This is a genomic window from Enterobacter sp. V87_3 (genome assembly GCF_029967835.1).
GTDB classification, from domain to species: Bacteria; Pseudomonadota; Gammaproteobacteria; order Enterobacterales; family Enterobacteriaceae; genus Enterobacter; species Enterobacter cancerogenus.
This window is the reverse complement of record NZ_JASCAM010000025.1, coordinates 170169-226145: the sequence shown is the minus strand read 5'-3', so window position 1 is coordinate 226145 and position 55977 is coordinate 170169. Positions and strand designations below refer to the sequence as shown.

Here is a 55977-nt window from a genome sequence, read left to right as displayed (position 1 = left end):
CCTGAACGCTTACATGGACAAAGAAGGCTACAGCAAGAAAGCGAAAGTCAGCGCCACCGGTGACGATGCCCGTGAAGGCCTGATTGCCGTTGTCTCCGTGAAGGTGCCGGATCCGAAATTCTCCTCGCAGACCAAAGACAAACTGGTCTCTTCTGAGGTGAAATCGGCGGTTGAGCAGCAGATGAACGAACTGCTGAGCGAATACCTGCTGGAAAACCCGTCCGACGCGAAAATCGTGGTCGGCAAAATTATCGATGCGGCACGTGCCCGTGAAGCGGCGCGTAAAGCCCGCGAAATGACGCGCCGTAAGGGTGCGCTGGACTTAGCAGGCCTGCCGGGCAAACTGGCGGACTGTCAGGAACGCGACCCGGCGCTGTCCGAACTGTACCTGGTGGAAGGGGACTCCGCGGGCGGTTCTGCGAAGCAGGGCCGTAACCGTAAGAACCAGGCGATCCTGCCGCTGAAGGGTAAAATCCTCAACGTGGAGAAAGCGCGCTTCGACAAGATGCTCTCTTCTCAGGAAGTGGCGACGCTTATCACCGCGCTCGGCTGCGGCATTGGCCGTGACGAGTACAACCCGGACAAGCTGCGCTATCACAGCATCATCATCATGACCGATGCGGACGTCGACGGCTCGCACATTCGTACGCTGCTGTTGACCTTCTTCTACCGTCAGATGCCGGAAATCGTTGAACGTGGTCACGTCTACATTGCACAGCCGCCGCTGTACAAAGTGAAGAAAGGCAAACAGGAACAGTACATTAAAGACGACGAAGCGATGGATCAGTACCAAATCGCGATCGCGCTTGACGGTGCAACCCTGCACGCCAACTCCCACGCACCAGCGCTGGCAGGCGAGCCGCTGGAGCGTCTGGTCTCCGAGTTCAACGCTGCTCAGAAAATGATTGTTCGCATGGAGCGTCGTTATCCGAAAACGCTGCTGAAAGCGCTGGTGTATCAACCTACGTTGACCGAAGCGGATCTGAGCGACGAACAGACCGTGTCCCGCTGGGTAAACAGCCTGGTGAGCGAGCTGAACGAGAACGAACAGCACGGTAGCATGTGGAAATGCGATGTTCAGCAGAACGCTGATCAGCAGTTCGAGCCGGTTATCCGCGTGCGTACCCACGGTGTCGACACCGATTATCCGCTGGAGCACGAGTTTGTGACCGGGCCGGAATACCGCCGTCTCTGCACCCTCGGCGAAAAGCTGCGCGGTTTGATCGAAGACGATGCGTTCATTGAACGTGGCGAACGTCGTCAGCTGGTTGCCAGCTTCGAGCAGGCGCTGGAATGGCTGGTGAAAGAGTCCCGTCGTGGCCTGGCAATCCAGCGTTATAAAGGTCTGGGCGAGATGAACCCGGAGCAGCTGTGGGAAACCACCATGGATCCGGAAAGCCGTCGCATGCTGCGCGTAACCGTGAAGGACGCGATTGCAGCGGACCAGCTGTTCACGACCCTGATGGGCGATGCGGTTGAACCACGCCGTGCCTTTATCGAAGAGAATGCCCTGAAAGCGGCGAATATTGATATCTAAGCTGTTATCCCCCTCACCCTAACCCTCTCCCCACAGGGGAGAGGGGATGTACGGTACCGCCTTTTCTCCCTCGCCCCTGTGGGGAGAGGGCCGGGGTGAGGGGAAATGCTTTGGCCGCAAAAGAGGAATCCCCCCCTCACACCCAATCCCCTTTCTTACCGTGTTTTTTGAGCGGAATCGCGTTAGCATGAGTGCAGACTCATTCAATCCGGGGATCTCATGGCCATCAAACTCATTGCAATTGATATGGACGGCACGCTGCTGCTGCCAGACCACACTATCTCTCCAGCCGTTAAAAACGCGATTGCCGCCGCGCGCGCAAAAGGCGTGAACGTGGTACTGACCACTGGCCGGCCATATGCGGGTGTGCACAGCTACCTGAAAGAACTGCATATGAACCAGCCGGGCGATTACTGCATCACCTATAACGGTGCGCTGGTGCAGAAAGCGGCCGATGGCAGCACGGTGGCTCAAACCGCGCTGAGCTATGATGATTACCGGTTCCTGGAAAAGCTCTCCCGCGAAGTGGGTTCACACTTCCACGCGCTCGATCGCAATACGCTGTATACCGCCAACCGCGATATCAGCTACTACACCGTGCATGAATCCTATGTCGCTACCATTCCACTAGTGTTCTGCGAAGCAGAGAACATGGACCCGGCCACGCAGTTCCTGAAGGTCATGATGATTGATGAGCCCGCGATTCTTGATAAAGCCATCGCACGCATCCCGGCGGAGGTCAAAGAGAAATACACTGTGCTGAAAAGCGCGCCGTACTTCCTCGAAATCCTTGATAAACGCGTTAATAAGGGCACTGGCGTGAAATCGCTGGCCGATGCGCTGGGCATCAAGCCTGAAGAGATCATGTCCCTGGGCGATCAGGAAAACGATATCGCGATGATCGAATATGCGGGCATGGGGGTGGCAATGGATAACGCGATCCCATCGGTGAAAGAAGTGGCCAACTTCGTGACCAAATCCAACCTGGAAGACGGCGTTGCCTATGCGATCGAGAAATTTGTCCTGAACTAAGCTTTGTTAAACACATCGGCCCTGGTTATCAACCGGGGCTTTTTTTTGCCTTCAATTTATTGAATTGTTCTTTTTGTGATCTGGATTGTAGTACAACATTTAATGATTGTACTACATTACGGCTACAGGCATGACGGACAGCATCACGTTTGTACTGCAAAAGTGAGGCGAAATTCAGCGGTCGCGGTAAAGTAGGGATGGACACAAAGAGCATAAGGACTCTCCATGACTCTCAATAAAACCGATCGCATTGTTATCACGCTGGGCACCCAGATTGTGGGCGGCAAATATGTTCCAGGTTCACCGCTGCCTGCCGAGGCGGAACTGTGTGAGGAGTTTGAAACCTCGCGCAACATCATCCGGGAAGTGTTCCGTTCGCTGATGGCGAAACGGCTGATTGAAATGAAGCGTTATCGCGGCGCGTTTGTTGCTCCGCGCAATCAGTGGAACTACCTCGATACCGATGTTCTGCAGTGGGTGCTGGAAAACGACTACGACCCGAGGCTTATCGGCGCGATGAGCGAGGTACGAAACCTCGTGGAACCGGCGATAGCCCGCTGGGCGGCGGAACGCGCCACGTCAGGCGACCTGGCGCAGATTGAGTCGGCCCTGAACGACATGATCGCCAACAACCAGAACCGGGACGCCTTCAACGAAGCGGATATTCGCTACCACGAGGCGGTGCTCCAGTCGGCGCATAACCCGGTGCTGCAGCAGCTTAGCGTGGCAATCAGCTCGCTACAGCGTGCGGTATTTGAACGTACCTGGATGGGCGATGAGGCCAACATGCCGAAAACGCTCCAGGAACATAAAGCGCTGTTCGATGCGATACGGCATCAGGACGGCGATGCGGCAGAGCAGGCGGCGCTCACGATGATCGCCAGCTCGACACGAAGGTTAAAGGAAATCACATGACATCTCGCTACATCGCCATTGACTGGGGATCGACCAATCTGCGCGCCTGGCTGTACCAGGGCGAGCAGTGCCTGGAGAGCAGGCAATCAGAAGCAGGCGTTACGCGTCTGAATGGTAAATCCCCCGAGGCGGTGCTGGCAGAGGTGACACAAAACTGGCGCGACGGCGCCACGCCGGTGGTGATGGCAGGCATGGTGGGCAGCAATGTGGGTTGGAAGGTTGCGCCCTATCTGCCGGTGCCTGCCCCGTTCTCATCCATTGGCGAGCAGTTAACGTCCGTTGGCGACAATATCTGGATTATTCCCGGCTTGTGCGTCTCTCGCGACGATAACCACAACGTTATGCGCGGTGAAGAGACGCAGCTGCTCGGCGCGCGCGCGCTTTCTCCTTCTTCTGTCTACGTCATGCCCGGTACCCACTGCAAGTGGGTGCAGGCCGATACTGACACAATCCACGATTTTCGTACCGTGATGACCGGCGAATTACATCATTTGCTGCTTAAGCATTCGCTGGTAGGTGCGGGATTGCCGGAGCAAGGCCCGTCGCCGGAGGCGTTTGCCGCCGGGCTTGAGCGCGGGATCGCTTCTCCTGCCGTTTTGCCGCAGCTTTTTGAGGTTCGCGCCTCGCACGTGCTGGGACAACTCCCGCGCGAGCAGGTCAGCGAGTTTCTGTCCGGCCTGCTGATTGGCGCCGAAGTCGCCAGCCTGAGTGAACGCTTCGCCGGGCAGCAGGCCATTACTCTCGTCGCAGGCTCATTGCTGACCTCACGGTATCGCCAGGCGTTTCACGCCATGGGTCGGGACGTGGCGGCGGTAGAGGGCGACACGGCATTTCAGGCTGGAATAAGGAGCATCGCTCATGCAGTGGCAAACTAACCTTCCCCTTATCGCGATATTGCGCGGCATCACCCCCGACGAGGCGCTGGCGCACGTAGGCGCGGTGATTGACGCCGGGTTCGACGCGGTGGAAATCCCGCTCAACTCCCCGGAGTGGGAAAAAAGCATCCCGGCCGTCGTCGATGCGTTTGGTGATAAGGCGCTGATTGGCGCAGGCACGGTGCTACAGCCGGAGCAGGTCGACAGACTGGCGAAAATGGGCTGCAAACTTATCGTCACGCCCAACATCAACCCAGAGGTGATCCGCCGCGCGGTGGGCTACGGCATGACCGTCTGCCCGGGGTGTGCAACGGCAACCGAAGCCTTTACCGCTCTCGATGCGGGCGCGCAGGCGCTGAAAATTTTTCCGTCATCGGCCTTTGGCCCGGAGTACATCAAAGCGCTGAAAGCGGTCTTACCCGCAAGCGTACCGGTCCTGGCCGTGGGCGGCGTGACGCCAGAAAACCTGGCGCAGTGGATAAAGGCTGGCTGTGCAGGCGCCGGGCTGGGTAGCGATCTTTATCGCGCCGGACAGAGCGTAGAGCGCACCGCACAGCAGGCGGCAGCATTTGTGAAAGCGTATCGAGAGGCAGTGAAATGAAAATAACCAAACTCACCACGTACCGTTTACCGCCGCGTTGGATGTTCCTGAAAATCGAAACCGACGAAGGGGTTGTTGGCTGGGGCGAGCCGGTGATTGAGGGCCGCGCTCGCACCGTGGAAGCTGCTGTGCATGAGCTGGGTGAATATCTGATTGGTCAGGATCCGGCGCGCATTAACGACCTGTGGCAGGTGATGTATCGCGCGGGCTTCTACCGCGGCGGCCCCATTCTGATGAGTGCTATCGCCGGTATCGACCAGGCGCTGTGGGATATCAAAGGGAAAGTGCTGAATGCCCCGGTCTGGCAGCTGATGGGCGGCCTGGTACGCGACAAAATTAAAGCCTACAGCTGGGTAGGCGGCGACCGTCCTGCGGAAGTGATCGACGGTATCAAGCAACTGCGCAGCATTGGTTTTGACACCTTCAAGCTCAACGGCTGTGAAGAGATGGGGGTGATCGACAATTCACGTGCGGTAGACCGGGCGGTGAACACCGTGGCGCAGATCCGTGAAGCCTTCGGCAATGACATTGAGTTTGGGCTGGACTTCCATGGCCGCGTCAGCGCGCCGATGGCGAAAGTGCTGATCAAAGAGCTGGAGCCGTACCGTCCGCTGTTTATCGAAGAGCCGGTGCTGGCCGAGCAGGCCGAATACTATCCGAAGCTGGCGGAACAGACGCACATTCCGATTGCGGCGGGCGAACGGATGTTCTCACGCTTCGAGTTTAAACGCGTGCTGGAAGCGGGCGGAATCGCGATCCTGCAGCCGGACCTCTCTCATGCGGGCGGTATCACCGAATGCTACAAAATTGCCGGTATGGCAGAAGCCTACGACGTGGCGCTGGCCCCGCACTGCCCGCTCGGGCCTGTCGCGCTGGCGGCCTGTCTGCACGTCGATTTTGTCTCCCGCAACGCCGTGTTCCAGGAACAGAGCATGGGCATTCATTACAACAAGGGCGCGGAACTGCTCGATTTTGTGAAGAACAAAGAAGACTTCTGCATGGAAGGCGGGTTCTTTAAACCGTTAACGAAGCCGGGCCTTGGCGTAGAGATCGACGAAGCCAAAGTCATTGAGCTGAGTAAACATGCGCCGGACTGGCGTAACCCGTTATGGCGGCATGAAGACGGTTCCGTCGCCGAGTGGTAAATCGCCGGATGGCGCTACGCTTATTCGGCCTACTCTCCCGTAGGCCCGGACATACAGCAGCGCCACCGGGCAAAAAAACGCACATATAAAAATATAACCCTCTGTAAACTACAGGGCATGGTGAGCGGCTTCGCTATGCCCAAAATCTGGAGACAGATTGCGATGGATATTCCAGTTATTGCTACCAAAACCGGGCGTCGCCGCTACCTGACGCTGATGATGATTTTTATTACCGTGGTGATTTGTTATGTCGACCGCGCCAACCTGGCCGTTGCGTCGGCCCATATTCAGGAAGAATTTGGTATTACCAAGGCGGAAATGGGCTACGTCTTCTCGGCCTTTGCCTGGCTCTATACGCTGTGCCAGATCCCCGGCGGCTGGTTCCTTGACCGGGTCGGCTCGCGTCTGACCTACTTTATCGCCATTTTCGGCTGGTCCGTCGCCACGCTGTTCCAGGGCTTTGCGACCGGGCTGATGTCGCTGATTGGCCTGCGCGCCATCACCGGGATTTTCGAAGCCCCGGCGTTCCCGACCAACAACCGCATGGTGACCAGCTGGTTCCCGGAGCATGAACGTGCGTCTGCCGTTGGGTTCTACACCTCCGGGCAGTTTGTCGGCCTGGCGTTTCTCACGCCGCTGCTGATCTGGATCCAGGAGCTGCTGAGCTGGCATTGGGTGTTTATTGTCACCGGCGGTATAGGGATTATCTGGTCACTGATCTGGTTCAAGGTGTACCAGCCGCCGCGCCTGACCAAAAGCATCACCAAAGCCGAGCTGGACTATATCCGCGACGGCGGCGGTCTGGTGGATGGCGATGCGCCTGTGAAAAAAGAGGCGCGTCAGCCCCTGACCAAAGCGGACTGGAAACTGGTGTTCCACCGTAAGCTGGTGGGCGTGTATCTGGGCCAGTTTGCCGTCACCTCAACGCTGTGGTTCTTCCTGACCTGGTTCCCGAACTATCTTACGCAGGAAAAGGGCATCACCGCACTGAAGGCGGGCTTTATGACCACCGTGCCGTTCCTCGCGGCCTTCTTCGGCGTGCTGCTCTCCGGCTGGCTGGCCGACAGGCTGGTGAAAAAGGGCTTCTCGCTGGGCGTGGCGCGTAAAACGCCGATCATCTGCGGGCTGCTGATCTCCACCTGCATCATGGGCGCGAACTACACCAACGATCCGGTGTGGATAATGACCCTGATGGCCATCGCCTTCTTCGGCAACGGTTTTGCCTCCATCACCTGGTCTCTGGTCTCCTCGCTGGCACCGATGCGCCTGATCGGCCTCACGGGCGGCGTCTTCAACTTCGTTGGCGGTCTGGGGGGGATCACCGTACCCCTGGTGATCGGCTATCTGGCGCAGGATTACGGTTTTGGTCCGGCGCTGGTTTACATCTCCGCCGTGGCGTTGATCGGCGCGCTTTCTTACATCCTGCTGGTGGGCGATGTGAAACGTGTAGGCTAATTCCCGCTGATGTTTTACCCTGATGCGATAACTGCGCATCAGGGTATCTCCATGAAACAAATCACCTTCGCTTCCCGCCATCACCAGCTCACCAATATCAACACCTGGACGCCCGACAGCCAGTGGCTGGCCTTTGACGTGCGCCCGTCCGGCGCGTCGTTCACCGGCGAAACCATCGAGCGGGTCAACGTCATGACGGGGGAGGTTGAGGTGATTTATCGCGCTACGAACGGCGCGCACGTCGGCGTGGTGACCGTTCATCCTGCAGAAGACAAATACGTCTTTATCCACGGCCCGCAACGCCCGGATGCCGACTGGCAGTATGACTTTCACCATCGTCAGGGGGTGGTGGCCTGCAACGGTGCGGTCGAAAATCTTGATGCCATGGATATCACTGCGCCCTATACCGCAGGCGCGCTGCGCGGCGGCAGCCATGTGCATGTCTTTAGCCCGAACGGGCAGTTGGTCAGCTTTACCTATAACGACCACGTCATGCATGAGCACGATCCGAAGCGGGACTTACGCAACGTCGGCGTCGCGTCGCCGTTTGGCCCGGTAACCCCGCGGGGCAACCATCCGCGTAACTATGCTGGCGCCTTCTGGAGCGTGCTGGTCAGCCGCACCACGCCAACGCCGCAGCCCGGCAGCGATGAGATCAACCGCGCCTATGAAGAGGGCTGGGTGGGCAACAACAGGCTGGCCTTTATTGGCGATACGCTGTCCTTCACGGGTGAGAAAGTGCCTGAACTGTTCGTTATCGATCTGCCCAATGATGAACAAGGATGGAAACGTGCTGGCGAGGCGCCTTTGCAGGGCACGCCGGAAACCCTGCCTGCACCGCCAGCGGGCGTGGCGCAGCGCCGTTTAACCTTTACGCATCAGAACGCGTATCCGGGGCTGGTCAACGTGCCGCGTCACTGGGTGCGCAGCAATCCACAGGGCACGCAGATCGCCTTTTTGATGCGCGACGACAACGGCATTGTGCAGCTGTGGCTTATCTCGCCGGAAGGCGGTGAACCGCGCCAGCTAACGCACCATGAAAGCGGCATTCAGTCGGCTTTTAACTGGCATCCGTCGGGGGAAAAACTGGGCTATGTGCTGGAGAACCGCATAGCGTGCTGCGATGCGCAAACCGGAGCGGTGACGTTTCTGACGTCCGATCATGGCAAGCCGCCATCAGCGGATGCTGTCGTGTTTTCCCCGGACGGTCACTGGATAGCCTGGATGGAAGAAACGAACGGTTTCCGTCAGCTTTGGGTAACGGAAACCTGATAACGATTACTGTACGGACAGGCTGGCGGGTGGGATAACGGCGTTGGTGGCCAGGTTTTCCTTCTCGCTTTTTTCAACGCGTGAACGCACGGAGCTGTCGGTGCGGAACAGATCCCACGGCAGCAGGAGCGTGTCCGCCACGGCCGTGAAAGGCATATCCAGAATGGCCAGGGATTTGGTGCCCCAGTTGGTATCGTCATCCGAGATCATCGCTGCGCTGGCGCGCGTTCCCGGGTATGTTCCTTCTTTACCGCCGGTGTGAGACATCACGCTCGAACACCCGCAAAGTAAAACAATCCCGCTGAACGTCGTCAGCTTAATCAGAACATTTTTCATCATCACTCAGTCATTGTTAATGGCATTGCATGAGCCTGTAACTCAGGGTTATAGCGGGCCTTGATCAAAATGAATAGCCCGACAACCCGGCTCTGTGGCGGCTATCGCAATTTAACCCTTAGTGCTGTTGTCCCAGTCTATGCGACATCCAGCAAAGTGCAAAAAAATCTCGTCTGCATACGCTTGAAAAGCCCGTATCCAGACCCATTTTAAGAATGTAACCCGATAACGAACACGCCTGAGGGGTGTTCGGGGGCACAGAAGCCTGTCCATGGTGGAAGGCTAAATCTCTCGCTGATTTCAGGAGTTTTAATGTATGCGTAACTTCGATCTTTCTCCGCTATACCGTTCTGCTATTGGTTTTGACCGCCTGTTCAACCATTTAGAAAATAACCAAAGCCAGAGCAACGGCTATCCTCCCTACAACGTTGAGCTGGTCGATGAAAACCACTACCGCATTGCCATTGCCGTCGCCGGTTTCGCAGAAAGCGAGCTGGAGATCACCGCGCAGGACAACCTGCTGGTAGTGAAAGGCTCCCATACGGCAGAGCAGAAAGAACGTACCTACCTTTACCAGGGCATCGCCGAGCGCAACTTTGAACGCAAGTTCCAGTTGGCCGAGAACATTCACGTAAAAGGCGCGAACCTGGTCAACGGACTGCTGTTTATCGAACTGGAACGTGTGATTCCGGAAGAGAAAAAACCGCGCCGGATCGAAATTAACTAATCACGCGGGTCGCGGCTGCGGCCCACTCAGAATTGCTTGCCGAACCGGGAGCATAGGCGAATCCATCAGGATTTGCAGGAACAACTGCGCACAAAATTAGACTGTGCCGAACTCGCTTCTCAGAAGGAGATTTAGTATGCGTAACTACGATTTATCCCCCCTGCTGCGTCAGTGGATTGGTTTTGACAAACTGGCGAATGCCCTGCAAAGCACCACCGAGCAACAGACTTTTCCGCCGTACAACATCGAAAAAAGCGATGACAACCACTATCGCATCACGCTGGCGTTAGCCGGGTTCCGTCAGGAAGACCTGGACATCCAGCTCGAAGGTACGCGCCTGACCGTAAAAGGCACGCCGGAAAAACAAGAAACCGAGACCAAATGGCTGCATCAGGGGCTTGTCACTCAGCCGTTTAGCCTGAGCTTTACCCTGGCAGACCATATGGAAGTTTCTGGCGCGACGTTCACTAACGGGCTGCTGAATATCGACCTCACCCGTAACGTGCCAGAAGCCATTGCGCCTCAGCGCATCGCCATTAGCGCGCGCCCGGCATTGAACAGCTAACAGTGTGCGGGCTGATGCCCTCACCCCGACCCTCTCCCACAGGGAGAGGGTGCAAAGATAACGCCCTGCCCCGGCAGGGCTTTTTTGTGCGCCATCGCCCATACAATCGCCTCCGGCTCTGAGAGAATCCCTGAAATAACTAAGGTTATGCACAGGATGTGGATCATGAGTGATATCGCGTTGACGGTTAGCGTGTTGGCCCTGGTCGCGGTGGTGGGACTGTGGATAGGCAATATTAAAATTCGCGGCGTCGGGTTTGGCATCGGCGGGGTGCTGTTCGGCGGGATTTTTATCGGCCACTTTGCCGACCAGTTTGGGCTGGCGCTGAGCGCCGACATGCTGCATTTTATCCAGGAATTCGGCCTGATCCTCTTCGTTTACACTATCGGTATCCAGGTGGGACCGGGCTTTTTCGCCTCTCTTCGCGTCTCGGGCCTGCGGCTTAACCTGCTTGCTTTCGGCATTGTGGTGATGGGTGGGCTGGTTACCGCCGTTCTGCATAAACTCTTCGCGATCCCGCTTCCCGTGGTGCTCGGCATTTTCTCTGGGGCAGTGACCAACACGCCCGCGCTCGGGGCAGGCCAGCAAATCCTACGCGACCTGGGGATCTCTTCGGATGTCGTCGATCAGATGGGGATGAGCTACGCCATGGCCTATCCGTTTGGCATTTGCGGCATTCTGCTCTCGATGTGGCTGGTGCGGGTGCTGTTCCGCGTTAACGTTGAGCAGGAAGCGAAGGACCATGAAACCACCCTGACCAACGGCCATGCGCCGATCAAAACCATCAATATCCGCGTTGAAAACCCCAATCTGAACAATATGGCGATTCAGGATGTGCCCATTCTGAACAGCGCCACCATCATCTGCTCGCGCCTGAAACGTGACGACATGCTGATGGTGCCCTCGCCCGGCACGCTTATTCAGCACGGCGATCTGCTGCACCTGGTTGGTCAGCCCGGGGATCTCAACAACGCCCGGCTGGTGATTGGTCAGGAGGTGGAGACCTCACTTTCTACCCGGGGTACCGATCTGCGCGTCGAGCGCGTGGTGGTCACAAACGAGAAGGTATTGGGCAAGAAAATCCGCGATTTGCAGGTAAAAGAACGCTATGACGTGGTGATCTCGCGTCTGAACCGCGCAGGCGTGGAGCTGGTTGCCAGCCAGGACGCCAGCCTGCAGTTTGGCGATATCCTCAATCTGGTCGGGCGGCCCGCGTCGATTGATGCCGTGGCGGATATGGTGGGCAACGCCCAGCAAAAGCTCCAGCAGGTGCAGATGCTGCCGGTGTTCATCGGCATCGGGCTTGGTGTACTGCTCGGCTCTGTCCCCATGTATGTACCGGGTTTTCCGGTGGCCCTGAAGCTCGGGCTGGCCGGCGGGCCGCTGATTATGGCGCTGATCCTCGGGCGTATCGGCTGCATCGGCAAGCTGTACTGGTTTATGCCGCCGAGCGCCAACCTGGCGCTGCGCGAGCTGGGTATTGTGCTGTTCCTCGCGGTGGTCGGGCTGAAATCGGGCGGAGATTTTGTTGATACCCTGCTTCAGGGCGAAGGCGTCAGCTGGATCGGTTACGGCATTTTTATCACTGCGATCCCGCTGATAACGGTCGGGATACTGGCGCGAATGTTCGCCAAAATGAACTATCTCACGCTCTGCGGTATGCTCGCAGGATCGATGACGGACCCACCCGCGCTGGCCTTCGCCAATAACCTCCACGCCACCAGCGGCGCGGCGGCGCTATCGTACGCCACGGTCTATCCGCTGGTGATGTTCCTGCGAATCATTACTCCGCAACTCCTGGCGGTGCTGTTCTGGGGGATAGGCTAACAACGGTGCGAGCATTAGGCTATGCTGAAGCCTGCCTTATGCACCACAAGGAACCGCCATGAAAATCTCCCGCCTCGGCGAAGCGCCGGACTACCGCTTCTCTCTGGCTAACGAGCGCACCTATTTAGCGTGGATCCGCACCGCGCTGGGCTTTCTGGCTGCGGGCGTCGGCCTCGACCAGCTGGCTCCCGATTTTGCTACCCCATTGATCCGCGAAGTGCTGGCGCTGCTGCTGTGTCTGTTTGCGGGCGTGCTGGCGATTTACGGTTATCTGCGCTGGCTGCGTAACGAAAAGGCGATGCGCCTGAAGCAGGATCTGCCCTATACGCGTGGGCTGCTGATCATCAGCGCGGTGTTGCTGGCAGTGGCCGGTGTGGTGATGGGGCTGGTGTTCTATGGCGGATAGCCGCAAAGCGCGTCGCGAAGCCGACCCCGGCCTGCAGCCCGAGCGTACGTCGCTGGCCTGGCTGCGCACGCTGCTGGGATATGGTGCGCTGATCGCCCTGGCGATTAAGCACAACTGGCATCGCACCGGGGTGCCTTTCTGGATCTCCATCGTGGTCCTGGCGCTGGTGGCGGTGATTTTATGGCGCTACACCCGCAGCCGAAACCTGATGGACGTGGCGCAGGACGACGTTGCGCAACCGAAGGCGGTGCGGGATAAGTTCCTGATCGCCCTGGCCGTGCTGTCACTGTCGCTGCTGTTTGCGGTAACCCACATTCAACAAATTTTGCACCTGTAGGCCGGGTAAGGCGTAGCCGCCACCCGGCATAATTACTCCCCTTTAGCCAGATACCTCGCCATCTCCTCTTCCGGCACCATACCGCCGCCGGTCGCCCACACCAGGTGGGTAACGCTGGCATCGGCTTTGAACCGTAGCGGCCCGGCCATACCCGCCAGCGCGGACGGCTCCAGGCGAATGTCCTCTTCCTGTGCCAGCCAGCCGAGCATGTCGTACATACTTTGATCCGAGAGGGTATAGAATCCGTCGAGCAGGCGCTCCATGGCGCGGCCCACAAAGCCGGACGCGCGACCCACCGCGAGACCATCCGCCGCCGTGACGTTGTCTATCCCCAAATCCTGCACGGCGATCCCATCGTGCAGGCCGGTGTAGACGCCCAGCAGCATGCACGGCGAGTGGGTCGGCTCGGCGAAGTAGCAGTGGACGTTATCGCCAAAGGCCAGCTTAAGGCCAAACGCCACGCCGCCAGGACCCCCGCCGACGCCGCATGGCAGGTAAACGTGCAGAGGGTGGTGCGCATCCACCACGCGGCCCTGCGCGGCAAACTGCGCTTTCAGCCGCCCGCCGGCCACCGCGTAGCCGAGAAACAGCGTGCGGGAGTTTTCATCGTCGATAAAGAAACAGTTCGGGTCACGCTCCGCCGCCTTACGCCCTTGCTCCACCGCCACGCCGTAATCCTGCTCATATTCAACGACGATCGCACCGTGGCTGCGCAGCCTGGCTTTTTTCCATTCGCGGGCGTCGGCAGACATATGCACCGTCACCCTGAAGCCAAGACGCGCGCTCATGATGCCGATGGACATCCCCAGATTGCCGGTTGACCCCACGGCGATGCTGTACTGACTGAAGAAGTCTTTAAAGCGCGGCTCCAGCAGGATGCTGTAATCATCGTCAACGCTCAGTAGCCCGGCGTTCAGCGCCAGCGTTTCGGCATGGGCCAGCACTTCATAGATACCGCCGCGCGCCTTGATGGAGCCGGAAATGGGCAAATGGCTGTCTTTTTTCAGCAGCAGCGTGCCGGGGATCGCCGCGCCAGCCTCTTTCTCCAGCCGCGTTTGCATCGCCGGAATGGCGACCAGCTCCGATTCAATCAGCCCGTGGGTAGCCGCCGTTTCCGGAAACGCTTTCGCCAGGTAAGGCGCAAAACGTTGCAGGCGCGCGTGGGCGTCATTCACATCGTCTTCGGTTAGCCCAACATAGGGCAGCCCCTCGGCAAGCGTGGTGGTACGCGGGTTGAGCCAGGTCGTTTCTTTCAGGGCAATCAGATCCTCAATCAGAGGAAACTGTGCCTTTAAGGCAGGGAGGTTATTCATCGTCGTCTCTTTCCATTCGGCCATGTTCTTCATTGGACAAAAAAAGGGGCATACTGACAAATGATATAAATTGCGTTTCAGGTGAGCCAGATTGAACCAAACAGGAAAGGGAGGGGCGATGGAGGGAGATAAGCCGCAGCTAAACGGCTGGCAGCTGTCAAAAATGTACACCTTTGAAGTCGCGGCGCGACATGCATCCTTCGCGCTGGCGGCGGCGGAGCTGTCGCTTAGCCCCAGCGCGGTGAGCCACCGTATCAATTTGCTGGAAGAGGAGTTGGGGATCCGGCTGTTTGTCCGCTCTCACCGTAAGGTTGAGCTTACGCAGGAGGGGAAGCGTCTTTACGGGACGCTTAAATCGTCGCTCGATACCCTGAACCAGGAGATTCAGGATATCAAAAACCAGGCGCTGAGCGGCACGCTGACCGTCTACTCACGGCCATCCCTCGCTCAGTGCTGGCTGGTGCCCCTGCTCGGCGATTTTACGCGCCGCTATCCTGCGATTTCACTCACCCTTCTGACCGGCAACGACGACATCGATATGCAGCGAACCGGCGTCGATCTGGCGCTCTATTTCGACGATTCGCCGCCAAAACACCTTGCGCACACGTTCCTGATGGATGAAGACATTTTACCCGTTTGCTCGCTGGAGTATGCCCGCGAGCACGCGTTATTCGGCCAGCCCGAGAATCTCGCCCGCTGCACGCTCCTGCACGACCGTCAGGCCTGGAGTCAGGATTCCGGCACGGATGAATGGCAACTCTGGGCGCAGCGTTTTGCCGTGAACGCGCTGCCTTCATCGGGCATGGGCTTCGATCGTTCAGATTTAGCCATCACCGCTGCGTTAAACCATGCGGGGGTGGCGATGGGGCGAAAAAGGCTGGTTGAAAAACGCCTCGCGCGCGGAGAACTTGTTGCCCCTTTTGGTAATAAGACCTTGCCGTGCCAGCAGCACTACTACATTGCCACGCTGCCTGAACGGCATTGGCCGAAAATTGACGCGTTTATCGGCTGGCTAAAAGCGCAGGCAGGATGAAGAATTATTACGTTTTGAGGCTACACCAAATGTGAAAAAGCGTGCTAAATACAGGTTATTGCTTTCGATTTCTCGCAAGGTAAACCGTGTTAAAGCTTGTTATTGCCACTGCGCTTGTGATCGCTTCCGGCCTGGCCTGTGCCGCTGAGCCGCCGCTGACGGCTGCCCGCTATGCGCAAGAGCTTGGCGTGGGTATCGACGTGGACTGGGCGCGCACCGAGCGTGGCATCCGCGAGTTCGACCCGCTGGTCGTCCGCGATTTTCACGCGAAAGGGATCCGCCATGTGCGTATTCGCGTGGCGGATGAGCCGACGGAAGCTCGGCTGATCCACCTGCGTAAGCTGGTGGAAGCCTGCGAGCAATACGGCGTGATTCCGGTTATCGCCTATCAGGCTGATGAATATAAAAACGACCCGAAAGCCGATAACGAGAAAGAGGTGGTCAACTGGTGGATTGCCGTGGCGCACTATTTTGGCCAACGCTCGCCCATGCTGGGATTTGACCTCATTTACGAACCTGCCGATAAGCTCAACCACAATCTTGCGTCGTTGAACCGCGTGTATGAAAAAACCATCAAAGCGATCCACGACATCGACCCGCAGCGCATGATCTTCATTGCGCCGCGCCTGCGCGCTGCGCCGGAAGATTTATCCAGCCTGAAGCTGCCGCCCCGCAGTCAAAATTACCTGCTGGCGGAGTGGCACATCTTTCCGTGGGGACCGCTGAAAAATAACGGTAAATACCCGTGGACGTCAGGGACTGCGGCGGAGAAAGCGGCTATCCACAACCGCATCGCGACGGCGCTGCGCTGGCAGCAAAAAACCGGGCATATGAGCTGGGTGGGCGGCTGGGGAGTCGGGGAATCGAACCGCTTTACCCCCACGGCGTCGCAAATGGCTTTCGCGACCTTCATGGCCTGCGAGCTGCAAAAAGCAAAAATTCCGTATGCGGTTAACGCCGATTTTCAGTTCTACGACGGCGAGGAGGGGGCATGGCGACCCGCGCCTGAGCCGTTGCTGCAGGTGATGATCGCCCCGGTCTGTGACAAGCCCGGCGAGAAGCCGGGCCATCGTGCGGTTAAACCGGCTGCTCGTGATGCGGGACGCGCGACGCCAGCGGCAGCCAGCACAGCAAAATCAGCAGCCCCATCAGGGTCATCAGCAAGCCCAGACTAGACTGGCCGGTTTGCGGCATCATGGCTGAAAGCCAGGCCAGCGCGCCGGAACCGATGTTCTGCAAGCCGCCTACCAGTGCGCCTGCCGTTCCGGCAAGGAACGGAAACGGCTCCATCGCGCCGCTGGTGGCGAGCGGGAACAGCATTCCCGCACCGAAGAAGAACAGCGCCGCCGGGATCAGCAGCGTCCAGACCGTCATCACGCCAAACAGCCCCGGGATCCACATCATCAGGCCCGCCAGCAGGCAGCTGATCACCGATTGCCACATCAGCGTGGAGAAACGCTTGTTGGGCCGACCTGCGAACCACGCGCCGAAAAACGCCGCCGGGATTGGCAGAATAAACAGAATACTCACCACCATACTGCTGAGGCCAAGCCCTGCGCCCAGCAGCACGCCGGAACAGGCTTCGAACACCGCAATTCCCGCCAGGCCGCCGATCAGCATCAGCAGATAACAGGTAAACGCCCCGTTGCCGAATAGCGTTTTATAGCTGGTGAGAAGCTTCGTGCGCGGCGCATCCACCGGGCGCGTTTCCGGCATCCAGCGCGCCATGCTGAAGGTGACAATCACGCACAGCACCAGCAGGAAGGCGTAGCAGGCGCGCCAGGACCACAGGGTGTCCAGCAGGCCGCCAATCAGCGGTGCCATCAGCGGGCTGACCAGAATACCCATATTTAACAGGCTATTGGCGTGGCGCAGCTGGGTGCCCTGGTACATGTCACGCGGCAGGGTTCGCGCCATCACGCCCCCGACGCCGGTCCCCACGCCCTGCAGGGCGCTGGCGGCAATCAGCACCGTCAGGCTGGAAGTGCTAATGGCAATCACCGTCGCCACCATGAAAATGCTCATGCCCACCAGAATCACCGGGCGACGCCCGACGCGGTCAGACAGCGGTCCGTAGAAGAGCTGAGAGACGCCGTAGGTTAGCAGGTACGCCGCCATCACGCTCTGCACCGCGCCCTCGCGGACATTGAGTTCCTTTGCCATGTCGGCAATCGCCGGAATGTAGATGGTTTGCGCCATCTGACCGACGGCCACCAGTAACACCAGCATCAACAATAAGTTAACGTTCCTTTGTTTTTTCATGTCGCTGAATACTTTTGCCAAAAGAGAGAAATGAAGAATAAGTGACTACGCATTCCCATAAATGCGCGAGGAATCTACCACAGTCAGATGACAAATTAAGCATTGCTGTGATGAATGGATGGAAGCAAAAAGGCAGGATTTGTAAACAAGAACGGCAACTAATGTTGCCAGCGCTTTACGCCAGACGCAGCAGAATGGCGCCGCCTGCGATCCCCACCGCTGCGGCAATACGCACACCGGCAACCTTCTCTTTTAAAAGCAGAAACGCCAGCAGCGCGCCAAAGAGAATCGAGGTTTCACGCAGCGCGGCCACCACCGCCAGCGGGGCCTGCGTCATCGCCCACAGTGCCAGACCGTAAGAGCCCATCGTGCCGACACCGCCGAGCAGGCCTTTTTTCCAGTGCAGACTCACGTAGCGGGTCGCCTCCCGACGGCGCGCCACCATCGCCCAGCTAAGCAGGCAAAAACCGTTCATGAAGAACGTCCAGAGGGTATAGCCGAGCGCGGTGTCTGACAGCCGCACCCCGGTGCCGTCAACCAGCGTATATCCGGCGATAAAGCAGGCGTTGATCAGTGCCAGCCAGACGCCTTTACGCGACTGCATCCTGCCGTTCATCGCCATTGCCAGGATTGACAGGCAGATAACGCCGATCCCGCTCCACGCCAGCCACGAAAGGCTATCGCCGAGCACCAGCACGCTGACCAGCGCCACCAGCAGCGGCGCGGTGCCGCGCATCAGCGGGTAGGTCTGGCTCATATCAGACACCTGATAGGTTTTTGCCACCAGCACGGTGTACACCACCTGCAGCGCGCAGGAGACAACCAAAAACGGCCAGCTTGCGGCGGACGGCTGAGGAGAGAACGGCAGCAGGACCAGCGCGATAAGCGTTGCTGAGCCGCTCACGCTGATCGCGGAGTAGAGCTTGTCCGTTCCGGCTTTAACGATGGCGTTCCAGCTGGCATGCAGCAGCGCGGCGAACAGCAGAATGCAGAATACGGTGATGGTCATGGCGCGTCAGGCGGTGAATTGTCATCCAACTGTAACATTCACCGCACGATGCTACCAGCCAGCTACACGGCGCAAAAAAGCCGATGCGTGACCCGCGGTTCGTCCGCCACCAGCGTGAACCCAACCCGATGATAGAACCCGTAAGCCGCTTCCGGCGCATGGGTATTGAGAAAATCAAACCAGATGCTGGCATCGGCCATCACCACGGTTAACAGCTGTTTGCCGATGCCCAGCCCGCGGCACTTCTCGCTGACGTAAAGATGACGAATACGCCCGGCACGCGGCTGCTGGCTAAAAGGATCGCGGTTTAACCCGCACACGCCCACCAGCCTGCCGTTGAGGAAGGCTCCCAGCAGTTTTTCGCCCGGCGCATTAAAACGATTCTCACCGCGCTGCCAGTTCTCTTCCAGCCTGCGCAGCATGTTGAAGTGTAAGGCGATGCTCTCAGCTTTGAGCGCGATGTATCCCGGCTCTTCTGGCGTAACAGGCTCAATTAACAGACGCGACATAGCATTCCCTCGTTATTAAAGAGGGGCGGTTTCCCGCCCCTCTTAGGTGCGACTTGAACCTGAATCACCGAATGTATTTCAGGACAGCATCAAGCAGTTGCAGAACAGCAACAATGAGTTTGAGGATGAGTACAACCATATCCACGACGCTCATACGCGTCTCCTTTTGGTTAAAAGGAGCACGATGCTGGCGTACCTTTCCGCCGCCTGTTGCCAGCACCTGGATTGACGTAACACAGTGTGCTCACTTCAGGGGGTTAAGGCACTGACGGCACCACCCGTTTCAGCCAGGACGTCGTTGCGCCGGTAGAACTGCGGCCCCCTCGCTCACTGCGAACACACTCAGTATAGATAAATACTGTATGTATGAACAGTATTTTATGGACAAAAATCAGAAGGCGGTCCATACTCAAAAACGTCAAAATCCGTGCCATAAATTGCGCGTTCGTCTTCGATCGCGTATACTTTTGCCGTTGACGTAACACAGTGTGTTCTGCGGAAACCAACCGCAAAACCCTGATAAAAACCTCGCTTAGGCGGGGTTTTTTGTTTTCACCACGCACCAAACGAAACGTGATCCCTGACGCATTTTTGTGCGGTTGAATATTTTTCCATTGTCACGCCCTACAACCTGTGGTTGTATAAATTCTATCAATGATTCCAAACACAGGTTCCTAATGACTCCATCCCTGTTCACCGCGACCCTACTAAAAACTGCGCAACCCGCCGCAGTGGTCGTCGTGCGTGTGGTGGTCGTCGTCGGCAATGCGCCGTAGGGACTGGATCAACACACGAATCCAAAACCCCGCCGGCGCAAACCGGGCGGGGTTTTTCGTTTAAACCCCCCCCGGAAAGTCGGCTCATAAAAGGACTGGAGCATGGCAAGTTCGGGCACAACATCATCCACAACGCGTTTTACCGGTGCGCAGTTAATCGTGCATTTACTGGAACGACAGGGCATCACCATCGTAGCGGGTATCCCGGGCGGCACGGTGCTGCCGCTGTACGACGCGTTAAGCCAAAGCACAAAAATTCGTCACGTTCTGGCTCGCCACGAGCAGGGCGCGGGCTTTATCGCGCAGGGCATGGCGCGTACCCAGGGCAAACCGGCGGTCTGTATGGCCTGTAGCGGCCCGGGCGCAACTAACCTGGTGACCGCCATCGCCGACGCGCGTCTCGATTCCATTCCGCTGATTTGCATCACCGGACAGGTACCGTCCTCGATGATCGGCACCGATGCGTTCCAGGAAGTGGACACCTACGGCATCTCTATCCCCATCACCAAGCATAACTATCTGGTGCGCGATATCAGCGAGCTGCCACAGGTTATCAGCGATGCGTTCCGCATTGCGCAGTCTGGCCGTCCTGGCCCGGTGTGGATAGACATTCCTAAGGATGTTCAGACCGCAGAAATTGACATCGACGTGCTGCCAGAGCCAGGCGACCGTGCCCCTGCGCCTGAATTCAGCGCAGAGAGCGTGCGCGATGCGGCGGCGATGATTAACGCCGCGAAACGTCCGGTGCTCTATCTGGGCGGCGGGGCGATCAACGCCTCTGACGAGGTGCGCCAGTTCGCCGAGAAAGCCAACCTGCCCACCACCATGACGCTGATGGCGCTGGGCATGCTGCCAAAAGCACACCCGCTCTCTCTGGGCATGCTGGGGATGCACGGCGCGCGCAGCACCAATTTCATCCTGCAAGAGGCGGATCTGCTGATCGTCATGGGCGCGCGTTTTGATGACCGGGCGATTGGCAAAACCGAACAGTTCTGCCCGAACGCCAAAATTATTCACGTGGATATCGACCGCGCCGAGCTGGGTAAAATCAAGCAGCCGCACGTCGCGATCCAGGGCGATGTCGCCGAGGTACTGGCGCAGCTGATCCCACAAACCGAGGCAACCGGCCGTGACGACTGGCGTCAACTGGTGGCTGACCTGCAAAAAGAGTTTCCGGGGGCGATCCCCGCTGAAGGCGACCCGCTGAGCCACTACGGCCTGATCAACGCCGTGGCCGCCTGCGTGGACGACAGCGCAATTATCACCACCGACGTGGGCCAGCACCAGATGTGGACCGCGCAGGCTTACCCGCTGAACCGTCCGCGTCAGTGGCTGACCTCCGGCGGGCTGGGCACCATGGGCTTTGGCCTGCCCGCCGCCGTGGGCGCGGCGCTGGCTAACCCGGATCGTAAAGTCATCTGCTTCTCCGGCGACGGCAGCCTGATGATGAACATTCAGGAAATGGCGACCGCAGCCGAAAATCAGTTAGACGTAAAAATCATTCTGATGAACAACGAGGCGCTGGGACTGGTGCACCAGCAGCAGAGCCTGTTCTACAAGCAGGGGGTATTTGCTGCGACCTATCCGGGAATGATTAACTTTATGCAGATTGCCGCCGGGTTTGGCCTGCACACCTGCGATCTGAACGCGGAGGAGGATGCCCACGCGGCGCTGCAGGCGGCGATCTCTCGTCCCGGCCCGGCGCTGATCCACGTGCGCATCGACGCGCAACAAAAAGTCTATCCGATGGTGCCGCCGGGTGCGGCAAATACTGAGATGGTGGGGGAATAAGCCATGCAGAAACAACACGATAACGTCATCCTGGAACTCACCGTCCGCAACCATCCCGGCGTCATGACCCACGTCTGCGGGCTGTTCGCCCGCCGCGCGTTTAACGTCGAAGGCATTCTCTGCCTGCCGATTCAGGGCAGCGAGCACAGCCGCATCTGGCTGCTGGTCAATGACGATCAGCGTCTGGAGCAGATGATGGCCCAGATCGACAAGCTGGAAGACGTCGCCAAAGTGGTGCGCAACCAGTCCGATCCCACCATGTTTAACAAAATTGCGGTGTTTTTCGAGTAAATCGCTTAAGGTAAGCGCCTTTGTTGGCCTACGAACTTTGCCCTTTGTAGGCCGGATAAGCGCAGCGCCATCCGGCGCTTTCAGACCGCAGGAACGCACATGATTACCATCGCCCTTATCGACGACCACCTTATCGTCCGCTCCGGATTTGCCCAGCTTTTAAGCCTCGAACCTGATTTTCAGGTAGTGGCCGAGTTCGGTTCCGGCCGCGAGGCGCTGGCGGGTCTGCCGGGGCGCGGCGTGCAGGTCTGTATCTGCGATATCTCCATGCCGGACCTTTCCGGGCTGGAGCTGTTGAGCCAACTGCCGAAAGGCATGGCGACGATCATGCTGTCGGTTCACGACAGCCCGGCGCTGGTGGAACAGGCGTTAAACGCCGGCGCGCGCGGGTTTCTCTCCAAGCGCTGTAGCCCGGACGAGCTGATCGCCGCCGTGCGCACCGTCGCAACAGGCGGCTGCTATCTGACGCCGGATATCGCCATCAAGCTGGCGGCAGGCCGTCAGGATCCGCTGACCCGACGCGAACGACAGGTGGCGGAAAAGCTCGCGCAGGGGATGGCGGTGAAAGAGATTGCCGTCGAACTGGGGCTGTCGCCCAAAACCGTTCACGTTCATCGCGCTAACCTGATGGAAAAACTCGGCGTCAGTAACGACGTCGAGCTGGCGCGCCGTATGTTCGACAGCTGGCAATGAACTCTGTGTTTTCGCGGCTGATCGCCGTCGTTGCCAGCTTTTTTATCTTCTCCGCCGCATGGTTTTGCCTGTGGAGCATCAGTCTGCATCTGGTTGAACGCCCTGAACTGGCGGTGCTGCTGTTCCCGTTCGGCCTGCGTCTTGGGCTGATGCTGCAATGCCCGCGCGGCTACTGGCCTGTGCTGCTGGGCGCAGAGTGGCTGATGCTGGTCTGGCTGGCGCAGCAGGTGGCGCTGGCGCATCTGCCATTATTGATGACCGGAAGCGTGCTGACCCTGATCCCGGTGGCGCTGATCTCCCGCTACCGGCACCAGCGGGACTGGCGCACGCTGCTGCGCCAGGGGGCGGCGCTGATTGCCGCCGCGCTGCTGCAATCCCTGCCGTGGATCGGCGAAAAGGAGATGCTGAACGCGCTGCTCCTCACCCTCACCGGCGGGCTGACGCTCGCGCCGACCTGCCTCGTCATCTGGCATTATCTCACCAGCACCGTCTGGCAGCCGCTCGGCCCGGCGCTGGTCTCCCAGCCGGTAAACTGGCGCGCCCGGCATCTCATCTGGTATCTGCTGCTGTTTGTGGTGAGCCTGTGGCTGCAGCTGGGTTTACCGGCCGAGCTTTCACGCTTTACGCCGTTTTGCCTGGCGCTGCCGATTATCGCCCTGGCCTGGCACTACGGCTGGCAGGGGGCGCTGATCGCCACGTTGATGAATGCCATCGCGCTGATCGCCAGCCAGACCTGGCACGATCACCCCGTTGATTTGCTCCTCTCGCTGTTGGCCCAGAGCCTGACCGGGCTGCTGCTTGGGGCGGGCATTCAGCGCCTGCGCGAACTGAACCAGTCCCTGCAAACCGAGCTGGCGCGCAACCGCCGCCTGGCCGAACGCCTGCTGGAGACCGAAGAGAGCGTGCGCCAGGAAGTGGCGCGCGAGCTGCACGACGACATCGGCCAGACCATCACCGCCATCCGCACCCAGGCGGGCATCGTTCAGCGTCTGGCGGCGGAAAATAGCGGCGTGAAGCAGGGCGGGGCACACATCGAACAGCTGTCGCTGGGGGTGTACGATTCGGTGCGCCGCCTGCTCGGCAGGCTGCGCCCGCGCCAGCTGGATGACCTCTCGCTTGAGCAGGCGGTGCGTTCCCTGATGCGCGAGATGGAGCTGGAAAGCCGCGGTATTGTCAGCCATCTCGACTGGCGCATTGATGAGCCAACGCTGAGCGAAGGCCAGCGGGTCACGCTGTTCCGCGTCTGCCAGGAGGGGCTGAACAATATTGTCAAACACGCCAACGCCAGCGCGGTGACGCTGCAGGGCTGGCAGCAGGACGATCGCCTGATGCTGGTGATTGAGGACGACGGCTGCGGCCTGCCGCCAGGCTCTGGCCAGCAGGGCTTTGGCCTGGCGGGGATGCGCGAGCGCGTCAAGGCGCTGGGCGGCACGCTGGCTATCTCCTGCACCCACGGAACGCGCGTCAGCGTCAGTTTACCGCTACGGAGCCACCATGTTTAAAACGCCTGCCAATGCCGTGCCGCTAGGCGACAAAGCGGAGATCGACGCCCGCTATCGCTACTGGCGTCGCCATATTCTGATGACCATCTGGCTCGGTTACGCCCTGTTCTACTTCACGCGCAAAAGTTTTAACGCCGCCGCGCCGGAAATCCTCGCCACCGGCGTGATGACGCGCACCGATATCGGCCTGTTGGCGACGCTGTTTTACATCACCTACGGCCTGTCGAAGTTCTTCTCCGGCATCGTCAGCGACCGCTCCAACGCCCGCTATTTTATGGGCGTTGGGCTGATGGCAACCGGTGTGGTGAACATTTTATTTGGCTTTTCCACCTCCCTGTGGGCCTTTGCAGTGCTGTGGGCGCTGAACGCCTTTTTCCAGGGCTGGGGTGCGCCGGTGTGCGCCCGCCTGCTCACCGCCTGGTATTCGCGCAACGAGCGCGGCGGCTGGTGGGCAATATGGAACACGGCGCATAACGTTGGCGGGGCGCTGATCCCTATCGTGGTGGGCGCGGCGGCGCTGCACTACGGCTGGCGCGCGGGGATGATGATTGCGGGCGGGCTTGCCATTCTCGCCGGATTGTTCCTCTGCTGGCGTTTGCGCGATAAGCCGCAGACCGTTGGGCTTCCCCCCGTTGGCGACTGGCGACACGACGAGATGGAGATCGCCCAGCAGCAGGAGGGCGCGGGGCTGACCCGCAAAGAGATCCTCACCAAATACGTGCTGAAAAACCCCTATATCTGGCTTTTGTCGCTGTGCTACGTGCTGGTCTACGTGGTGCGCGCGGCCATCAACGACTGGGGCAACCTGTATATGTCCGAGATGCTCGGCGTGGATCTGGTGACGGCTAACTCGGCGGTCACCATGTTTGAACTGGGCGGATTTATCGGCGCGCTGGTGGCGGGCTGGGGATCGGACAAACTGTTCAACGGCAACCGTGGGCCGATGAACCTGATTTTCGCTGCCGGCATTTTGCTCTCCGTCGGGTCGCTGTGGCTGATGCCTTTTGCCAGCTACGTGATGCAGGCGGCGTGCTTTTTCACCACCGGCTTCTTCGTGTTTGGCCCACAGATGCTGATCGGCATGGCGGCGGCGGAGTGCTCGCACAAAGAGGCGGCAGGCGCGGCGACGGGCTTCGTCGGGCTGTTTGCCTACCTCGGCGCGTCGCTCTCCGGCTGGCCGCTGGCGCGGGTGATCGACGCCTGGCACTGGAGCGGATTCTTCGCGGTGATCGCCATCGCGGCGGGGATCTCTGCCCTGCTGCTGCTGCCGTTTTTGCACGCTCAGGCGCCGCGCGAAGCGTGACGAGCCTCACCTTTTGGTGCCGAGTGGCGCAAAACTAAGAAATTTTCCCGGTTTTACCTGGACGCTGTCTCAGGCGTCGCGCCCGGCTGATTTTTACAATGCCTGCCATTCGCAGGTATAAAAATCAGCTCAGGAGCAAACCATGCTGGCCTTCCTCAACCAGGTGCGCAAGCCGACCCTGGATCTGCCGCTCGACGTGCGGCGCAAGATGTGGTTCAAACCGTTCATGCAGTCTTATCTGGTGGTCTTTATCGGCTACCTGACCATGTACCTGATCCGCAAAAACTTTAACATCGCGCAGAACGACATGATCTCAACCTACGGGCTGAGCATGACGCAGCTGGGGATGATTGGCCTGGGCTTCTCCATCACTTATGGCGTGGGGAAAACGCTGGTGTCGTACTACGCCGACGGCAAAAACACCAAGCAGTTCCTGCCGTTTATGCTGATCCTCTCCGCCATCTGTATGCTTGGCTTCAGCGCCAGCATGGGTTCAGGCTCCGTCAGCCTGTTCCTGATGATCGCTTTCTACGCCCTGAGCGGCTTCTTCCAGAGCACCGGCGGGTCGTGCAGCTACTCGACCATCACCAAATGGACCCCGCGCCGCAAGCGTGGCTCGTACCTCGGCATGTGGAACATCTCCCACAACCTCGGCGGAGCGGGCGCGGCAGGCGTGGCGCTGTTCGGTGCCAACTATCTGTTCGACGGCCACGTCATCGGCATGTTTATCTTCCCGTCGATTATCGCCCTGGTCGTCGGCTTTATCGGCCTGCGCTTCGGCAGCGACTCCCCGGAATCCTACGGCCTCGGCAAAGCCGAAGAGCTGTTCGGTGAGGAGATCAGCGAGGAGGATAAAGAGACCGAAGAAAATGAGATGACCAAATGGCAGATCTTTGTTGAGTACGTGCTGAAAAACAAGGTGATCTGGCTGCTCTGCTTCTCGAACATCTTCCTGTACGTGGTGCGCATCGGTATCGACCAGTGGTCAACCGTGTACGCCTTCCAGGAGCTGAAACTCTCGAAAGAAGTGGCGATTCAGGGCTTTACCCTGTTTGAAGTGGGTGCGCTGGTTGGCACGCTGCTGTGGGGCTGGCTCTCTGACCTCGCCAATGGGCGTCGCGCGCTGGTGGCCTGCGTTGCGCTGGCGCTGATTATCGCCACGCTCGGCGTATACCAGCACGCCAGCAACCAGTACGTGTACCTCGCCTCCCTGTTCGCGCTCGGCTTCCTGGTGTTTGGTCCGCAGTTGCTGATTGGCGTGGCGGCGGTCGGTTTTGTGCCGAAAAAAGCGATCGGCGCAGCCGATGGAATTAAGGGCACTTTCGCCTACCTGATCGGCGACAGCTTCGCCAAGCTCGGTCTGGGAATGATCGCCGACGGCACGCCGGTCTTTGGCCTCACCGGCTGGGCAGGCACCTTCGCCGCGCTGGACGCCGCCGCCATCGGCTGTATCGTCCTGATGGCGATGGTCGCAGTGCTGGAAGAACGTAAGATCCGCCGTGAGAATCGTGCGCAGAAACAAAAATTGAAAGCAGCCTGAGTGTGCAGGTGACTTCTTTGCCCGGCTGACCACCGGGCTTTTTTTCCTTCCCGCTCCCCCTCAGAAAAAAGATTACGGCTCATTTTTTCACTCCACCCGCAGCCGGTCGCACGGTGTTTTCTGGAACGTTCATCATCTAACTTCTTAATATGGTTAAAAAATGCCTGGTCAATATCTCAAAAAGAGATCGGCCAGGCGTAAACATGACCTGGCTTGAACTTTTATAGCCGCACCGGGCATACGCTGGGGGGAGATAGGCGCACTAAAAAGAAGAACATGAATGAAGTTTTCAAGCCAACTACTAGCCAGAACACAACCCGGTGTTTGACTATTACAACTTGCTCAAGGAAAAATTAACATGGCTATACCAGCTTACTTATGGCTTAAGGATGACGGGGGAGCATTAATCAAAGGCGGAGTTGATGTTCAGCACAGAGAATGCAGCATTGAGGTAAAAGGATTCCATCATAACCTCATGATCCCAACAGACAATGCCACCGGTAAAATAACCGGTACGCGCATGCATTCACCTATGTTGATCATTAAAGAATTCGATTGCTCAAGCCCATACCTCTATAAAGCGGTAGCAACAGGGCAGAGCCTGGTCTCTGCTGAGATAAAATGGTATAGGATTAACTACTCCGGCCAGGAAGAAGAGTACTTTAATATGCTGCTCGAAGGCGTCAGAGTCGTTTCTATCTCACCAGCGATGGCACCAGGCGATAACCCTAACGAAAACCATATGGAAACGGTTGAACTACGTTACGAGAAAATTACCTGGAAGCATAACGACGGGAACATCATCTTTAGCGATGCCTGGAACGAACGCCAGTCAGCGTAAAGAACGTAAGGGGCAAGCAGCCCCTTAATCATATAACCAGCGCCCGGCTTTGGCTGACTCAATAATCATTTCGAGCGTTAGCGGCTTATACTGTCGATCCCAAAACCTTTTTCTAAGTCCAAACTGAAACCAAAACAGCTCCGGCTCAAAATAGTTGTCCAGAACAAAGTTGCTGTACTCAATCCCATAGCGATTGAAAAGGTCAAGCAGCATGTCCTCAAGATCTTCAGGAACGAGGTTGAAATGCTCCTGGAAGGTCCACTCCTTCTGGGCGGGACGTTTCAGTTCACTGTAGTTTTCAGTGATGTAATCTAAAAATTCTTGATCATCAGGCAATAACATTAGAAGTATGTCCATTCGATCCGATCTTTCGGTCGAGCTATCAGGTTGTACTTGTTTCTGGTTTCTTTGGCCACAAGGGCAAATACAATGATTGCCTGGGCATAGCCAACGAACGGAACAGCTCTTCCAACTACTGCCCCAACCTTATTTGTTTGTCTTGTTTTACCCATACCGATAATGGTTTCCACCCTCATCCCTCCAGGAAAGCGGACTCCCTTTAATATGCGACGTGCTAGTTTGGAGGCAACACTTGTTCGCGAGCCTGACGCGCCTAACACCTTACGCTTGGGTATTAGAGGCTGACCTGCAAGGATTGTTGCAGCAGTCTCTATGGTTACGCCCAAATGGTTCGCCAGACCCTCAGCGAATATCAGCAAAAATAGCTCTTGTGGGGTTACGTTCGAATTCCCTCGATAGAAATACGTCCCCCCAGATTCCTCTATTGTATTCATAGCATCATCCTGAATTCATTTTAAGCAAGGTTATAGCCTTGCTTAACCTAAGGATAATGAGTGGGTAATAGTTTTATGAAATTAAGAAAAGTGCCCGCAAACAGTATATTTGTCGATTATGAGGTCGTGATATCCGCAAGCTGTAATGAGGATCGCATCCTCTTCAAGTGCGTTGTACCCGCTGTGGTACTTACTACAAAGCCAGACGTTTCGGCACCTGGCGTTCTGAAACGCTCAGGCTCATCACTGCATATCCTTTAAAACCTTCCATAAAAGGGGATGCGTATATTTTACGTCCCCCTTTACCCCGCTTTACAGACCCGCTCCCCAGCATGCTCTACAGTTTATTTTTGCTGCCGCGCTGCACGGCATTTGACCGTTTTGTTATGGAGAGCTTGCATGTTAACCCGACGATTATCCTGCCTTGCGCTGCTGATGGCGCTGGCGTCCCCCGCGATGGCGGCGGATACCCCCACCTATGGCGAAAAGCTGGAAGGTTTTAACTACGGCTGGCCGGTTAAACACTTTACCTTTACCTCGCAAAATCAGTCTCTGGACATGGCCTATCTCGACGTGAAGCCGGAAAAAGCCAACGGCCGCACCGTGGTGCTGATGCATGGCAAGAACTTCTGTGCCGGTACCTGGGACGGCACCATCCGTGCGCTGACGGCGAGCGGGTATCGGGTGATCGCCCCGGACCAGATCGGCTTCTGCAAATCCACCAAGCCCGAGCGGTATCAGTACACCTTCCAGCAGCTGGCTGATAATACCCATGCGCTGCTCACATCCCTGGGTGTCGAACGCGTGACGGTGATCGGGCACTCTACCGGCAGCATGCTGGCGACGCGCTACGCGCTGATGTGGCCGCAGCAGGTGGAGCAGTTGGTGATGGTCAACCCGATTGGCCTGGAGGACTGGAAGGCGCGCGGCGTGCCGCATATTACCGTCGACCAGTGGTATCAGCGTGAGCTGAAAACCAGCGCGGACGGCATTCGCCAGTACGAGAAAAACACCTACTATGCCGGAGAGTGGAAGCCGGAGTACGAGCGTTGGGTGACCATGCTTGCCGGGCTGAACAACGGGCCGGGCAAAGCGCGCGTGGCATGGAACTCGGCGCTGCTCTACGACATGATCTACACCCAGCCGGTTGTCTACGAATTTAGCGAGCTGAAGATGCCGGTATTATTGATGATCGGCACGAAGGACAACACCGCTATCGGCAAAGATCTCGCCCCGCCGGAGGTGCGTAAAACGCTCGGTAACTACGCGGTGCTGGGAAAGGAGACGGCAAAACGCATTCCGCACGCCACGCTGGTCGAGTTTAACGATATGGGCCACGCGCCGCAGATGCAGGATCCGGTGCGCTTCCACGAGGCGCTGCTGAAAGGGCTTCACGCGCGCTGACTCGTTTCCAGCAACAGCCCGCGTAGCCACGCCTGTGCGGGGTTACGGTGCGTTCTGCCGTGCCAGGCCATGTTTTTAGTGAACCCCTGCACCGCTACGGGCGTATCACATACAAACATCCCCGCCCGGTTTTCCGCCATTCGCTCCGGCACCACGGCGATCAGGTCGCTGATGGCCAGCACGTCCGGCAGCACCAGGAAACTGCTCACCGATAACCCAACGTGGCGCGTGCGTCCGATCTTCGCCAGCGCGTCGTCGGTGACGCCGTGAAAGCTTTCCCCCTCATAGGAAACCAGCACATGCTCCAGCGTGCAGAAACGATCAATCGTCAGCGGTTTTCCGGCGTCTGGATGGTCGCCGCGCATCATGCAGACGTACCGTTCATCATAAAGCGCGCGGCTGTGGAGTTCGTCCGGCGTGGTGTGGGGCGTCATCAGGGCGAGGTCAATCTTTCCCTGCTCAAGCTGTGCGACGAGACGCTCGGGTTCCACCGGCACCACGCGCACACGAATACCTGGAGCCTGCACCTTAAGGGCCGCGATAAACGGCACCACCACCGCACGCAAGGCGTAGTCGGTCGCGGCGAGGGTGAATATCAGGTGTGCGATGATCGGATCAAACGAGACGGGCTGCAGCAGTACTTCGATATCTGCCAGAATGCGCTTGACTGGTGTGGCAAGCTCCTGCGCACGCGTGGTCGGTACAATACCGTGTGGGGCGCGGATAAACAGCGGGTCGTCGAAGTAATCTCGCAGGCGATTGAGCATTCCGCTGACGGCTGGCTGGGTGAGCGCAAGGCGTGCTGCCGCACGGGTGACGCTGCGCTCGTCCAGCAGGACATCCAGCGTTTTCAGCAGATTAAGATCCAGCGTACGCAGATCCGCTTTCATAACGATTTTCCACCTCTTTTCCGTTCACTATTATGGTGCCGCCCGTTGTTGGCGCGCTGCGTTTCCCGCTATGATGAGCGGCTATTCAAAGGAGAAAGCATGGTCTGGATAATGCTGGCAACGCTTGCGGTGGTGTTTGTCGTCGGGTTTCGTGTCCTGACGTCTGACTCCCGTCGCGCCATCAAACGATTAAGCGAGCGTCTGGGGACCACCCCAATGCCGGTCGAGTCGATGATCGACCAGTTTGGTAAAACATCAGGCAATGAGTTTATCCGCTATCTTGAGCGCCCCGACGAAGCCCATTTGCAAAACGCTGCGCAGGTGCTGTTGATCTGGCAGGTGTGTATTGTTGATGGCAGTGAACAGAACCTGCACACCTGGCACCGCATGCTGCGCAAAGCCCGCCTTGCCGCGCCCATTACCGACGCGCAAATCCGCCTCGCGCTCGGCTTCATGCGCGAAATAGAGCCAGACCCGCAGGAGCTTAACGCCTTCCAGCTGCGGTATAACCAACTCTTCCTGCCGGAAGAGGGCGTGTTTTTTCTGCACTGATATCACGAACCGTGATGAGGATTATAAAGCAACATCATTAGATTTATACCTCTCGTCAGCGCACCATCTCCTCGTCAACTTACAGAGGAGGTCTGCAATGAAACAATCCATGATTATCTGGCCGAACGACTACCTGCCAGGCACTACTGACAACTTTGCCTCTAACGAAATCATCATCGCCGGGCTGAGCGCTGAAGAGATATGGGCACAGCTCAATGACACAACTTTGTGGCCGGGCTACTACAGTAACGTCAAAGACATTCGTTTCCGGGACAGCGGTGGCCCCGAGCTGAGTGCCAACGCGCGCTTTCGTTTCACCACTTTTGGTTTCCCGGTTGAAGCGCAGGTGACGGAATATGTTCCACCGATTGAGGGCGAAGCGGCGCGTATCGCCTGGCACGGTTGGGTGGAAGGAGATGCGCATTCCCGCCTTGATGTCATTCACGCCTGGCTGTTTGAAGATCTGCCCGGTAACCGTGTGCGCATTCTGACCCAGGAGTCGCAGAAAGGCGTTCCCGCACAGGAACTAGCGCGCACTGTGCCGAATCCGATGATTAACGGGCATCAGGAGTGGATCGTCGGGCTGGCGAATGCTGCGATGGAAGAAAAGTTGTCTAAACGTTAAATTCGTCACACTTTTGATGATAAACTGCGCGACTTTTCCGCACGTTTTTATCTTCAGGTGATGCCATGACAGAACATATCCAGCCCACGACCAGACCGCAGACCAAAGAGGTTTCCCGGCCCAACTGGTCGGCGGTTTTCTCCGTGGCGTTCTGCGTCGCCTGCCTGATTACCGTTGAGTTTCTGCCGGTAAGCCTGCTAACGCCGATGGCGCAGGATCTGGGTATTTCCGAAGGCGTGGCGGGGCAGTCCGTCACCGTCACCGCGTTTGTGGCGATGTTTGCCAGCCTCTTTATTACCCAGGCGATTGGCGCTATCGACCGCCGCAAAGTGGTCATTCTCTTCAGCGTGCTGCTGACGGCATCCTGCCTGCTGGTCTCCTTCGCCAATAGCTTTAGCCTGCTGCTGCTCGGCCGCGCCTGCCTTGGGTTAGGGCTCGGCGGCTTCTGGGCGATGTCGGCCTCGCTGACCATGCGCCTGGTGCCCGCCCGCACGGTGCCTAAAGCGCTGTCCGTGATTTTCGGCGCAGTCTCTATCGCGCTGGTGATTGCCGCGCCGCTGGGCAGCTTCCTCGGCGGGATTATCGGCTGGCGTAACGTCTTTAACGCCGCCGCGGTGATGGGTCTGCTTTGCATTATCTGGGTGTGGAAGGCGCTGCCGTCCCTGCCAGGTGAAGCGGCGCACCACAAACAGAACATGTTCGCGCTGCTCAAGCGCCCTGGCGTTATGGCTGGCATGACCGCCATCTTTATGGCCTTCGCCGGGCAGTTTGCCTTCTTCACCTACATCCGCCCGGTGTTTATGACCATGGCGGGCTTTGACGTAGATGGCCTGACGCTGGTGCTGCTGAGTTTCGGTATCGCCAGCTTTGTTGGCACCTCGCTGTCGTCCCAGTTCCTGAAACGCTCCCTCAAGGTGGCGTTGGCAGGCGCGCCGCTGGTGCTGGCGATAAGCGCCGCGGTGCTGGTGCTGTGGGGCAGCGATAAGTGGGTCGCCTCGGCGATTGCGATTATCTGGGGCTTTGCCTTTGCGCTGGTACCGGTGGGCTGGTCGACGTGGATCACCCGCTCGCTGGCCGATCAGGCGGAAAAAGCCGGGTCGATTCAGGTAGCGGTGATCCAGCTGGCGAACACCTGCGGCGCAGCGGTGGGCGGCGTGGCGCTTGACCATCTGGGTCTGACCTCACCGCTGGTGATTTCCGGCACCCTGATGCTGCTGACGGCGCTGCTGGTGGCAGCGAAGGTGAGGGCGAATTCGTAAATTCGCCCCTCTCCCCGGCCCTTTCCCCAATGGGGCGAGGGCTAGGGTGAGGGAATATCAGGCTGAAGTCTGAACCCGTCTTCTCGAATCCATCGAAATCAACACCACCGACGAGACGATCAGCAGTGTGCCTAGCCAGTCCGGCAGGGTGAAGGCTACTCCCAGCAGGATCACCGACAGCAATGCGCTGCTCAGCGGCTCGGCGCAGCTCAGAATGCTTGCCTTCGGCCCACCGATCATTTGCGCCCCTTTCAGATACAGGCTGAACGTCAGCGCCGTACCGATCACCACCAGATAGAAGAACGCCAGCAGCAGGCTACCGTCGAACGCAAACGTGGTGCCGCGCCCGGCGTAGAACGGCGTCAGCACCAGTCCTGCAATCAACATACTCCAGCCAACAATCGGTAGCGTGCCGTAGCGGGCGATCAGCGTTGACGGATAAGTGGTATAGAACGCCGCAGCAAAGGCCGAGGCGATGCCGAAGAACAGCGCGGCAGGTGAGATAGAGAGCGATGTCGGATCGCCGTGCGTTACCAGCAGGAAGGTGCCGACAAGCGAGGTCATTATCGCGGATAAGACAAAAATACCGGGGCGCTTTTTCCGCGCCAGCGCGAACCACGCCACGATAATGGTCGGCGACAGGAACTGCAGCACGGTAGCGGTGGCGGCGTTGGATTTTTCAATCGTCAGCAGGAAGGTGAGCTGTACGGTGAGCGCGCCGACCAATGAGAAAAACAGCAGGCTGAGGGCGTCCTTGCGGTTTTTGATGACCGAGAAAATCTTGTCGCCGTGAACGAAGGAGAGCGTCAGCAGGATCACGCCGGTAAACAGCAGGCGAATCATGGTCAGATAAGGCGAGGAAATGTGGCTTTTCTCCATGATGTACTGCGCGCAAACGCCCGAACTTCCCCATAAAACGGCGGCGATCAGGACGTTAAGCATCCCTTTACGTGTGGAACCCATGTTCTCCCCTGTTATGTCGGTTTTTTTGTAGCATAACATGGGATCTTGCCGGACGGCGCTGCGCTTACGTGGCCTACAAGGTTTTGTAGGCCCGTGCAAGCGCAGCGCCGCCGGGCGAAACTAACGGCGCCGTATTAGAACCATGCCTCCCACATCGCGCCTACGTTGAAATCGTCGAGCGTTTCGTCTTTGGTATTGTTCACGCGGGCGGTGCGTTCGTTATCCACTTTGCCGCCGGTAACGTAGAAACGCAGCATCGGACGGAACTCCGGCCCCATGGCGATAGACATGTTCTGCGACAGGGTCAGCTTCCAGCCCTTATTATCGCCGCCGTTGTCGTAATCAACGTGCTGCCAGCCCGCTTCCAGCCAGGTCGAGTGGACGTCGTTCCACCAGTGCATCGGGCGGACGATGGCGTTGTAGTTCTTGCGGTTGTCGGTGTCATCACGACTGTTGTCGTAATCGTGGAAGGCGAGGATGTATTCCACCTGCGTGGCTTGGGTGAATTTGTACAGCCCCTCGAAGCTGGCGTAGACCGTGGTCAGATCCTCGGTTTTGTTGAAGACGCTGTTGTCCGAGTTATCCGAGTAGCGGGCGATCACCTTGTTCACGCCGCTGTCGTTGGTGTGGCTCATCACCACGCCGCCCTGCCAGGCGTTCAGACGCTCGTCGCTTTCAATGGCCTTCGAGTCAAAGCCGTAGTTGGCGTACAGCTCCAGGTCGATCGGGCCGAGCTTCATGCCGTGGATTTTAGAGGTTGCCGCGTAGTTGCCTTTGTCGCCCGTGCCGGAGCCGCCGGTACAGGTGATGCGCGACGGGTTCGCTTCGTCTTCCATCACTTCCGGGCTACAGGATTCCACCGCCGCCACGGCCGCCACGTCAAACTGCACGCCGCCGATGTCGAAGTTCTTCACCCCGGCACCCTGGCCGTCGTGGTTCATCCAGAAGTAATCGTTGATGCCCTGCTGCGGACGCTGGTGGAAGTCGCGCCCCGCCCAGAAATAGGCGTTCGGGTTAGACGCCATAATGTTGGTCACACCGGCGTAGGCTTTTTTCAGGTTAACCTCATCGCCCCAGTGGTCGATCATCACGTTGATGTCCCAGATGGCACCGTTGTCACCTTTGAAGGCTTTGGAAAGCTGGAATTCACCGCCGTTGCCTTCGTTGCCCAGACGACCAATCGCGGACGCGCCGTTGTAGGAGCCGTCTACCGCCACGTATTTCTGATCGGCGGCCTGGAAGTGCGCGCCGTAGCGGGCGTAGCCGGTAAATTTCACCCCGAACGGGATCGCCATATCCGGGGATTGCGCCGCGCTTTGCGGCTCGGTCACCACGTCCGCTTTTTTGGCAACGGCGGCATCCATTTTGGCCTGACGTTCTGCCAGGGCTTTATCCACCGCTTTGGCCACAATGGCGTCGATTTGCTCCTGCGTAAATTCTTGCGCGAGTACGGAAATGGGGCAAAGCGCGGCGATAACCGCCATTGTTAATGGAAGTTTTTTAATCGTATTCATGGTTATCTCAATATAGTTTAATTTTATTCAGACAATAACCATCCCGCTCCGATCTGACAGAGTATGTCGCTATCATCAGAACAAGTGGATCTCTATTTTAGGTACAGAGGTATTACGCTAACGTTATTTCGCCATAGATTATCTCTGATATAAATGAATAATTTCTTCCGATAATTCACGCGCCAGCAGGGAATTCATTAAATGGTCCTGGGCGTGCACCATAATTAAGGTCATCGGCTGGCGGGCTTCTCCCGCATCCTGCTCGATCAGTTTGGTCTGCATTTTGTGTGCCTGGCGAGCATAGCCATCGGCCTCGCGCAGCAGGCTTTTGGCTTCGTCAAGGTTGCCCTGGCGCGCCGCGTGCAGCGCTTCAAAGCACAAACTGCGGGACTGACCGGCGTTGACGATAATTTCCATTACGGCATCTTCTAATACGATCATCATAATTACTCTTTATCAAAACTGTTATTTAAGGCAGTGGTGGCAAACCACTCGCCGCTTTTTTTGAGGGTGCGCTGCTGCGTCTCTAAGTCGAGCTGAATAAATCCGTAACGATTTTTATAGGCATTACACCAGGACCAGTTATCAATAAAGGTCCACATATGGTAGCCAAGGCAATTGCATCCTTCGTTAATACCTTTATGCAGCCACGCTAAGTGCTCAGAAATAAAATCGATGCGGTATTGATCGTTAATCTGGCCATTTTCAATAAAGCGCTGTTCATTTTCGACGCCCATACCGTTTTCAGAAATAAAGCAGCGAGGGTTATCGTAGTTGTCGCGCAGGTTAACCAGAATATCGTAAATACCCGGCTCGTAGATTTCCCAGCCGCGGTATGGGTTCATCTTGCGGCCCGGCATCTCGTAATTGTCAAAGAACCACTCCGGCATAAACGGCGCCTGCGGGTTTACCGCGCTGTCGCGACACTTCACGCGCCGCGGCTGGTAGTAGTTCACGCCGAGCAGGTCGATTTTCCCTTCCGCAATCAGGGCGCGGTCCTCCGGCTTGCAGGCGGGGAGCTGGTCGTACGCTTTCAACAGCGCCACCAGGTCTGCCGGATAGACGCCGCGAAGCACCGGGTCGAGGAAGCTGCGGTTAAACATCAGATCCGCAATGTGCGCCGCCTTCACATCCGCCGGGTTCTGCGAACGCGGGTAGGAGGGCGTCAGGTTGAGCACGATGCCAATTTCCCCGGCGTAACGCCCGGCGCGGTAAGCCTGAACCGCTTTCGCGTGGGCCAGCACGGTGTGATACACCACGGTAGCCGCACGACGAAAATCCACCACGTTCGGATAGTGGAAGTCGTACAGATAACCGCCCTCCACCGGCACAATCGGCTCGTTGAAGGTAAACCAGTGCAGCACGCGGTCGCCGAACAGCGCAAAGCAGATCTGCGCGTAGCGGGCGTAAGCGTCCACCACGTCGCGGTTTTCCCAACCGCCGATCTCCTGTATCGCCATCGGCATGTCGAAATGGAACAGGGTAATAAACGGCGTGATGCCCTGTTCAATCAGCTCATCAATGACCTGATTATAAAAGTCGACCGCCTGCGGGTTCACTTCACCGATACCGTCGGGGATCAGGCGCGCCCAGCTTATCGAGGTGCGAAAGCTGTTGTGGTTCAGCTGCTTTAACAGTTGAATGTCCGTTTTCCAGTGCTGATAAAACGTGGAGGTCTGCTGCGGCCCCACGCCGTTATGAAAACGGTTCGGCTCGCGGGCAAACCAGTAGTCCCACGTGGTTTCCCCCTCTCGTGTCCCTTCGGTCTGGAGAGCGGAGCTTGCGCTGCCCCACCAGAAGCGATCGGGAAATGTGTATTTCATGACGCGTCCTCTTTGACTCAATGACTTGCGGTTTCAGCGACGCCGACGGTGGCCTGGGCTTTCTGCTCTTCGTTTTTCATCAGCGTACGCTCATAGGCACGCAGGAACGGCAGGTACATCAGCGCGGACATCACCATACAGACCACGCACATCACCACCGGGCTTAATGCCCAGTTCGCCGCCCACGAGGCACCAATCGGTGCGGGAGTGGTCCATGGGGTTAACGACACCACCTGCGCCAGCCAGCCGAGCTTAGTGGCACCGTAGGCCAGACAGGCGTTGATCAGCGGCACAAACACGAACGGGATAAACAGCATCGGGTTCATGATAATCGGCGCGCCGAACAGAATCGGTTCGTTGATGTTAAAGAAGCTGGGCACCACGCCCATTTTGCCGATAGTACGCAGGTGTGTGACGCGGCTGCGCAGCAGCAGGAACGCCAGCGGCAGGGTAGAACCGACGCCACCAATCAGCAGGTAGTGGTCCCAGAAGCCCTGCAGATAAACGTGCGGCAGAGCGGCACCGGCAGCCAGTGCGGCCTGGTTTGCCGACAGGTTCGCCATCCAGAACGGGTTCATGATGCCGGTGACAATCAGCGAGCCGTGAATGCCAGCAAACCAGAAGATCTGGCACAGCAGCACGGAGAGCAGAATGGCGGGCAGGGAATCCGACGCCGACACCAGCGGCTCCAGCAGGTGCATGATCGCCTGTGGGATGATCATCCCGGTTTGCGCTTCGATAAACAGGTTCAGCGGATGCAGGGTGCCAATCACCACCATCACCGGGATCAGGATTTCAAACGAGCGCGCCACGCCGGTCGGCACTTCTTTTGGCAGGCGGATGGTCACGTTGTTTTGCTTAAGCCACGCATACACGCGGGTGGAGTAAATGGCGGTGATCAGCGCGGTAAAGATGCCCTGGCCCGACAGATACTGGGTCGAGATCTTACCGTCGGCATAGGGCGCGGCAACCAGCAGGAACGCCATAAACGCCAGCAGGCCGGACATCACCGGGTCGAGGTTAAACTGACGTCCGAGGCTCGCGCCAATCCCCACCGAAATGAAGAAGGTCATCACGCCCATGCTGAGGTTAAACGGCAGCATCAGCTGTTCACGGTAGGTCTGGGAGAAATCCAGCCAGCCGCGGGCGAAACTGTTGGTGGTATCCGCCGAGAATGGCGGGAAGATGAACACCAGCATGAACGAGCCGATGATCATAAACGGCAGCGCGGCGGTAAAGCCGTCGCGAATGGCAATCACATACTTCTGCTGACCGAGCTTTGCGGCCAGCGGGGTAATCGATTGCTCAATCACCGCGACCATGGATTGATATAACGAACTCATGTGAACACCTTTTAGTGTGCCGCTTCAATGAGCGACAGAGCATAGTCCAGTACTTTATCGCCACGCTGCATGCCGTAGTCCATCATCTCGATGGCCTGTACCGGAATGCCTTGCGTCGCCGCCTTGTCTGAGAGTGTCTTTAACATGTATTTCACCTGCGGTCCGAGAAGCACCACCTGGTAATGCGGAAACTGCGTGTCAAATTCGGACACGCCGTAGGCATCAATCTTGACTGGTAGCCCACGCGCATTCGCTTCTTCGACCATTTTGCTGACCAGCAGGCTGGTGGACATCCCGGCTGAACAACACAGCATAATCTTGAACATCGACATCCTTCCTCTAAATGTAAAAAGTTATTGCGAGGATGATTGGACATCATACGGAAACCGGTTTCCATTTATAAAAGACAGAAGTGTGACAGCTATCAAGAAGCGTTTTTTATGGGGCTAATTATCACGATCGGTGTCACATAATTTGGCGAGTTTTACATCAAATTGAGTGGAAACGGAAAATCGGTTTCCATGAAAAACGGAAACGGATATACTCCGTACTGGCTATAATGTGAGCCGTAGCGGAAATGGAATTTGCAGGTGCGCCAGGCCTGCCAGGGGAGAGAGATGTCTACAATCAACGATGTATCGCGTCTGGCCGGGGTGTCCAAAGCCACGGTATCACGGGTGTTGAGCGGATCGCGTGGCGTGAAAGAGGCCAGCCGCCAGGCCGTTTTAAAAGCGGTGGATGAGCTGAACTATCGTCCCAACGTGATTGCCCAGTCTCTGCTGAGCCAGTCAACGGGCTGTATCGGCGTGATTTGCGCCCAGGAGAACATTAACCAGACCACGGGTTATCTCTACGCGCTGGAAAAACACCTCAGCCAGCATCAAAAGCATCTGCTGCTGCGCTTTGCGCACACCAAAGCGGAAGTGATGCACGCCCTGGAAGAGCTCTCCTGTGGGTTATGCGATGACATTCTGGTGATTGGCGCGCGTTTCCCGCTGGATATCGAAATGGATAACGTCATCCTGGTTGACTGCATGGAAGCCGATAACGCCAACAGCATTCAGTTTGATCACGCTTTTGCCGCCGAAACGGCCTGCAACTTTCTCACCAGCCAGGGACGACGCCAGATTGCCCTGATCCACCCGCACGGTAGCGGTTTTGGCGATCAGGTGCTGCTCGGCTACAAGCACGCGCTGGAGAAAAACTTCCTGCCCTTTAACCGCAACCTTGTCTTTATGGACGCGACCTCGTCCTCCGTTGCGCTGCAGGAGTTACTCAACAATGCGAGCACGCTGAACTTCAACGCGCTGCTGGTGGTGGATGAACAAGAAGCCCAGCGGGTGATCCCGCAACTTCAGGCGTTTAATAAATCCGTTCCGGACGACATCATGGTCTTTAGCCTGGCCGGTTCGCTGCAGCTGCCGGGCATTCCGGTGATCCCGGCGATTGAATATTCCATGGACGCCATGGCGGCGCGCATCGTGAGCTGGCTGAATGAGAAAACGCAGATGCTGGGGTCGTACGTGCTGCGCGGGGATTTGATTATCCCGGAAAGGCATAAGCGCTGAGAAGGCGCAGGGTGCGTTTTGCCCGGCGGCGCTTACACGGTTTTGTAGGCCGGGTAAGCGCAGCGCCACCCGGCACTAAGCACGGGCTGTATCCTTAATAATCCTCCATACAATCCACCTGACTCACCGCGTCCCAGTAGCCGTCGAGGTTGTCGCGTTTCATGGCGGTGACGGCATTTTTGATCAGCAGCTGATTGGCCTCGGACGATAAAATCATCGCCTGCCACGCCTTGTCGCTCTGCTTCTTCTGCGGCGTGCAGGTTTTCTTAATGTCTTTCATCACCTGCTGTTTGATCTGGGCCTCTTTCGCCGGATTGTCCTTCTCCTGCGCGTGAACGAAGGCGGCAAACAGCATGCAGATGAGCAGGCAAACCAGGTGTGTAGCTTTCATCAATCCCTCCGGTCACGTCACAGGCTTTCTCTGAAATATATAGTTACATTCACCAAAGCGATTCAAGTCGAAAGTATGAATTTATGCATTCTGCGAGCGAGTACCGATGACCAATGCAATGCCATAGCTCACCGTCACCGCGAGACTCATTTTCAGCATCGTTTCCCCGCCGATACCGGCGAGGGGCGTTGCGATCCCCCCAAATAAAAACATCAGCATGCCCAGAATGGCCGATGCTGTACCGGACTCTTTCGTATCGACCGCGCTCATCGCTTCTGAACCCGCAATGGTGCTGATCCCACTGTTAAAGGCGACGGTGAAAAAGAGTGCGATCAGTGCTGGTACGGAAAGCTGCATCCAGGCAAAGAGCAACGTTAGCCCCGCGCAGGACACGGCCAGAACCAGGCCCATTTGCATCAATCCTTCCGCCGGATGCCGCCGTGCAAGACGGGAAAACACCAGCGCCGAGACGATAAGACCGATACCGTTCACGCCGAACAGCAGGCTGAACTGCATTGCGCTCAGGCCATATTCGCTTTGCATCACAAATGAGGATGCCCCGATGTAGGAGAACAGCCCTGCTAACATGAACGCCTGAATCAGGCAGTAGCGCATGAATCGACGATTTTTAAGTACCGTTCTGGTGGTTCGCGCCAGCGATCCCCCGCTCTGTTTATCGGTGAGGGTCTCAGGGATAAACCACTGGCTGGCAATCAGCAGCGCCAGACCTGCCCCGGCCATCACCCAGAACAGCATCCGCCAGTCGAAATGCGACGCGATAAAGCCCCCGAGCACCGGGGACACGACGGGCGCGATGCCGTTAACCGTCATCAGCAAGGCAAAAAACTGCGTTAGCATCGTGCCGTGATACTTATCCCGGGCGATGGATCGCGCGAGAACAGAGCCACCCGCCCCCGCAACGCCCTGCACAAAGCGCCAGCCGATCAGGGCATAAATATTCTGTGCGATCGCGCAAAGTACTGAAGCCAGCACAAACAGCAGAAGTGATAACAGCAGCGGCGTTTTACGTCCGATACGATCGCTTAGCGGGCCGAAAAAGAGCTGCCCGACCCCCAGGCCGATCAGTGCCGAGGTCAGCGAAAGCTGCGTCAGCGTTGTGGACGTGTCGAGCCGGGTGGCGATCTCCGGCAGTGCCGGAAGATAAAAATCAGAACACAGAGGCCCGATTGCCGTTAGCAGGCCCAGTATGGCCGCAAAAGAGAAAGAGAGTTTTGTCATCAGTACCTGTCCCATAGACCGGGCAAGCATCGCGCCGCCCGGCAAAGGTGTTAATGAAGTCCGCCACCGAGCGACTGCCAGAGCGTGATACGGTTTTCCAGGTCGGTTTGCTGTAGGGCGATCAGCGACGATTGTGCAGACCACAGCGACCGCTGCGCGGTGAGCACCGTCAGATAATCTCCCGCGCCCGCCTGATAGCTGCGCGTGGCGACATCCAGCGTTTTTTGCTCCGCCGCCACGTATTCACGCTGGGCATCTAGCTGCTCGCTCAGCGTTTCACGACGCGCCAGTGCATCGGCAACGTCCTTGAACGCGCTCTGGATGGTTTTCTCGTAGGTGGCAATTAACCCTTTTTTCTCCGCTTGTGCGTAACGCAGCTGCGCCATATTGTTGCCACCGCTGAACAGCGGCAGGGTGATCGACGGCGCGAACGACCAGACTTTCATCCCATGGTTAAACAGAGATGAAAGTGAGTCGCTGCCGACGCCCGCGCTGGCCGTCAGTGAAATGGTCGGGAAGAAGTTGGCGCGCGCCGCGCCAATATTGGCGTTAGCGCTCAACAGGTTATGTTCGGCCTCCTGAATATCCGGGCGGCGCAGCAGGGTGCTGGAACTGACGCCCGCCGGGATCAGCGTGATGGCGTTGTCGCTCAGGCTCTCCAGCGTGCCGGGCAACAGGTTGTCCGGCACCGTCGTGCCTGCCAGCAGATTGAGCGCGTTTTTATCCTGCATCACAAGCGTCTGGTAGCTCGCCACGCTGGCGCGCGCCTGTTGATAAACCGCCATCGCTTCACTGACGTCCGTGGCCGCCGCGACGCCAACGTCCTGCTGGCGCTTCACAATCCGCAGCGAATTCGCAGCGCTTTCCAGGGTGGATTTCGCCAGGGCCAGATTGCTGTTATCCGCCGCCAGCGTCACCCAGGCCGTGGTCAGCTCGCTGACCATCGTCAGGCGCGTGTTCTGCGCGGTGAATTCACTGGCGAGCCAGGTTTCACGCGCGGCGCGGGAGAGACTCTGATTGCGGCCAAACAGATCCAGTTCAAAGCTGGACACCGCGCCATTGGCTTCGTCGCTTGTCGCGACGCCGCTTGCCAGCGTGCGGCTGCGGGTATGGCTCAGCTCTGCATCCACCGTCGGGAACAGGGACGCGCGCGTTTCGCCGTACAAGGCGCGGGCGGCGTCGATATCCGCAATCGCTTTTTGTACGTCGCGGTTGCTGTTGAGCGCCATCGTCACGACGCCTTTCAGGCGCGCATCGTTCATGACCTGCTGCCACTGGCTCACCACGGCGTTAGCCTCGCCGTGCGCGCCGGGCAGCGTGGCCGGGACGGGAGCGTCCGGACGCTGATACGTTGGGTCTAACGACACACAGCCTGCGCTCATCAGGACTACGACTAAAAGAGAGAGACGAAACATTATGACCTCCGGTTTGCGTGCTTACCGGAGAACAGACGTTTCACCAGTACGAAGAATAAGGGAACGAAGAAGATAGCCAGCAGCGTCGCGGCCAGCGTCCCACCGATAATGCCGGTACCGATCGCCACGCGGCTGTTGGCACCTGCCCCGGTTGCCACGGCCAGGGGCGTCACGCCTGCGATGAATGCCAGCGAGGTCATGATGATCGGACGCAGACGCGTCTGGGCGGCACGCAGGGCGGCGCGTGTCAGGGAGTAGCCTTCGGCAACTTTAGCTTCGGCAAACTCCACAATCAGAATGGCATTCTTCGACGACAGACCGATGGTGGTCAGCAGCGCCACCTGGAAATAGACGTCGTTATTCAGGCCGCGCAGGGAGGCGGCAACGGCCGCGCCCAGCACCCCAAGCGGGATCACGAGGATGACCGAAATCGGCACAGACCAGCTCTCGTACAGCGCCGCCAGACACAGGAAGACCACCAGAATGGAGAGGGCGTACAGGCTCATTGCCTGGCCGCTCGCCAGCTTTTCCTGCAACGACAAACCGCTCCACGCCCAGGTGCTGCCGGACGGCAGGCTGTTCGCCAGTTGCTCCATTTTGTTCATCGCCGTGCCTGAGCTGGCGCCGCTGGCGTTTTCGCCCTGGATTTCATACGCCGCCGAGCCGTTGTAGCGCACCAGACTTTCCGGGCCATACTCCCAGCGGGTGGTGGCGAAGGCGGAGAACGGGGTCATGGTGCTGTCGCTGCCACGCACATACCACTTGTTGAGATCCGATGGCACGGCGCGATAGTCGCTGTCGCCCTGGATGTAGACCTTTTTCACGCGGCCGCGATCGATAAAGTCGTTCACGTAGGTCCCGCCCCAGGCGCTGGAGAGGGTGTCGGTGACGTCGCTCAGGGACAGCCCCAGCGAGACGGCTTTGTTATTATCAATATCCACCTGAAGCTGCGGCATCTGCGGCAGATCGTTGGCGCGCACGGCGTGCAGCGAGCTGTCCTGGTTGGCTTGACCAATCAACTGGTTACGCATTTTCAGGAGCGCGTCGCGGTCGGTGCCGCCGCTGGCCATCAGCTCAAAGGTAAAGCCGTTGCTCTGGCCGAGGCCGTCAACCGCCGGGGGCGTCATGGCAAAGATGGTCGCATCGCGGATGGTGCTCAGCTCCTGCGTGGCGCGCAGGGCTATGGCCTGAGCGGTATTCTCATCGCCTTTACGCTCTGACCAGTTTTTCAGTGAGACGAACGCCATACCGGCATTCTGGCCGCTACCGCTAAAGCTGAAGCCTTCAATCGTAAAAATCACATCGGTATTGGCTTTTTCTTTGGTGAGGAACCACTCTCGTACCTGGCGGCTGATCTCGGCGGTACGCACCGCGGTTGCGCCTGCAGGCAAGGTGTACTGCACCATGATTTCACCCTGATCTTCGGTCGGCAGGAAGCTGCCAGGCAGTTTCAGCATGGCGAACCCCATCGCGCCGCAGAGCAGAGCGTAAACGGCCAGCATGCTGCCGGAGCGGCGCAGGGCGCGCAGGACCTTATTTTGATAGCCGTGTTCGGTTTTGCTGTAGAAGCGGTTGAACGCGCCGAAGAAGCCTTTTTTATGCGCAGAGGCGTGGCTCAGAATCGAGCCGCAGAGTGCCGGGGTCAACGTCAATGCCACTACCACGGAGAGGAACATCGCCGAAATGATGGTGACCGAGAACTGACGGTAAATTACGCCGGTGGAGCCGCCGAAGAAGGCCATCGGCAGAAATACCGCAGAGAGCACCAGCGCAATCGCGATTAACGCGCCGGAGATTTCTCCCATCGATTTTTCGGTGGCTTCCCGGGCGGGCAGCCCTTCGTCGCGCATAATACGTTCGACGTTTTCTACCACCACGATGGCGTCATCCACCAGCAGACCGATGGCCAGCACCATCGCAAACAGCGTCAGGGTGTTGATGGAGTAACCGAACAGCGCCAGCACGCCGAAGGTGCCCAGCAGAACGACCGGCACTGCCAGCGCCGGGATCAACGTGGCGCGGATGTTCTGCAGGAAGAGATACATCACGACCACCACGAGGATAATGGCTTCAAACAGGGTCTGAATAACGTCCTCAACGGAGATCTTAATGAACTCAGTGCTGTCTTTCGGGTAGGCCACGTCATAGCCTTCCGGCATCGACTTTTTGAACTCTGCGATTTTATCTTTCACCGCCGTGGCGGTATTCAGCGCGTTCGCGCCCGGCGAGAGCATGACCGCCATACCCGCAGCCGGATGGCCGTTTAGCTTCGCGGTGGCGGTGTAATCTTCGCTACCCATCTCCACGCGGGCGACGTCGCTAATGTGCACCACCGCACCGTTAGACTGACTCTTCACGATGATCTTTTTAAACTGATCGACCGTTTGCAGACGCGACTGGGCACGAACGGTGGCGGTCAGCTGCTGAGCGTTCGACGAAGGCAGTGCACCAATTTTACCGGCGGAGACCTGTACGTTCTGGGCTTCAATCGCGCTCTGCACGTCGGACGGCATCAGCGAGTACGACGCCAGTTTCGCCGGGTCGAGCCAGATGCGCATCGCGTATTCGGCACCGAACACCTGCAGGCTACCGACACCGTCCACGCGCGCCAGCGGATCCTGCATATTACTCACCAGCCAGTCGGCGATATCCGAGCTGCTGGCGGTGTCCGTTTTGTCGTATACGCCCATGATCAGCAGGAAGTTGCTCTGGGATTTTTCAACGGTGATCCCGGACTGCTGTACCTCAGTCGGCAGGCGCGATTCCGCCTGCTGGACTTTGTTCTGCACCTGCACCTGAGCGGTGTCAGGATCGGTTCCCTGCTCGAAAGTGACATTAATGCTTACCGACCCGTCCGAGCTGCTGGTGGAGGTGAAGTAGAGCAGGTTATCCAGCCCGGTCAGCTGTTGCTCTATCACCTGCGTCACGCTGTTTTCCAGCGTTTGCGCAGACGCACCGGTATAGGTAGCGGATATTTTAATCGACGGCGGGGCCACGTCCGGATACTGCGCCACCGGCAGCGTACGGATGGCGAGCATCCCGGCGAGCATGATGAGAATGGCGATAACCCAGGCAAAAACCGGGCGACGCACAAAGAAACGGGAAAACATCAGGCGTTTCCTCCGGTGGCTTTCATCTCTTCGGCTTTCACTTCCTGGCCGGCGGTGACTTTGTCTGTGCCTTCCACAATCAGCTTGTCGCCAGCTTTCAGACCGCTCAGTACCAGCCATTTATCGCCGTAGGTGTCACCGGTTTCCAGTTGACGCTGTTCAACCTTGTTGCTTGCGTTCACCACCAGCGCGGTGGCGGTGCCTTTGGCGTCGCGGGTGACGCCCTGCTGTGGCGCGAGGATCGCATCGCTCATGATGCCTTCATCCACTCTGGCGCGGACAAACATCCCCGGCAGAAGCTGATGCTGCGGGTTCGGGAAGACGGCGCGCAGGGTGACTGAGCCGGTAGATTCATCCACTGCCACTTCGGTCAACGCAAGACGGCCTTTTTCGCTGTAGGTGCTGCCATCTTCAAGAATCAACGACACGCTCAGCGTATCGCGATTGGTGGTGAGGGTTTGCTTACGCAATCGCAGCAGATCGGCACTGGAGCGGGTCAAATCAACGTACATGCTATCCAGCCCGCGAATGGTGGCCAGCGCAGTATCCTGCTGGGCAGTCACCAGTGCGCCGGGGGTGACAGAAGAGATACCGATGCGTCCGGCAATCGGCGCGGTGATGGTGGTCCAGTTAAGGTTGATGCGGGCGCTCTCCTGCGCGGCCTTTTTTGACTCGACGCTCGCCTTGTCCTGCGCGCAGGTCGCTTTCGCGTCTTCCGCATCCTGACGCGACACACCATCGTCTTTTACCAGTTGCGCATAGCGTTGGGCTTTCTGACAGTCGGCCTGCACCAGGGCTTGCGCCTGCTTCAGCGCGGCGGCTGCTTCATCATAAGCCGCGCGGTAGCTGGAAGGATCGATCTGGTACAGCGCCTGCCCGGCCTTTACTGTGTCACCTTCGGTGAAGAGTCGTTTTTGAATAATGCCGCCCACCTGCGGGCGCACTTCGGCACTCATCGCGGCGGTGGTGCGGCCAGTCAGTTCGCTGACGACGGAGACCGGCTGGCTCATGAGTGTCACAATTCCCACTTCCGGAAGAGGATTCTGGGGAGCAGATGTTTGCGCATTATCACACCCTGTCAGGAGGAGTAATGCCGCGATGGAGGTTGTTATGGTTTTCATAATCTTTTTCCAGGGTGAACGAAGCCTGCCCTGTAAATCGCTTAACAGGGAGGAGGGTTATTAAGAGCACAGCGATACCGCATCTCTGGCTGTGCCAGAAATGTAAAATGGGGAATTACCTGTTCCCGCTAATTATTCACATGCGACTATTTCGCAGAGAAAAGCATATTTAAAATATTTTGATAAAGGGTCTCTAAATCTTCTGACGGTACTTTTAAGGGTGTGAGTCGACGGTAAATTGTTCCTTCGATCATCACGGCGGTAATCTCCACGCAGCAGCGAATATGCTCATCGCTCAGGTGCGGGAATTGCTTTTTCAGATGCTCACAGGCGTTAGCAAACATGCGGGCTTCGGCTTCGATCATCATGTTTGCCACCAGCGGATTGCGCGTGGCCTCTGCCGACATTTCGAGCATCAACGCGTCATCGTCTTCGTTAAGCGTCTGCCGCCATGCAAGCGCCTGCGGCATCCCTTCAACCAGCGTTTTGCCCTGCATCTCCGCGATTCGTGAGTCGATGATGCGACGGATCATCTCTTCAATAATCGCGTCTTTGTTACTGAAATAGCGGTAAATTTGCCCGACGCTGAGCTTCGCCTCGCTGGCGATCTGCGACATGCTGGCAGCATGAAATCCGCTGGCGCGAAAGCATCTGCGCGCGGCGGTGATGATCTCGTCCTGACGCAGTTTTTGTCGTTCTTCCAGCTTTGTACTCATCGTCGGCTACCTAAAAGTGAGAATGATCGTTCTCATTATACGATTTTGAAGGCTTCTGGGAAGACTTTTTTTATTTACATATTGAATGAATATTTCCTGGAATAAACAATGTAGAAAATAAGGAGTTTTTATGAAGGTTAAGCTGTGAGATATTCAGACGGCGCGGAAAATAAGGAGAAACTATGCATCTGAGCATTAGAGATAACGTCACGGCCGAAGAAAAAGAAGAATTATTAACAGGGCTTCGCACCTATAACGGGCAATTTTTAGATCTCTCGACCTTTAGCGGCGATATTGGCGTTTATGTGCGAGACGACAAAGGCGTGATGCTGGGCGGCTTAATTGGCGTGCGCAAAGGCGACTGGCTGAACATTGAATACCTGTGGGTCAGCGACGCCGTGCGGGGCTCGGGCGTCGGCAGCCAGCTTATCAAAACGGCAGAGGACGAAGCCCGACGCAAAGGCTGCACCCACGCGCTGGTGGATACGGTCAGCTTCCAGGCGCGCCCGTTTTATGAAAAACAGGGTTATCAGCTGCAACTGTCTTTGCAGGATTATCCTTATCCGGGAATGCAGAGACACTATCTGACGAAAGCCCTTTAACCGCCGATCCCGCTACCCATCACGGCCAGCGCATGGCGCACAATACTCTCCGGCGAGAGGTCGCTTAGCCTCTCGTCGTTGCGCATTCTGGAGAAGGGCACCAGCACCAGGCTGAGCAGCGTGGTGAACAGCAGTTCAGGGGCCAGCGCCCGATTCAGTTTCCCTTCCGCCTGCCAGCGTTTAACGGTGGCGAGCGTCGCCTGATAATGCTCGTCGCCAAACCGCGCCTGCAGATGGGTGCGCAGTACCGGCATTTCGCCAATGACCTCCTGCATCCACAGTGGCGCAAACCAGCGATGCTGTTCCGCCAGTTCGGCGAGAACCTTGACCATCTCCGTGAGGGCGTTGACCGGTGAGTCTGCGTTTTCGACGAACAGCGCGCCGATCCTGCTGCGTAACGGCAGGAAACGCTCCTCTATCATCGCATCCAGTAACTGCTCCCTGGAGTTGAAGTAGTAGTGCAGCATCGCGGGCGTGACGCCGGCGTCTTTCGCAATGGCATTGAGCGAGGTGTTGGCAATCCCCTGCCGGGAAAACAGGTTCAGGGCGATATCCAGCAGCTGTTCGCGGCTGGCCGCTGCGCGTTTGCCGCCGCGCGGACGACCGGGGCGGCGCGGTTCGGAATTGTCCTTTTGTGCTGGCATGGTCTGAGGATCTCTTGATCTTATTCATCACTTACATGAATATTAATTATCTAATTAATTAATTTCAAGCGATCTCTTAGGGAGTCCGACGTAATGACTCAACCTGCGCAAAACGCGCCGTCGATAAAGCTGCTGTTCAGCGCGCTGCTGCTGGTGATGCTGCTTTCCGCGCTGGATCAGACCATCGTTTCCACGGCGCTGCCGACCATCGTTGGCGAACTGGGCGGGCTGGATAAGCTCTCCTGGGTGGTAACGGCCTATATTCTGAGCTCCACCATCGTGGTCCCGTTATACGGGAAATTTGGCGATCTGTTTGGCCGTAAAATCGTGCTGCAAATCGCGATCGTGCTGTTCCTTGCGGGGTCCGTACTCTGCGGGCTGGCGCAAAACATGACCCAGCTGGTGCTGATGCGTGCCCTGCAGGGGCTGGGCGGTGGCGGGCTGATGGTGATCAGCATGGCCGCCGTGGCGGATGTTATCCCGCCTGCGGAACGTGGCCGCTATCAGGGGCTGTTTGGCGGCGTGTTTGGCCTGGCGACGGTCATCGGGCCGTTGATCGGCGGGTTTATCGTCCAGCACGCGTCGTGGCGCTGGATTTTTTACATCAACCTGCCGCTTGGCCTGTTTGCGCTGCTGGTGATTGGCGCCGTTTTTCAGGGCAGCGCCAGGCGCAATAAGCACGAAATTGATTATCTGGGGGCGATTTACCTCAGCATGGCGCTGCTGTGCATCATCCTGTTCACCACCGAAGGCGGGACGATACGCCCGTGGAGCGATCCGCAGCTGTGGTGCATCCTGGCCTTTGGTCTGACGGGTATCGCCGGGTTTATCTATGAAGAACGTCTGGCGTGGGAGCCGATTATTCCGCTGTCGCTGTTCCGCGACCGCAGCTTCCTGCTCTGCAGCCTGATCGGCTTCATCATCGGGATGTCGCTGTTTGGTTCGGTTACCTTCCTGCCGCTCTATCTGCAGGTGGTGAAAGATGCCACCCCAACGCAGGCCGGGCTTCAGCTGATCCCGCTGATGGGCGGTCTGCTGCTGACCTCGATTATCAGCGGTCGCATCATCAGCCGCACCGGGAAATACAGGCTATTCCCGATCCTCGGCACGCTGCTGGGCGTGGTGGGGATGTGCCTGCTGACGCGCATTTCGATTCACTCCCCGACCTGGCAACTGTACCTGTTTACCGGCGTGCTGGGTATGGGGCTTGGGCTGGTCATGCAGGTGCTGGTGCTGGCGGTGCAGAACAGCGTCTCTGTGGATCAATATGGCGTGGCGACCTCCGGTGTGACGCTGTTCCGCTCAATCGGCGGCGCGATAGGCGTTGCGCTGTTTGGCGCGGTGTTTACCCACGTTCTGCAGTCCGGCCTGGCAGAGCGTCTGCCGGAAGGGGCGGAGATGCCGCGCGAGCTTAACCCGACGGCGATCCATCATCTGCCGGATGCGCTCAGGCTGGGTTATCTTGATGCCTTCGGCTCCGCCATCCACGCGGTATTCCTGCTGGCGGCCGCGATTATGGTGCTGGCGTTTGCGCTGTCGTGGTTTTTACGCGAGGCACCGCTACGACGCGGCCAGGCGCAAGGTTAAGGGTTCGGTTATTTATTGCGAGTCGCTTTCCTAATTTGACGCGTCACGCTTGTCTTGCCCTCTGGCGATGACGCATGCTTTGGCCTGGTCAATAAACCGACAGAGGTTGCCATGGAACGCAAAGCAAAACTGTTTAAAAGAGGGCGAAGCCAGGCGGTAATGCTGCCTGCTGAATTCACGTTTGATGCGGAGAGTGTTTATATCCGGAGGGATGAAGACGGGAATGTGGTGCTGACGGCTATTTCAGAGAAAGCGCGACACAGAGAAATCTTTTTGCGTTTACTCAAGCAAACGCCGGTGCCGGATTCCTTCCTTAGCAAAGAGGAGCGTAATCAGAGCTATACGTCCAGGGATCCGTTAGAAGGGCTATAGTGATGCGGCATATGCTGGACACCAATATGGTTAGCCATCTCGTACGGCAACATCCTGAGGTGGTGAGCCAATATTCGAAAATTGCACCGGATGACATGTGTATTTCAAGCGTAACGGAGGCGGAATTACTTTATGGCGTAGCCAAAAAGCATAGCCATAAACTCAAAGAAACCATTCTGGAATTTCTCAAAACCATCACCGTCTGCGACTGGGACAGCGAGGCCGCAGCCACCTACGGCGCGCTCCGTGCGGCGATGGAAAAGAGAGGCAACGTCATGGGCGATCTCGACCAGCTGATCGCTGCACATGCCATCAGCCAGGGCACCACCATTGTCACGAACGATCGTGCTTTTCTGATGGTGCAGGAGTTAAGCGTGGAAGACTGGACGCACGCTGCCTGATGCTCTCCCCCTCTCCTGCAGGAGAGGGAAAATCCGCATATAACCTATCCTTCTTACTGATGCCTTTTCGTTTTTTAGCCAGCCGTCTCGTTGTCGATATAGTCACTGAAACGTTTATCAAAAGGATATGTCTGGTGAAACTTCGATTGGGTGCGCTGGTTCTGGCGGGGCTGCTGTTGGCAGGTTGCGATCGGGAGGGCAGCGATGCCAAACACATTAAGGTTGGCGTGATTAACGGTGCCGAGCAGGACGTGGCGGAAGTCGCGAAAAAGGTGGCGAAAGAGAAGTACGGCCTCGACGTAGAGCTGGTGGGCTTTAGCGGCTCGCTGCTGCCAAACGATGCCACCAACAGCGGCGAACTGGATGCCAACGTCTTCCAGCATCGCCCGTTCCTCGCGGAAGATAACAACGCGCACGGCTATAAGCTGGTCGCGGTTGCGAATACCTTCGTTTTCCCGATGGCCGGTTACTCCCGCAAAATAAAAGCGGTGGATGACCTTAAGGATGGCGCAACCATTGCCATTCCAAACGATCCAACCAACCTCGGTCGCGCGCTGCTGTTGCTGCAAAAAGAGAAGCTGATTACGCTCAGGCCGGACGTTGGCCTGCTGCCGACGGCGCTGGATATTACTGCCAACCCGAAAAAGCTCAACATCATGGAGCTGGAAGGGGCGCAGCTCCCGCGCGTGCTGGACGATCCGAAAGTCGATGTCGCCATTATCAGCACCACCTACCTCCAGCAAACCGGGCTGTCACCGGTTCACGACAGCGTCTTTGTCGAAGATAAAAATTCGCCCTATGTGAACATTGTGGTGACGCGTGAAGACAACAAAGACGCAGAGAAGGTGAAGGAATTCATCCAGTCGTACCAGTCGCCTGAGGTGGCGAAGGCGGCGGAAAAAATCTTTAACGGCGGTGCCGTTCCGGGCTGGTAAGCCTCTTATACCGGCACCCGGGCATTAACGCGGCTCTCTGGCCAGAGAAAACCCTGGCCAAACTGCGCGCCCGTCGCACAGGCGCGCGCCAGATCCTGAGAGGTTTCAATGCCCTCAATGACGACCGCTTTTGCTATCCCGGCCCTGACGGACTTAACCAGGGCGGCAGGGCCCTCCTGCGCATGGAGCGCGGAGCGATCGATTTTCACACCGTCCAACGGCAGCGCGAGGCGAACGTACTCCTCTGCCAGATCCCAGGTCAGGTCGTCCAGCCAGATTTTCCAGCCCGCCTGTTTAATCTGGATCAGCGCGTCATGGAAACGCCGTTGTTCAGCCTCGTTCATCTGGGTAAGGGTGAAGGGGTCCTGAATCTCAATCGTCAGCCGCTGCTGATGGCGTAACCTCAGCAGTAGCCCAATCGCCCGCGCATCCAGGAAATGTTCCGCCAGCAGGTTGAGCCAGTAGTGACCGGCCCCGGGCATCTGCAAAAGCGTGTTGGCCTGCCAGAAAAAAATCTGCAGCGCACAGCGGGAGGGCAAGGTGGCAAAGAATGCCTCCAGATTGACGTTCGGGATCTCCACGAGAACTTCATGCGCCACCACCTGACCAGAACGTAAGTCGACCAGCGGCTGAAACCGCAGCCCGGAGATGCGCTGAAACACGGGGGAGGGAAGAACGGTATACATGACGGCCCTTCAAAAGACGAAAAAAAAGTTCCCGCGGACACGGGAACAAAAGGCAAACGACACACGGTCAAATGCTTAATTCAGTATCCAGCGAATGCTTTGGTAGAACGACGGGCCACGCACGGCCTTAAGTTTGTGCATCGCATTGTTCTTGTAGAAGTAAACCAGCCTGACGTTACAGCCCAACTGGCGGGCGATTTGCTTGGTTTTAAGGTTGCAGGAATAGCCGCGCAGCACGCTGGCCTCTTCGCTGGAAAGCCTCGCCGGGGCGCGTTGCCGGGCAGTCATGCTCACGTTATACAGGCCGGAATCCGCCGGGGTCTGGCTCATCAGGATCTGCCACAGCGCTTTGATATCCCCCAGGGAGACCCTTTTACTGATCACGCCATCCACATGTTTAAATTTCAAATAGCCGACGGACAGGGAATAAATATAGATTTTGGCCCCAGGTTGTTTCTCTTTCAGGCTTAAAATATCGTCATTGGTTGACACTTTGAAATCAAGCGTATTCAGCGGATCGTAAATAATAATGTCAAAGCGGCACTCGCTAAGCGCAAAATCGTCTATTTGGCTGAAACCATGGAAAACGACCTCTTGCTGAGCATCCGGCTCGCGGTTTACCAGCCATTGCAGACCAATCAGGGTGAATTCACAGCTATCAATGACGGCCACATGAATTGTTTTTTTCTTTGGCATTGGCATTCTCCTTTTGCTGAAAGAATCAGTCCATATAAGAGAAGGTGACTGCTTCGCCGTATCGTAAAGAATAGCGAATCTCTTTTTAATATTTAAAGTCGATGGGGCTAAATGTAATTCACTGGAAATGACTGAGTAAAGAGAATGCTAATTATTAGGGGAAGATAAAATTGAAAAATCGTTTTAATGGGAAATATAATCTCTTTAATCTTTTATTAATCTGGTGCGCAGGTTTTTATCCTGTTAAATGCCGTTAAGCCAGGATGCGGTTGGTGTAAAGTAGCGCTAATCCACGGTTTTAATGAGGGTTTTAAGCCATTTTCTTCAGAAAACGTCACGGGCAGAATAGGGCTTTAAGATGATTTCGTCTTAATGCTAAACAACCTGTTAAGGATAAAATAGAAGAAATTCTATTATTCTAATAAAGTTGTTCAGATTTTTAGCATTCTGAAGGATAAAATCCTGGCGCGTAAGAGGTTGTGAGCGAAGTGGGCATAATCTATCATCGGTTTTTTCTTCACCACAATAACTCTGAAATGACATGATAAATAGTGAAAACCCCGTCAGGGTGATAGTGTTCTATAAAATAAATATCTTTCAGGAAATAATATCTTGTTCGCTTGAGAATATGCTTTCTGATTACTCTCTACATGTCACGATCGTGGAAACTGCGGATAAGTTGCTGGAAGCGCTTGCTGAAAACGAAGTTGATCTTGTTTTTACTGAATTTAATTATCTGCTTAATCACAAGGAGTGGAGTACGGAAACCAGCAGCCGGCTAAATATGTTGTGCAAGACCCGGAACGTCAGGCGCGTTCTTTTTGTGCCCGAGCTGCACTATGGGCTGTTGAAGAAAGTGCTGGAAATGAAGTTTGAATTGACCATTAGCCTGCAGGATGACATGGCGGAGCTGAAAAAAGAATTACAGACGCTGATGCAAACCCAGGAGCAAAAACCGGTCGTCTCAACCTGGCTTAAAGGGGCCATGCGCGCTGGCGCGCGCTCGCGTTCGGTGCTGTCTGCCAGAGAATGGGAGGTGATCCACCTTATCGTCGAAGGCTATACGATCACCGAAATCGCCAGTTATCGAAATCGTTCCGTAAGCACTATTGCTACGCAGAAACATAACGCGATGAAAAAGCTTAACATTTCGAGCCACAGCGAACTGATTAAGTATCTGAACACCGTGGGGAAGATGGGAAGCTAACCTGGTGAGCCGGAACGCACATCATTCCGGCCAGGTCAGATCAGGGATAGATGATGTTTAACGTCGCGGAGGTGTTGATCTTGCCCTGCGTCACTTTCGCGGGAGCCCAGGCGTAGTAGTACGCCGCCATCGGTATCGTGAAACGTTCGCTCAGCGCCGCCCCTGCTGCCACATTGAAAATCAGGGTGGCATTTCCACGGCTGGTGGTGGATATCGAGAAAGTCACG

General features: G+C 57.3%; 59 protein-coding genes and 1 other annotated feature (2 of these 60 running past the window's edge). Of the genes, 34 read left to right on the top strand and 25 right to left on the bottom strand.

The window, feature by feature from the left end; all coding sequences use genetic code 11:
- The 8 genes from gyrB to QLG21_RS15265 all read left to right on the top strand — a co-directional run.
- Nucleotides 1-1537: the 3' portion of a DNA topoisomerase (ATP-hydrolyzing) subunit B gene (gyrB, locus tag QLG21_RS15300; protein ID WP_282484749.1), read on the top strand. The gene continues 875 nt to the left of window position 1, outside the view; 1537 of the gene's 2412 nt are visible here — the last part of the coding sequence; its start codon lies beyond the left edge, outside the window; its stop codon occupies nt 1535-1537.
- A gap of 219 nt (nt 1538-1756) precedes the next feature.
- The gene (gene yidA / locus QLG21_RS15295; RefSeq protein WP_006177593.1) at nt 1757-2569 is read left to right on the top strand and encodes a sugar-phosphatase; all 813 of its coding nucleotides are present in this window, start codon (nt 1757-1759) and stop codon (nt 2567-2569) included.
- Nucleotides 2570-2794: 225 nt separating this feature from the next.
- Entirely contained in the window at nt 2795-3484 is a 690-nt protein-coding gene (gene dgoR, locus QLG21_RS15290; protein ID WP_282484748.1) for a D-galactonate utilization transcriptional regulator DgoR, read from the top strand.
- Complete coding sequence (locus QLG21_RS15285) at nt 3481-4359, top strand: 2-dehydro-3-deoxygalactonokinase (RefSeq protein WP_282484747.1); 879 nt, start codon at nt 3481-3483, stop codon at nt 4357-4359. The genes dgoR and QLG21_RS15285 overlap by 4 nt, the downstream gene beginning before the upstream one ends.
- Nucleotides 4343-4960, top strand: coding sequence for a 2-dehydro-3-deoxy-6-phosphogalactonate aldolase (locus tag QLG21_RS15280; protein ID WP_282484746.1), 618 nt, complete (start codon nt 4343-4345; stop codon nt 4958-4960). Before QLG21_RS15285 ends, QLG21_RS15280 begins: the two co-directional genes overlap by 17 nt.
- A complete protein-coding gene (gene dgoD / locus QLG21_RS15275; RefSeq protein ID WP_006177597.1) occupies nt 4957-6105 on the top strand; it encodes a galactonate dehydratase in 1149 nt (382 codons plus the stop codon). Before QLG21_RS15280 ends, dgoD begins: the two co-directional genes overlap by 4 nt.
- 117 nt (nt 6106-6222) lie before the next feature.
- Nucleotides 6223-7560, top strand: coding sequence for an MFS transporter (locus tag QLG21_RS15270; protein ID WP_282484745.1), 1338 nt, complete (start codon nt 6223-6225; stop codon nt 7558-7560).
- Between the two features lie 51 nt (nt 7561-7611).
- Nucleotides 7612-8832: a DUF3748 domain-containing protein gene (locus QLG21_RS15265; protein ID WP_282484744.1), complete on the top strand. Its 1221-nt coding sequence runs from the start codon at nt 7612-7614 to the stop codon at nt 8830-8832.
- A 6-nt stretch (nt 8833-8838) separates the two neighbouring features.
- Here QLG21_RS15265 and QLG21_RS15260 read toward each other — a convergent pair whose 3' ends face one another.
- Nucleotides 8839-9171: a YceK/YidQ family lipoprotein gene (locus tag QLG21_RS15260; protein WP_006177604.1), complete on the bottom strand. Its 333-nt coding sequence runs from the start codon at nt 9169-9171 to the stop codon at nt 8839-8841.
- Nucleotides 9172-9418: 247 nt separating this feature from the next.
- Nucleotides 9419-9491, top strand: a sequence feature (ROSE (Repression Of Heat Shock gene Expression) occurs in the 5'-region of heat shock genes and acts as an RNA thermometer to modulate expression.).
- On the opposite strand from QLG21_RS15260, the gene ibpA reads away from it, so the two are divergent.
- From ibpA to QLG21_RS15235, 5 genes are all read left to right on the top strand, one after another.
- On the top strand, nt 9485-9895 hold the full coding sequence (gene ibpA / locus QLG21_RS15255; RefSeq protein ID WP_006177605.1) for a small heat shock chaperone IbpA: 411 nt from the start codon (nt 9485-9487) through the stop codon (nt 9893-9895). (Overlaps the previous feature by 7 nt.)
- A 136-nt stretch (nt 9896-10031) precedes the next feature.
- The gene (gene ibpB / locus QLG21_RS15250; protein WP_006177606.1) at nt 10032-10460 is read left to right on the top strand and encodes a small heat shock chaperone IbpB; all 429 of its coding nucleotides are present in this window, start codon (nt 10032-10034) and stop codon (nt 10458-10460) included.
- A gap of 165 nt (nt 10461-10625) precedes the next feature.
- Nucleotides 10626-12287 (top strand): putative transporter, encoded by a 1662-nt coding sequence (locus tag QLG21_RS15245; RefSeq protein ID WP_282484743.1) that lies wholly within the window; start codon nt 10626-10628, stop codon nt 12285-12287.
- A 58-nt stretch (nt 12288-12345) separates the two neighbouring features.
- Complete coding sequence (locus QLG21_RS15240; RefSeq protein WP_006177608.1) at nt 12346-12693, top strand: YidH family protein; 348 nt, start codon at nt 12346-12348, stop codon at nt 12691-12693.
- Complete coding sequence (locus QLG21_RS15235; protein WP_006177610.1) at nt 12683-13030, top strand: DUF202 domain-containing protein; 348 nt, start codon at nt 12683-12685, stop codon at nt 13028-13030. Before QLG21_RS15240 ends, QLG21_RS15235 begins: the two co-directional genes overlap by 11 nt.
- 32 nt (nt 13031-13062) lie before the next feature.
- Here the strand turns inward: QLG21_RS15235 and dsdA are convergent, their stop codons facing one another.
- Nucleotides 13063-14343 (bottom strand): D-serine ammonia-lyase, encoded by a 1281-nt coding sequence (gene dsdA / locus QLG21_RS15230; RefSeq protein WP_282484742.1) that lies wholly within the window; start codon nt 14341-14343, stop codon nt 13063-13065.
- A 118-nt stretch (nt 14344-14461) separates the two neighbouring features.
- Here dsdA and dsdC point away from each other — a divergent pair, with 118 nt between their 5' ends.
- Both dsdC and QLG21_RS15220 read left to right on the top strand, forming a co-directional pair.
- A complete protein-coding gene (dsdC, locus tag QLG21_RS15225) occupies nt 14462-15376 on the top strand; it encodes a DNA-binding transcriptional regulator DsdC (RefSeq protein ID WP_137849955.1) in 915 nt (304 codons plus the stop codon).
- 86 nt (nt 15377-15462) lie between these two features.
- Complete coding sequence (locus QLG21_RS15220; protein WP_137849956.1) at nt 15463-16551, top strand: cellulase family glycosylhydrolase; 1089 nt, start codon at nt 15463-15465, stop codon at nt 16549-16551.
- Here the strand turns inward: QLG21_RS15220 and emrD are convergent.
- From emrD to tisB, 4 genes are all read right to left on the bottom strand, one after another.
- Nucleotides 16454-17638: a multidrug efflux MFS transporter EmrD gene (gene emrD / locus QLG21_RS15215; protein ID WP_006177615.1), complete on the bottom strand. Its 1185-nt coding sequence runs from the start codon at nt 17636-17638 to the stop codon at nt 16454-16456. The two genes, QLG21_RS15220 and emrD, sit on opposite strands and share 98 nt — an antisense overlap.
- Nucleotides 17639-17813: 175 nt before the next feature.
- Nucleotides 17814-18647: an EamA family transporter gene (locus tag QLG21_RS15210; protein WP_137849957.1), complete on the bottom strand. Its 834-nt coding sequence runs from the start codon at nt 18645-18647 to the stop codon at nt 17814-17816.
- Between the two features lie 62 nt (nt 18648-18709).
- The gene (locus tag QLG21_RS15205) at nt 18710-19156 is read right to left on the bottom strand and encodes a GNAT family N-acetyltransferase (protein ID WP_006177617.1); all 447 of its coding nucleotides are present in this window, start codon (nt 19154-19156) and stop codon (nt 18710-18712) included.
- A 64-nt stretch (nt 19157-19220) separates the two neighbouring features.
- On the bottom strand, nt 19221-19310 hold the full coding sequence (gene tisB / locus QLG21_RS15200) for a type I toxin-antitoxin system toxin TisB (RefSeq protein ID WP_072208832.1): 90 nt from the start codon (nt 19308-19310) through the stop codon (nt 19221-19223).
- Between the two features lie 523 nt (nt 19311-19833).
- Between tisB and ivbL the strand changes: the two genes are divergently transcribed.
- From ivbL to QLG21_RS15160, 8 genes are all read left to right on the top strand, one after another.
- Nucleotides 19834-19932, top strand: coding sequence for an ilvB operon leader peptide IvbL (gene ivbL / locus QLG21_RS15195; RefSeq protein WP_088208941.1), 99 nt, complete (start codon nt 19834-19836; stop codon nt 19930-19932).
- A 102-nt stretch (nt 19933-20034) separates the two neighbouring features.
- The gene (gene ilvB, locus QLG21_RS15190; RefSeq protein ID WP_006177619.1) at nt 20035-21723 is read left to right on the top strand and encodes an acetolactate synthase large subunit; all 1689 of its coding nucleotides are present in this window, start codon (nt 20035-20037) and stop codon (nt 21721-21723) included.
- A gap of 3 nt (nt 21724-21726) precedes the next feature.
- Nucleotides 21727-22014, top strand: coding sequence for an acetolactate synthase small subunit (gene ilvN, locus QLG21_RS15185; RefSeq protein WP_006177620.1), 288 nt, complete (start codon nt 21727-21729; stop codon nt 22012-22014).
- Nucleotides 22015-22113: 99 nt separating this feature from the next.
- Entirely contained in the window at nt 22114-22707 is a 594-nt protein-coding gene (gene uhpA, locus QLG21_RS15180) for a transcriptional regulator UhpA (RefSeq protein WP_282484741.1), read from the top strand.
- On the top strand, nt 22704-24209 hold the full coding sequence (gene uhpB / locus QLG21_RS15175) for a signal transduction histidine-protein kinase/phosphatase UhpB (RefSeq protein WP_006177622.1): 1506 nt from the start codon (nt 22704-22706) through the stop codon (nt 24207-24209). The genes uhpA and uhpB overlap by 4 nt, the downstream gene beginning before the upstream one ends.
- Nucleotides 24202-25512, top strand: a complete 1311-nt coding sequence (locus tag QLG21_RS15170) for an MFS transporter (RefSeq protein WP_282484740.1) — start codon at nt 24202-24204, stop codon at nt 25510-25512. The genes uhpB and QLG21_RS15170 overlap by 8 nt, the downstream gene beginning before the upstream one ends.
- Nucleotides 25513-25654: 142 nt before the next feature.
- Nucleotides 25655-27052 carry a hexose-6-phosphate:phosphate antiporter gene (gene uhpT, locus QLG21_RS15165; RefSeq protein ID WP_282484739.1) on the top strand — a complete coding sequence of 466 codons (1398 nt, stop codon included), beginning with the start codon at nt 25655-25657 and terminating at the stop codon, nt 27050-27052.
- A 358-nt stretch (nt 27053-27410) separates the two neighbouring features.
- Nucleotides 27411-27893 carry an Hcp family type VI secretion system effector gene (locus QLG21_RS15160; protein ID WP_102891907.1) on the top strand — a complete coding sequence of 161 codons (483 nt, stop codon included), beginning with the start codon at nt 27411-27413 and terminating at the stop codon, nt 27891-27893.
- A gap of 24 nt (nt 27894-27917) precedes the next feature.
- Here the strand turns inward: QLG21_RS15160 and QLG21_RS15155 are convergent, their stop codons facing one another.
- Both QLG21_RS15155 and QLG21_RS15150 read right to left on the bottom strand, forming a co-directional pair.
- Complete coding sequence (locus QLG21_RS15155) at nt 27918-28235, bottom strand: DUF1493 family protein (RefSeq protein ID WP_137849959.1); 318 nt, start codon at nt 28233-28235, stop codon at nt 27918-27920.
- Nucleotides 28235-28687: an STM2901 family protein gene (locus tag QLG21_RS15150; RefSeq protein ID WP_064324250.1), complete on the bottom strand. Its 453-nt coding sequence runs from the start codon at nt 28685-28687 to the stop codon at nt 28235-28237. The genes QLG21_RS15155 and QLG21_RS15150 overlap by 1 nt, the downstream gene beginning before the upstream one ends.
- Before the next feature lie 399 nt (nt 28688-29086).
- Here QLG21_RS15150 and QLG21_RS15145 point away from each other — a divergent pair, with 399 nt between their 5' ends.
- Nucleotides 29087-30091 carry an alpha/beta hydrolase gene (locus tag QLG21_RS15145; RefSeq protein WP_282484738.1) on the top strand — a complete coding sequence of 335 codons (1005 nt, stop codon included), beginning with the start codon at nt 29087-29089 and terminating at the stop codon, nt 30089-30091.
- Here the strand turns inward: QLG21_RS15145 and QLG21_RS15140 are convergent.
- Nucleotides 30079-30981, bottom strand: a complete 903-nt coding sequence (locus QLG21_RS15140) for a LysR family transcriptional regulator (RefSeq protein ID WP_282484737.1) — start codon at nt 30979-30981, stop codon at nt 30079-30081. The two genes, QLG21_RS15145 and QLG21_RS15140, sit on opposite strands and share 13 nt — an antisense overlap.
- Before the next feature lie 99 nt (nt 30982-31080).
- Here QLG21_RS15140 and QLG21_RS15135 point away from each other — a divergent pair, with 99 nt between their 5' ends.
- The 3 genes from QLG21_RS15135 (at nt 31081) to nepI (ending at nt 33417) form a co-directional block, all read left to right on the top strand.
- Nucleotides 31081-31533 (top strand): DUF1198 domain-containing protein, encoded by a 453-nt coding sequence (locus tag QLG21_RS15135; protein ID WP_282484736.1) that lies wholly within the window; start codon nt 31081-31083, stop codon nt 31531-31533.
- A 97-nt stretch (nt 31534-31630) separates the two neighbouring features.
- The gene (locus QLG21_RS15130) at nt 31631-32158 is read left to right on the top strand and encodes an SRPBCC domain-containing protein (RefSeq protein WP_282484735.1); all 528 of its coding nucleotides are present in this window, start codon (nt 31631-31633) and stop codon (nt 32156-32158) included.
- Nucleotides 32159-32223: 65 nt separating this feature from the next.
- Nucleotides 32224-33417, top strand: a complete 1194-nt coding sequence (gene nepI / locus QLG21_RS15125) for a purine ribonucleoside efflux pump NepI (RefSeq protein ID WP_058609922.1) — start codon at nt 32224-32226, stop codon at nt 33415-33417.
- 57 nt (nt 33418-33474) lie between these two features.
- On the opposite strand, the gene QLG21_RS15120 is transcribed toward nepI, so the two are convergent.
- From QLG21_RS15120 to QLG21_RS15095, 6 genes are all read right to left on the bottom strand, one after another.
- Nucleotides 33475-34380: an EamA family transporter gene (locus QLG21_RS15120; protein WP_042321283.1), complete on the bottom strand. Its 906-nt coding sequence runs from the start codon at nt 34378-34380 to the stop codon at nt 33475-33477.
- A gap of 134 nt (nt 34381-34514) precedes the next feature.
- Nucleotides 34515-35894, bottom strand: a complete 1380-nt coding sequence (locus tag QLG21_RS15115) for a carbohydrate porin (protein ID WP_006177638.1) — start codon at nt 35892-35894, stop codon at nt 34515-34517.
- Nucleotides 35895-36032: 138 nt separating this feature from the next.
- Nucleotides 36033-36335: a PTS lactose/cellobiose transporter subunit IIA gene (locus QLG21_RS15110; protein WP_072208838.1), complete on the bottom strand. Its 303-nt coding sequence runs from the start codon at nt 36333-36335 to the stop codon at nt 36033-36035.
- Nucleotides 36336-36340: 5 nt separating this feature from the next.
- The gene (locus tag QLG21_RS15105; protein WP_282484734.1) at nt 36341-37717 is read right to left on the bottom strand and encodes a glycoside hydrolase family 1 protein; all 1377 of its coding nucleotides are present in this window, start codon (nt 37715-37717) and stop codon (nt 36341-36343) included.
- A gap of 17 nt (nt 37718-37734) precedes the next feature.
- Nucleotides 37735-39060, bottom strand: a complete 1326-nt coding sequence (locus QLG21_RS15100) for a PTS transporter subunit EIIC (RefSeq protein ID WP_042321287.1) — start codon at nt 39058-39060, stop codon at nt 37735-37737.
- An 11-nt stretch (nt 39061-39071) separates the two neighbouring features.
- Nucleotides 39072-39386 (bottom strand): PTS sugar transporter subunit IIB, encoded by a 315-nt coding sequence (locus tag QLG21_RS15095; protein WP_042321291.1) that lies wholly within the window; start codon nt 39384-39386, stop codon nt 39072-39074.
- 291 nt (nt 39387-39677) lie between these two features.
- On the opposite strand from QLG21_RS15095, the gene QLG21_RS15090 reads away from it, so the two are divergent.
- Nucleotides 39678-40628, top strand: coding sequence for a LacI family DNA-binding transcriptional regulator (locus QLG21_RS15090; protein WP_282484732.1), 951 nt, complete (start codon nt 39678-39680; stop codon nt 40626-40628).
- A 94-nt stretch (nt 40629-40722) separates the two neighbouring features.
- Here QLG21_RS15090 and QLG21_RS15085 read toward each other — a convergent pair whose 3' ends face one another.
- The 6 genes from QLG21_RS15085 to QLG21_RS15060 all read right to left on the bottom strand — a co-directional run bounded on the left by QLG21_RS15085 (nt 40723) and on the right by QLG21_RS15060 (nt 48620).
- Nucleotides 40723-41019, bottom strand: coding sequence for a YicS family protein (locus tag QLG21_RS15085; protein WP_088208952.1), 297 nt, complete (start codon nt 41017-41019; stop codon nt 40723-40725).
- An 81-nt stretch (nt 41020-41100) separates the two neighbouring features.
- Complete coding sequence (locus QLG21_RS15080; protein ID WP_282484731.1) at nt 41101-42258, bottom strand: multidrug effflux MFS transporter; 1158 nt, start codon at nt 42256-42258, stop codon at nt 41101-41103.
- A gap of 50 nt (nt 42259-42308) precedes the next feature.
- Nucleotides 42309-43673, bottom strand: a complete 1365-nt coding sequence (locus tag QLG21_RS15075; protein ID WP_088208954.1) for a TolC family protein — start codon at nt 43671-43673, stop codon at nt 42309-42311.
- Nucleotides 43673-46783 (bottom strand): efflux RND transporter permease subunit, encoded by a 3111-nt coding sequence (locus QLG21_RS15070; protein WP_282484730.1) that lies wholly within the window; start codon nt 46781-46783, stop codon nt 43673-43675. The genes QLG21_RS15075 and QLG21_RS15070 overlap by 1 nt, the downstream gene beginning before the upstream one ends.
- The gene (locus QLG21_RS15065) at nt 46783-47904 is read right to left on the bottom strand and encodes an efflux RND transporter periplasmic adaptor subunit (protein ID WP_282484728.1); all 1122 of its coding nucleotides are present in this window, start codon (nt 47902-47904) and stop codon (nt 46783-46785) included. Before QLG21_RS15065 ends, QLG21_RS15070 begins: the two co-directional genes overlap by 1 nt.
- A 146-nt stretch (nt 47905-48050) precedes the next feature.
- Entirely contained in the window at nt 48051-48620 is a 570-nt protein-coding gene (locus QLG21_RS15060) for a TetR/AcrR family transcriptional regulator (RefSeq protein WP_088208957.1), read from the bottom strand.
- Nucleotides 48621-48802: 182 nt separating this feature from the next.
- Here QLG21_RS15060 and QLG21_RS15055 point away from each other — a divergent pair, with 182 nt between their 5' ends.
- Nucleotides 48803-49222, top strand: a complete 420-nt coding sequence (locus tag QLG21_RS15055) for a GNAT family N-acetyltransferase (RefSeq protein WP_088208958.1) — start codon at nt 48803-48805, stop codon at nt 49220-49222.
- Here QLG21_RS15055 and QLG21_RS15050 read toward each other — a convergent pair.
- Nucleotides 49219-49866 (bottom strand): TetR/AcrR family transcriptional regulator, encoded by a 648-nt coding sequence (locus QLG21_RS15050; protein WP_088208959.1) that lies wholly within the window; start codon nt 49864-49866, stop codon nt 49219-49221. The two genes, QLG21_RS15055 and QLG21_RS15050, sit on opposite strands and share 4 nt — an antisense overlap.
- Nucleotides 49867-49959: 93 nt before the next feature.
- Here QLG21_RS15050 and QLG21_RS15045 point away from each other — a divergent pair, with 93 nt between their 5' ends.
- The 4 genes from QLG21_RS15045 to nlpA all read left to right on the top strand — a co-directional run bounded on the left by QLG21_RS15045 (nt 49960) and on the right by nlpA (nt 53161).
- Nucleotides 49960-51453, top strand: coding sequence for an MDR family MFS transporter (locus QLG21_RS15045; RefSeq protein WP_102891881.1), 1494 nt, complete (start codon nt 49960-49962; stop codon nt 51451-51453).
- Between the two features lie 111 nt (nt 51454-51564).
- A complete protein-coding gene (locus tag QLG21_RS15040; protein WP_282484726.1) occupies nt 51565-51825 on the top strand; it encodes an AbrB/MazE/SpoVT family DNA-binding domain-containing protein in 261 nt (86 codons plus the stop codon).
- Between the two features lie 2 nt (nt 51826-51827).
- Nucleotides 51828-52226, top strand: a complete 399-nt coding sequence (locus tag QLG21_RS15035) for a type II toxin-antitoxin system VapC family toxin (RefSeq protein ID WP_282484725.1) — start codon at nt 51828-51830, stop codon at nt 52224-52226.
- Nucleotides 52227-52360: 134 nt separating this feature from the next.
- On the top strand, nt 52361-53161 hold the full coding sequence (nlpA, locus tag QLG21_RS15030; RefSeq protein WP_282484724.1) for a lipoprotein NlpA: 801 nt from the start codon (nt 52361-52363) through the stop codon (nt 53159-53161).
- A 5-nt stretch (nt 53162-53166) separates the two neighbouring features.
- On the opposite strand, the gene QLG21_RS15025 is transcribed toward nlpA, so the two are convergent.
- Together QLG21_RS15025 and QLG21_RS15020 are read right to left on the bottom strand one after the other, a co-directional pair.
- Nucleotides 53167-53847: an EAL domain-containing protein gene (locus QLG21_RS15025; RefSeq protein ID WP_282484723.1), complete on the bottom strand. Its 681-nt coding sequence runs from the start codon at nt 53845-53847 to the stop codon at nt 53167-53169.
- 75 nt (nt 53848-53922) lie between these two features.
- Complete coding sequence (locus QLG21_RS15020) at nt 53923-54543, bottom strand: LuxR C-terminal-related transcriptional regulator (protein ID WP_282484722.1); 621 nt, start codon at nt 54541-54543, stop codon at nt 53923-53925.
- Nucleotides 54544-55171: 628 nt separating this feature from the next.
- Here QLG21_RS15020 and QLG21_RS15015 point away from each other — a divergent pair.
- Entirely contained in the window at nt 55172-55750 is a 579-nt protein-coding gene (locus tag QLG21_RS15015; protein ID WP_242450403.1) for a LuxR C-terminal-related transcriptional regulator, read from the top strand.
- 40 nt (nt 55751-55790) lie between these two features.
- Here the strand turns inward: QLG21_RS15015 and QLG21_RS15010 are convergent, their stop codons facing one another.
- Nucleotides 55791-55977, bottom strand: the 3' portion of a protein-coding gene (locus QLG21_RS15010; protein WP_282484721.1) for a fimbrial protein. Its footprint extends 878 nt past the window's final position; 187 of the gene's 1065 nt are visible here — the last part of the coding sequence; the start codon falls outside the window, past its right edge; its stop codon occupies nt 55791-55793.

Coding starts and splice junctions, on each gene's coding strand:
- QLG21_RS15105 (WP_282484734.1), bottom strand. CDS start 37,717: ATGAAATACACATTTCCCGATCGCTTCTGGTGGGGCAGCGCAAGCTCC.
- QLG21_RS15245 (WP_282484743.1), top strand. CDS start 10,626: ATGAGTGATATCGCGTTGACGGTTAGCGTGTTGGCCCTGGTCGCGGTG.
- QLG21_RS15260 (WP_006177604.1), bottom strand. CDS start 9,171: ATGATGAAAAATGTTCTGATTAAGCTGACGACGTTCAGCGGGATTGTT.
- QLG21_RS15150 (WP_064324250.1), bottom strand. CDS start 28,687: ATGAATACAATAGAGGAATCTGGGGGGACGTATTTCTATCGAGGGAAT.
- QLG21_RS15235 (WP_006177610.1), top strand. CDS start 12,683: ATGGCGGATAGCCGCAAAGCGCGTCGCGAAGCCGACCCCGGCCTGCAG.
- dgoR (WP_282484748.1), top strand. CDS start 2,795: ATGACTCTCAATAAAACCGATCGCATTGTTATCACGCTGGGCACCCAG.
- uhpA (WP_282484741.1), top strand. CDS start 22,114: ATGATTACCATCGCCCTTATCGACGACCACCTTATCGTCCGCTCCGGA.
- ilvN (WP_006177620.1), top strand. CDS start 21,727: ATGCAGAAACAACACGATAACGTCATCCTGGAACTCACCGTCCGCAAC.
- QLG21_RS15055 (WP_088208958.1), top strand. CDS start 48,803: ATGCATCTGAGCATTAGAGATAACGTCACGGCCGAAGAAAAAGAAGAA.
- QLG21_RS15025 (WP_282484723.1), bottom strand. CDS start 53,847: ATGTATACCGTTCTTCCCTCCCCCGTGTTTCAGCGCATCTCCGGGCTG.
- QLG21_RS15135 (WP_282484736.1), top strand. CDS start 31,081: ATGGTCTGGATAATGCTGGCAACGCTTGCGGTGGTGTTTGTCGTCGGG.
- QLG21_RS15060 (WP_088208957.1), bottom strand. CDS start 48,620: ATGAGTACAAAGCTGGAAGAACGACAAAAACTGCGTCAGGACGAGATC.
- QLG21_RS15040 (WP_282484726.1), top strand. CDS start 51,565: ATGGAACGCAAAGCAAAACTGTTTAAAAGAGGGCGAAGCCAGGCGGTA.
- QLG21_RS15265 (WP_282484744.1), top strand. CDS start 7,612: ATGAAACAAATCACCTTCGCTTCCCGCCATCACCAGCTCACCAATATC.
- QLG21_RS15045 (WP_102891881.1), top strand. CDS start 49,960: ATGACTCAACCTGCGCAAAACGCGCCGTCGATAAAGCTGCTGTTCAGC.
- QLG21_RS15240 (WP_006177608.1), top strand. CDS start 12,346: ATGAAAATCTCCCGCCTCGGCGAAGCGCCGGACTACCGCTTCTCTCTG.
- nepI (WP_058609922.1), top strand. CDS start 32,224: ATGACAGAACATATCCAGCCCACGACCAGACCGCAGACCAAAGAGGTT.
- tisB (WP_072208832.1), bottom strand. CDS start 19,310: ATGAGCGTCGTGGATATGGTTGTACTCATCCTCAAACTCATTGTTGCT.
- ibpB (WP_006177606.1), top strand. CDS start 10,032: ATGCGTAACTACGATTTATCCCCCCTGCTGCGTCAGTGGATTGGTTTT.
- QLG21_RS15100 (WP_042321287.1), bottom strand. CDS start 39,060: ATGAGTTCGTTATATCAATCCATGGTCGCGGTGATTGAGCAATCGATT.
- dsdA (WP_282484742.1), bottom strand. CDS start 14,343: ATGAATAACCTCCCTGCCTTAAAGGCACAGTTTCCTCTGATTGAGGAT.
- QLG21_RS15115 (WP_006177638.1), bottom strand. CDS start 35,894: ATGAATACGATTAAAAAACTTCCATTAACAATGGCGGTTATCGCCGCG.
- QLG21_RS15140 (WP_282484737.1), bottom strand. CDS start 30,981: ATGAAAGCGGATCTGCGTACGCTGGATCTTAATCTGCTGAAAACGCTG.
- QLG21_RS15270 (WP_282484745.1), top strand. CDS start 6,223: ATGGTGAGCGGCTTCGCTATGCCCAAAATCTGGAGACAGATTGCGATG.
- QLG21_RS15015 (WP_242450403.1), top strand. CDS start 55,172: ATGCTTTCTGATTACTCTCTACATGTCACGATCGTGGAAACTGCGGAT.
- dsdC (WP_137849955.1), top strand. CDS start 14,462: ATGGAGGGAGATAAGCCGCAGCTAAACGGCTGGCAGCTGTCAAAAATG.
- ivbL (WP_088208941.1), top strand. CDS start 19,834: ATGACTCCATCCCTGTTCACCGCGACCCTACTAAAAACTGCGCAACCC.
- emrD (WP_006177615.1), bottom strand. CDS start 17,638: ATGAAAAAACAAAGGAACGTTAACTTATTGTTGATGCTGGTGTTACTG.
- yidA (WP_006177593.1), top strand. CDS start 1,757: ATGGCCATCAAACTCATTGCAATTGATATGGACGGCACGCTGCTGCTG.
- uhpB (WP_006177622.1), top strand. CDS start 22,704: ATGAACTCTGTGTTTTCGCGGCTGATCGCCGTCGTTGCCAGCTTTTTT.
- QLG21_RS15075 (WP_088208954.1), bottom strand. CDS start 43,673: ATGTTTCGTCTCTCTCTTTTAGTCGTAGTCCTGATGAGCGCAGGCTGT.
- uhpT (WP_282484739.1), top strand. CDS start 25,655: ATGCTGGCCTTCCTCAACCAGGTGCGCAAGCCGACCCTGGATCTGCCG.
- QLG21_RS15155 (WP_137849959.1), bottom strand. CDS start 28,235: ATGTTATTGCCTGATGATCAAGAATTTTTAGATTACATCACTGAAAAC.
- QLG21_RS15110 (WP_072208838.1), bottom strand. CDS start 36,335: ATGATCGTATTAGAAGATGCCGTAATGGAAATTATCGTCAACGCCGGT.
- QLG21_RS15050 (WP_088208959.1), bottom strand. CDS start 49,866: ATGCCAGCACAAAAGGACAATTCCGAACCGCGCCGCCCCGGTCGTCCG.
- QLG21_RS15145 (WP_282484738.1), top strand. CDS start 29,087: ATGTTAACCCGACGATTATCCTGCCTTGCGCTGCTGATGGCGCTGGCG.
- QLG21_RS15080 (WP_282484731.1), bottom strand. CDS start 42,258: ATGACAAAACTCTCTTTCTCTTTTGCGGCCATACTGGGCCTGCTAACG.
- QLG21_RS15205 (WP_006177617.1), bottom strand. CDS start 19,156: ATGTCGCGTCTGTTAATTGAGCCTGTTACGCCAGAAGAGCCGGGATAC.
- ilvB (WP_006177619.1), top strand. CDS start 20,035: ATGGCAAGTTCGGGCACAACATCATCCACAACGCGTTTTACCGGTGCG.
- QLG21_RS15035 (WP_282484725.1), top strand. CDS start 51,828: ATGCGGCATATGCTGGACACCAATATGGTTAGCCATCTCGTACGGCAA.
- QLG21_RS15065 (WP_282484728.1), bottom strand. CDS start 47,904: ATGAAAACCATAACAACCTCCATCGCGGCATTACTCCTCCTGACAGGG.
- QLG21_RS15280 (WP_282484746.1), top strand. CDS start 4,343: ATGCAGTGGCAAACTAACCTTCCCCTTATCGCGATATTGCGCGGCATC.
- QLG21_RS15130 (WP_282484735.1), top strand. CDS start 31,631: ATGAAACAATCCATGATTATCTGGCCGAACGACTACCTGCCAGGCACT.
- QLG21_RS15285 (WP_282484747.1), top strand. CDS start 3,481: ATGACATCTCGCTACATCGCCATTGACTGGGGATCGACCAATCTGCGC.
- ibpA (WP_006177605.1), top strand. CDS start 9,485: ATGCGTAACTTCGATCTTTCTCCGCTATACCGTTCTGCTATTGGTTTT.
- QLG21_RS15170 (WP_282484740.1), top strand. CDS start 24,202: ATGTTTAAAACGCCTGCCAATGCCGTGCCGCTAGGCGACAAAGCGGAG.
- QLG21_RS15070 (WP_282484730.1), bottom strand. CDS start 46,783: ATGTTTTCCCGTTTCTTTGTGCGTCGCCCGGTTTTTGCCTGGGTTATC.
- QLG21_RS15160 (WP_102891907.1), top strand. CDS start 27,411: ATGGCTATACCAGCTTACTTATGGCTTAAGGATGACGGGGGAGCATTA.
- QLG21_RS15120 (WP_042321283.1), bottom strand. CDS start 34,380: ATGGGTTCCACACGTAAAGGGATGCTTAACGTCCTGATCGCCGCCGTT.
- QLG21_RS15090 (WP_282484732.1), top strand. CDS start 39,678: ATGTCTACAATCAACGATGTATCGCGTCTGGCCGGGGTGTCCAAAGCC.
- QLG21_RS15085 (WP_088208952.1), bottom strand. CDS start 41,019: ATGAAAGCTACACACCTGGTTTGCCTGCTCATCTGCATGCTGTTTGCC.
- QLG21_RS15020 (WP_282484722.1), bottom strand. CDS start 54,543: ATGCCAAAGAAAAAAACAATTCATGTGGCCGTCATTGATAGCTGTGAA.
- QLG21_RS15210 (WP_137849957.1), bottom strand. CDS start 18,647: ATGACCATCACCGTATTCTGCATTCTGCTGTTCGCCGCGCTGCTGCAT.
- dgoD (WP_006177597.1), top strand. CDS start 4,957: ATGAAAATAACCAAACTCACCACGTACCGTTTACCGCCGCGTTGGATG.
- QLG21_RS15095 (WP_042321291.1), bottom strand. CDS start 39,386: ATGTTCAAGATTATGCTGTGTTGTTCAGCCGGGATGTCCACCAGCCTG.